The 46,706-nt window shown below is 61.6% G+C and carries 64 protein-coding genes; 35 read left to right on the plus strand and 29 right to left on the minus strand.

Going from position 1 to position 46,706, the window contains the following annotated elements:
- The first annotated feature begins 181 nt into the window (after positions 1–181).
- The 6 genes from BN1233_RS37805 (at position 182) to BN1233_RS37830 (ending at position 2,796) form a co-directional block, all read left to right on the plus strand.
- On the plus strand, positions 182–919 hold the full coding sequence (locus BN1233_RS37805; protein WP_046868827.1) for a hypothetical protein: 738 nt from the start codon (positions 182–184) through the stop codon (positions 917–919).
- 60 nt (positions 920–979) lie between these two features.
- Positions 980–1,213 (plus strand): hypothetical protein, encoded by a 234-nt coding sequence (locus BN1233_RS37810; RefSeq protein WP_046868828.1) that lies wholly within the window; start codon positions 980–982, stop codon positions 1,211–1,213.
- Between the two features lie 94 nt (positions 1,214–1,307).
- On the plus strand, positions 1,308–1,769 hold the full coding sequence (locus BN1233_RS37815; RefSeq protein WP_046868829.1) for a hypothetical protein: 462 nt from the start codon (positions 1,308–1,310) through the stop codon (positions 1,767–1,769).
- Entirely contained in the window at positions 1,735–1,962 is a 228-nt protein-coding gene (locus BN1233_RS37820) for a hypothetical protein (RefSeq protein WP_046868830.1), read from the plus strand. Before BN1233_RS37815 ends, BN1233_RS37820 begins: the two co-directional genes overlap by 35 nt.
- A gap of 133 nt (positions 1,963–2,095) precedes the next feature.
- On the plus strand, positions 2,096–2,410 hold the full coding sequence (locus BN1233_RS37825) for a hypothetical protein (RefSeq protein WP_046868831.1): 315 nt from the start codon (positions 2,096–2,098) through the stop codon (positions 2,408–2,410).
- Positions 2,411–2,484: 74 nt separating this feature from the next.
- Positions 2,485–2,796: a hypothetical protein gene (locus tag BN1233_RS37830; protein ID WP_046868832.1), complete on the plus strand. Its 312-nt coding sequence runs from the start codon at positions 2,485–2,487 to the stop codon at positions 2,794–2,796.
- Between the two features lie 408 nt (positions 2,797–3,204).
- Here the strand turns inward: BN1233_RS37830 and BN1233_RS37835 are convergent, their stop codons facing one another.
- Positions 3,205–4,299, minus strand: coding sequence for a LuxR C-terminal-related transcriptional regulator (locus tag BN1233_RS37835; RefSeq protein WP_147707767.1), 1,095 nt, complete (start codon positions 4,297–4,299; stop codon positions 3,205–3,207).
- Between the two features lie 27 nt (positions 4,300–4,326).
- Between BN1233_RS37835 and BN1233_RS37840 the strand changes: the two genes are divergently transcribed.
- Both BN1233_RS37840 and BN1233_RS43835 read left to right on the plus strand, forming a co-directional pair.
- Positions 4,327–4,785 (plus strand): hypothetical protein, encoded by a 459-nt coding sequence (locus BN1233_RS37840; RefSeq protein WP_046868833.1) that lies wholly within the window; start codon positions 4,327–4,329, stop codon positions 4,783–4,785.
- A gap of 198 nt (positions 4,786–4,983) precedes the next feature.
- A complete protein-coding gene (locus BN1233_RS43835; protein ID WP_048710439.1) occupies positions 4,984–5,850 on the plus strand; it encodes an XF1762 family protein in 867 nt (288 codons plus the stop codon).
- 133 nt (positions 5,851–5,983) lie between these two features.
- Here the strand turns inward: BN1233_RS43835 and BN1233_RS50270 are convergent, their stop codons facing one another.
- Positions 5,984–6,709: a hypothetical protein gene (locus BN1233_RS50270; protein WP_048710433.1), complete on the minus strand. Its 726-nt coding sequence runs from the start codon at positions 6,707–6,709 to the stop codon at positions 5,984–5,986.
- A gap of 19 nt (positions 6,710–6,728) precedes the next feature.
- On the opposite strand from BN1233_RS50270, the gene BN1233_RS43845 reads away from it, so the two are divergent.
- The 6 genes from BN1233_RS43845 to BN1233_RS37870 all read left to right on the plus strand — a co-directional run bounded on the left by BN1233_RS43845 (position 6,729) and on the right by BN1233_RS37870 (position 10,108).
- Positions 6,729–7,877 (plus strand): AAA family ATPase, encoded by a 1,149-nt coding sequence (locus BN1233_RS43845; RefSeq protein WP_048710430.1) that lies wholly within the window; start codon positions 6,729–6,731, stop codon positions 7,875–7,877.
- 203 nt (positions 7,878–8,080) lie between these two features.
- Entirely contained in the window at positions 8,081–8,803 is a 723-nt protein-coding gene (locus BN1233_RS37855) for a hypothetical protein (RefSeq protein WP_046868834.1), read from the plus strand.
- 53 nt (positions 8,804–8,856) lie between these two features.
- On the plus strand, positions 8,857–9,129 hold the full coding sequence (locus tag BN1233_RS37860; RefSeq protein ID WP_046868835.1) for a hypothetical protein: 273 nt from the start codon (positions 8,857–8,859) through the stop codon (positions 9,127–9,129).
- Positions 9,130–9,207: 78 nt separating this feature from the next.
- Positions 9,208–9,567 (plus strand): hypothetical protein, encoded by a 360-nt coding sequence (locus BN1233_RS37865; RefSeq protein WP_048710427.1) that lies wholly within the window; start codon positions 9,208–9,210, stop codon positions 9,565–9,567.
- Entirely contained in the window at positions 9,560–9,736 is a 177-nt protein-coding gene (locus BN1233_RS47840) for a hypothetical protein (RefSeq protein ID WP_154678340.1), read from the plus strand. The genes BN1233_RS37865 and BN1233_RS47840 overlap by 8 nt, the downstream gene beginning before the upstream one ends.
- Positions 9,737–9,865: 129 nt before the next feature.
- Positions 9,866–10,108: a hypothetical protein gene (locus BN1233_RS37870; RefSeq protein WP_147707769.1), complete on the plus strand. Its 243-nt coding sequence runs from the start codon at positions 9,866–9,868 to the stop codon at positions 10,106–10,108.
- Positions 10,109–10,135: 27 nt separating this feature from the next.
- Here BN1233_RS37870 and BN1233_RS48845 read toward each other — a convergent pair whose 3' ends face one another.
- Positions 10,136–10,651, minus strand: a complete 516-nt coding sequence (locus BN1233_RS48845; RefSeq protein ID WP_046868838.1) for a hypothetical protein — start codon at positions 10,649–10,651, stop codon at positions 10,136–10,138.
- A 746-nt stretch (positions 10,652–11,397) separates the two neighbouring features.
- Between BN1233_RS48845 and BN1233_RS37880 the strand changes: the two genes are divergently transcribed.
- From BN1233_RS37880 to BN1233_RS37890, 3 genes are all read left to right on the plus strand, one after another.
- Positions 11,398–12,075 carry a hypothetical protein gene (locus BN1233_RS37880; protein ID WP_046868839.1) on the plus strand — a complete coding sequence of 226 codons (678 nt, stop codon included), beginning with the start codon at positions 11,398–11,400 and terminating at the stop codon, positions 12,073–12,075.
- A 119-nt stretch (positions 12,076–12,194) separates the two neighbouring features.
- Positions 12,195–12,440 (plus strand): hypothetical protein, encoded by a 246-nt coding sequence (locus BN1233_RS37885; protein ID WP_046868840.1) that lies wholly within the window; start codon positions 12,195–12,197, stop codon positions 12,438–12,440.
- A gap of 61 nt (positions 12,441–12,501) precedes the next feature.
- Positions 12,502–12,831 (plus strand): hypothetical protein, encoded by a 330-nt coding sequence (locus BN1233_RS37890; RefSeq protein ID WP_046868841.1) that lies wholly within the window; start codon positions 12,502–12,504, stop codon positions 12,829–12,831.
- Positions 12,832–12,872: 41 nt separating this feature from the next.
- On the opposite strand, the gene BN1233_RS37895 is transcribed toward BN1233_RS37890, so the two are convergent.
- Positions 12,873–13,430, minus strand: coding sequence for a hypothetical protein (locus tag BN1233_RS37895; RefSeq protein ID WP_046868842.1), 558 nt, complete (start codon positions 13,428–13,430; stop codon positions 12,873–12,875).
- An 801-nt stretch (positions 13,431–14,231) separates the two neighbouring features.
- Between BN1233_RS37895 and BN1233_RS37900 the strand changes: the two genes are divergently transcribed.
- The 3 genes from BN1233_RS37900 (at position 14,232) to BN1233_RS37910 (ending at position 16,430) form a co-directional block, all read left to right on the plus strand.
- Positions 14,232–15,101 carry an SDR family oxidoreductase gene (locus BN1233_RS37900; RefSeq protein WP_046868843.1) on the plus strand — a complete coding sequence of 290 codons (870 nt, stop codon included), beginning with the start codon at positions 14,232–14,234 and terminating at the stop codon, positions 15,099–15,101.
- 165 nt (positions 15,102–15,266) lie between these two features.
- Positions 15,267–15,791: a hypothetical protein gene (locus BN1233_RS37905; protein ID WP_048710422.1), complete on the plus strand. Its 525-nt coding sequence runs from the start codon at positions 15,267–15,269 to the stop codon at positions 15,789–15,791.
- Positions 15,792–16,088: 297 nt separating this feature from the next.
- The gene (locus BN1233_RS37910) at positions 16,089–16,430 is read left to right on the plus strand and encodes a hypothetical protein (protein WP_147707770.1); all 342 of its coding nucleotides are present in this window, start codon (positions 16,089–16,091) and stop codon (positions 16,428–16,430) included.
- A gap of 31 nt (positions 16,431–16,461) precedes the next feature.
- Here the strand turns inward: BN1233_RS37910 and BN1233_RS37915 are convergent, their stop codons facing one another.
- Entirely contained in the window at positions 16,462–16,785 is a 324-nt protein-coding gene (locus tag BN1233_RS37915; protein WP_342341695.1) for a DUF4031 domain-containing protein, read from the minus strand.
- A 529-nt stretch (positions 16,786–17,314) separates the two neighbouring features.
- Here BN1233_RS37915 and BN1233_RS37920 point away from each other — a divergent pair.
- The 4 genes from BN1233_RS37920 (at position 17,315) to BN1233_RS37935 (ending at position 19,545) form a co-directional block, all read left to right on the plus strand.
- Entirely contained in the window at positions 17,315–17,626 is a 312-nt protein-coding gene (locus BN1233_RS37920; RefSeq protein WP_046868846.1) for a hypothetical protein, read from the plus strand.
- A gap of 124 nt (positions 17,627–17,750) precedes the next feature.
- The gene (locus BN1233_RS37925; protein WP_046868847.1) at positions 17,751–18,431 is read left to right on the plus strand and encodes an invasion associated locus B family protein; all 681 of its coding nucleotides are present in this window, start codon (positions 17,751–17,753) and stop codon (positions 18,429–18,431) included.
- A gap of 85 nt (positions 18,432–18,516) precedes the next feature.
- Entirely contained in the window at positions 18,517–19,008 is a 492-nt protein-coding gene (locus BN1233_RS37930; RefSeq protein ID WP_147707771.1) for a hypothetical protein, read from the plus strand.
- Between the two features lie 111 nt (positions 19,009–19,119).
- A complete protein-coding gene (locus BN1233_RS37935; protein WP_048710418.1) occupies positions 19,120–19,545 on the plus strand; it encodes a MarR family winged helix-turn-helix transcriptional regulator in 426 nt (141 codons plus the stop codon).
- Positions 19,546–19,634: 89 nt separating this feature from the next.
- On the opposite strand, the gene BN1233_RS37940 is transcribed toward BN1233_RS37935, so the two are convergent.
- Both BN1233_RS37940 and BN1233_RS37945 read right to left on the minus strand, forming a co-directional pair.
- Complete coding sequence (locus BN1233_RS37940) at positions 19,635–20,375, minus strand: hypothetical protein (protein WP_147707772.1); 741 nt, start codon at positions 20,373–20,375, stop codon at positions 19,635–19,637.
- 2 nt (positions 20,376–20,377) lie between these two features.
- Positions 20,378–20,674, minus strand: a complete 297-nt coding sequence (locus BN1233_RS37945) for a hypothetical protein (protein WP_046868850.1) — start codon at positions 20,672–20,674, stop codon at positions 20,378–20,380.
- 302 nt (positions 20,675–20,976) lie between these two features.
- Here BN1233_RS37945 and BN1233_RS37950 point away from each other — a divergent pair, with 302 nt between their 5' ends.
- The 4 genes from BN1233_RS37950 (at position 20,977) to BN1233_RS37965 (ending at position 22,878) form a co-directional block, all read left to right on the plus strand.
- Positions 20,977–21,387, plus strand: a complete 411-nt coding sequence (locus tag BN1233_RS37950) for a hypothetical protein (RefSeq protein ID WP_046868851.1) — start codon at positions 20,977–20,979, stop codon at positions 21,385–21,387.
- A gap of 36 nt (positions 21,388–21,423) precedes the next feature.
- Positions 21,424–21,858 carry a hypothetical protein gene (locus tag BN1233_RS37955; RefSeq protein ID WP_046868852.1) on the plus strand — a complete coding sequence of 145 codons (435 nt, stop codon included), beginning with the start codon at positions 21,424–21,426 and terminating at the stop codon, positions 21,856–21,858.
- A 214-nt stretch (positions 21,859–22,072) separates the two neighbouring features.
- Complete coding sequence (locus BN1233_RS43850; protein WP_048710415.1) at positions 22,073–22,450, plus strand: DUF1653 domain-containing protein; 378 nt, start codon at positions 22,073–22,075, stop codon at positions 22,448–22,450.
- Between the two features lie 173 nt (positions 22,451–22,623).
- A complete protein-coding gene (locus BN1233_RS37965) occupies positions 22,624–22,878 on the plus strand; it encodes a hypothetical protein (protein ID WP_046868853.1) in 255 nt (84 codons plus the stop codon).
- 342 nt (positions 22,879–23,220) lie between these two features.
- On the opposite strand, the gene BN1233_RS37970 is transcribed toward BN1233_RS37965, so the two are convergent.
- Entirely contained in the window at positions 23,221–23,958 is a 738-nt protein-coding gene (locus tag BN1233_RS37970) for a C40 family peptidase (protein WP_046868854.1), read from the minus strand.
- 307 nt (positions 23,959–24,265) lie between these two features.
- Positions 24,266–24,985 carry a response regulator transcription factor gene (locus BN1233_RS37975; RefSeq protein ID WP_082145892.1) on the minus strand — a complete coding sequence of 240 codons (720 nt, stop codon included), beginning with the start codon at positions 24,983–24,985 and terminating at the stop codon, positions 24,266–24,268.
- A 172-nt stretch (positions 24,986–25,157) separates the two neighbouring features.
- On the opposite strand from BN1233_RS37975, the gene BN1233_RS43855 reads away from it, so the two are divergent.
- On the plus strand, positions 25,158–25,880 hold the full coding sequence (locus BN1233_RS43855; RefSeq protein WP_052764108.1) for an XF1762 family protein: 723 nt from the start codon (positions 25,158–25,160) through the stop codon (positions 25,878–25,880).
- A 7-nt stretch (positions 25,881–25,887) separates the two neighbouring features.
- On the opposite strand, the gene BN1233_RS37985 is transcribed toward BN1233_RS43855, so the two are convergent.
- Positions 25,888–26,097, minus strand: coding sequence for a hypothetical protein (locus BN1233_RS37985; RefSeq protein WP_046868855.1), 210 nt, complete (start codon positions 26,095–26,097; stop codon positions 25,888–25,890).
- 357 nt (positions 26,098–26,454) lie between these two features.
- Here BN1233_RS37985 and BN1233_RS37990 point away from each other — a divergent pair, with 357 nt between their 5' ends.
- The 4 genes from BN1233_RS37990 (at position 26,455) to BN1233_RS38005 (ending at position 29,371) form a co-directional block, all read left to right on the plus strand.
- Positions 26,455–27,261 carry a hypothetical protein gene (locus tag BN1233_RS37990; protein WP_046868856.1) on the plus strand — a complete coding sequence of 269 codons (807 nt, stop codon included), beginning with the start codon at positions 26,455–26,457 and terminating at the stop codon, positions 27,259–27,261.
- Positions 27,262–27,387: 126 nt separating this feature from the next.
- Positions 27,388–28,728 (plus strand): site-specific DNA-methyltransferase, encoded by a 1,341-nt coding sequence (locus BN1233_RS37995; RefSeq protein ID WP_046868894.1) that lies wholly within the window; start codon positions 27,388–27,390, stop codon positions 28,726–28,728.
- The gene (locus BN1233_RS38000) at positions 28,703–28,936 is read left to right on the plus strand and encodes a hypothetical protein (RefSeq protein ID WP_046868857.1); all 234 of its coding nucleotides are present in this window, start codon (positions 28,703–28,705) and stop codon (positions 28,934–28,936) included. Before BN1233_RS37995 ends, BN1233_RS38000 begins: the two co-directional genes overlap by 26 nt.
- A gap of 57 nt (positions 28,937–28,993) precedes the next feature.
- The gene (locus BN1233_RS38005) at positions 28,994–29,371 is read left to right on the plus strand and encodes a hypothetical protein (protein WP_046868858.1); all 378 of its coding nucleotides are present in this window, start codon (positions 28,994–28,996) and stop codon (positions 29,369–29,371) included.
- A 99-nt stretch (positions 29,372–29,470) separates the two neighbouring features.
- Here the strand turns inward: BN1233_RS38005 and BN1233_RS50735 are convergent, their stop codons facing one another.
- The 7 genes from BN1233_RS50735 to BN1233_RS38040 form a co-directional block, all read right to left on the minus strand.
- Complete coding sequence (locus BN1233_RS50735) at positions 29,471–31,177, minus strand: flagellin N-terminal helical domain-containing protein (RefSeq protein WP_048710412.1); 1,707 nt, start codon at positions 31,175–31,177, stop codon at positions 29,471–29,473.
- A 39-nt stretch (positions 31,178–31,216) separates the two neighbouring features.
- Positions 31,217–32,008, minus strand: coding sequence for a DUF1217 domain-containing protein (locus tag BN1233_RS38015; protein WP_046868859.1), 792 nt, complete (start codon positions 32,006–32,008; stop codon positions 31,217–31,219).
- A gap of 64 nt (positions 32,009–32,072) precedes the next feature.
- Positions 32,073–32,648, minus strand: a complete 576-nt coding sequence (locus tag BN1233_RS38020; RefSeq protein WP_046868860.1) for a hypothetical protein — start codon at positions 32,646–32,648, stop codon at positions 32,073–32,075.
- Positions 32,649–32,719: 71 nt separating this feature from the next.
- Positions 32,720–33,628 carry a flagellin N-terminal helical domain-containing protein gene (locus BN1233_RS38025; protein WP_046868861.1) on the minus strand — a complete coding sequence of 303 codons (909 nt, stop codon included), beginning with the start codon at positions 33,626–33,628 and terminating at the stop codon, positions 32,720–32,722.
- Positions 33,629–34,318: 690 nt separating this feature from the next.
- Positions 34,319–34,543: a toxin-antitoxin system YwqK family antitoxin gene (locus BN1233_RS38030; RefSeq protein ID WP_046868862.1), complete on the minus strand. Its 225-nt coding sequence runs from the start codon at positions 34,541–34,543 to the stop codon at positions 34,319–34,321.
- A 329-nt stretch (positions 34,544–34,872) separates the two neighbouring features.
- Complete coding sequence (locus tag BN1233_RS38035; RefSeq protein WP_046868896.1) at positions 34,873–35,532, minus strand: pyridoxamine 5'-phosphate oxidase family protein; 660 nt, start codon at positions 35,530–35,532, stop codon at positions 34,873–34,875.
- Between the two features lie 57 nt (positions 35,533–35,589).
- The gene (locus BN1233_RS38040) at positions 35,590–36,561 is read right to left on the minus strand and encodes an MBL fold metallo-hydrolase (protein WP_046868863.1); all 972 of its coding nucleotides are present in this window, start codon (positions 36,559–36,561) and stop codon (positions 35,590–35,592) included.
- A 147-nt stretch (positions 36,562–36,708) separates the two neighbouring features.
- Between BN1233_RS38040 and BN1233_RS38045 the strand changes: the two genes are divergently transcribed.
- Positions 36,709–37,641, plus strand: coding sequence for a LysR family transcriptional regulator (locus BN1233_RS38045; RefSeq protein ID WP_046868864.1), 933 nt, complete (start codon positions 36,709–36,711; stop codon positions 37,639–37,641).
- Positions 37,642–37,705: 64 nt separating this feature from the next.
- Here BN1233_RS38045 and BN1233_RS38050 read toward each other — a convergent pair whose 3' ends face one another.
- The 11 genes from BN1233_RS38050 to flhA form a co-directional block, all read right to left on the minus strand.
- The gene (locus tag BN1233_RS38050; RefSeq protein WP_046868865.1) at positions 37,706–38,239 is read right to left on the minus strand and encodes an SRPBCC family protein; all 534 of its coding nucleotides are present in this window, start codon (positions 38,237–38,239) and stop codon (positions 37,706–37,708) included.
- Positions 38,236–38,601: an ArsR/SmtB family transcription factor gene (locus BN1233_RS38055; RefSeq protein WP_046868866.1), complete on the minus strand. Its 366-nt coding sequence runs from the start codon at positions 38,599–38,601 to the stop codon at positions 38,236–38,238. The genes BN1233_RS38050 and BN1233_RS38055 overlap by 4 nt, the downstream gene beginning before the upstream one ends.
- A gap of 138 nt (positions 38,602–38,739) precedes the next feature.
- Entirely contained in the window at positions 38,740–39,609 is an 870-nt protein-coding gene (locus BN1233_RS38060) for a CheR family methyltransferase (protein WP_046868867.1), read from the minus strand.
- Positions 39,606–40,736, minus strand: a complete 1,131-nt coding sequence (locus tag BN1233_RS38065; RefSeq protein ID WP_046868868.1) for a protein-glutamate methylesterase/protein-glutamine glutaminase — start codon at positions 40,734–40,736, stop codon at positions 39,606–39,608. The genes BN1233_RS38060 and BN1233_RS38065 overlap by 4 nt, the downstream gene beginning before the upstream one ends.
- Positions 40,736–41,125, minus strand: coding sequence for a response regulator (locus BN1233_RS38070; RefSeq protein WP_046868897.1), 390 nt, complete (start codon positions 41,123–41,125; stop codon positions 40,736–40,738). Before BN1233_RS38070 ends, BN1233_RS38065 begins: the two co-directional genes overlap by 1 nt.
- 63 nt (positions 41,126–41,188) lie before the next feature.
- Entirely contained in the window at positions 41,189–41,641 is a 453-nt protein-coding gene (locus tag BN1233_RS38075) for a hypothetical protein (RefSeq protein ID WP_342341696.1), read from the minus strand.
- Positions 41,638–41,997: a hypothetical protein gene (locus tag BN1233_RS38080; RefSeq protein ID WP_046868869.1), complete on the minus strand. Its 360-nt coding sequence runs from the start codon at positions 41,995–41,997 to the stop codon at positions 41,638–41,640. Before BN1233_RS38080 ends, BN1233_RS38075 begins: the two co-directional genes overlap by 4 nt.
- Before the next feature lie 90 nt (positions 41,998–42,087).
- Positions 42,088–42,540 (minus strand): rod-binding protein, encoded by a 453-nt coding sequence (locus BN1233_RS38085; protein ID WP_046868870.1) that lies wholly within the window; start codon positions 42,538–42,540, stop codon positions 42,088–42,090.
- A gap of 40 nt (positions 42,541–42,580) precedes the next feature.
- Positions 42,581–42,988, minus strand: a complete 408-nt coding sequence (locus BN1233_RS38090; RefSeq protein ID WP_147707773.1) for a hypothetical protein — start codon at positions 42,986–42,988, stop codon at positions 42,581–42,583.
- Positions 42,989–42,993: 5 nt separating this feature from the next.
- Complete coding sequence (fliR, locus tag BN1233_RS38095; RefSeq protein WP_046868872.1) at positions 42,994–43,749, minus strand: flagellar biosynthesis protein FliR; 756 nt, start codon at positions 43,747–43,749, stop codon at positions 42,994–42,996.
- Positions 43,746–45,821 carry a flagellar biosynthesis protein FlhA gene (gene flhA, locus BN1233_RS38100; protein WP_046868899.1) on the minus strand — a complete coding sequence of 692 codons (2,076 nt, stop codon included), beginning with the start codon at positions 45,819–45,821 and terminating at the stop codon, positions 43,746–43,748. The genes fliR and flhA overlap by 4 nt, the downstream gene beginning before the upstream one ends.
- Before the next feature lie 166 nt (positions 45,822–45,987).
- On the opposite strand from flhA, the gene BN1233_RS47850 reads away from it, so the two are divergent.
- The gene (locus BN1233_RS47850; protein ID WP_154678341.1) at positions 45,988–46,158 is read left to right on the plus strand and encodes a hypothetical protein; all 171 of its coding nucleotides are present in this window, start codon (positions 45,988–45,990) and stop codon (positions 46,156–46,158) included.
- Positions 46,159–46,357: 199 nt separating this feature from the next.
- Here the strand turns inward: BN1233_RS47850 and BN1233_RS38105 are convergent.
- On the minus strand, positions 46,358–46,706 hold a 349-nt coding region (locus BN1233_RS38105), incomplete at its 5' end, for a penicillin acylase family protein (RefSeq protein ID WP_048710408.1).

The following is a 46,706-nucleotide window of genomic DNA, read 5'->3' on the forward strand; positions in this document are numbered from 1 at the left end:
GTCGGGGCTCACAAGAACTGCGCATTCGAATCGGCAAATGGCCGGATTGGAATTCAAGGAAACTCATAAATCCCGAGAGGCTAATTGAAGGGCCGGCAAAGGCCGGTGCCGGTGAGATAAGGCGCTGCAAGCCTCGGACCAGCATCGCGATGTAGACGATAATTCGTGATCGGAGCAGACCATGGCCCAGACCGCTGCGCCAGGCTTGGCCTGGGATTATTATACGGCCCCAGACTTTCTGCACCAGAAAGCGTCGACGTGGGATGGGACTTGGTTCCTTGATCATCCGGACGAGGACGGCTTGGTCAGGATCGGCTTCCAGCCGTGCCTGCCCGAGGGCGTAACCCGCGACCAACTCTACAGCGCCCTGCGGCGTTGTCCGAAATCGAGCCGGGCCTACTGGCGGGCGGCGTCTCTGCTTGGCCATCACACGGCCTGCATGGGCTATTTCTCATCCTGCGGGGATGCCCAGCGCCTCTTGGCGCGTATTCTCACAATTGAGCCGGACGTCAGAGTGAGGGCAACTCTCCGGTGCGCCGGCTTTGCCCCTGGCGAGGCGCCTTCTGCTGGCGACCGGACCTCCGAATACCGGAAGTGGGTCGAGGGAGGGTGCTTCGTACTCCGACTCAGCCCGACGTCCGCTCTCCTCAGCTTTCACCCCGAAGGCTCAAAGGGCTGGATGAACCTGATGCGGCTGTTCCTGGAGCGCACGCTCCCCGGCAGCGCTGCCAGAGCTCGCTACTTTTGGCCTCCGGCGATGATGCAGAACTTCCAGGGTTTCGCCGCTGTCCTCGCCGCGGAGCTGACCGCGGATTTCATCGCCGCCGGCCGGATTACGCAGAAAGGCCGAGAGAGGACCAAGCTCCGCGAGAAGGAGCACACCAAAGCGGTTCTCATTTCGCAAGCGCAACCAGCCTAAAGGTCGATGGTCGCCTTCCGTCGCGCCCTATCCTTTTCTGTACCCCCGGAGAGATCGGCCATGTCCAAGTCCTACCGCGACCGGCGCGGCAAGCGCATCAACAAGGAGATCCGCGGCCGCGACTGTTTTGCGATCGCCGGAGAGCGGCTGATCACTCGTTGTGGCGGCGAGGCGGTCGGGAACCCTCGCGGCAAGCGCTACGCCAAGCGCCAGATCAGCCGCTTGCGCCGGCGCGTCGATGCCATTCTCACGAACGCCCTTCGCGCGGACGTGGGATCAACGCCCCAGACTTAGACGAGGGCCCCAGCAGCCGGCCCTCAATCGAATTCTCCAGAAAAATCAGAGGCACTCGCAAGACCCGAAAAACCCCAACCGAGGACATAGGACCATGGACCTTCTGACCGGCTCGCTCCCGAATGGCTCGCTGCGTTTCGAACCTTCTCAGAAGGCCACGGCCCGACGCTTCCGCGGCCGGGCCTCGGTGAGCCTTCCTGGCTCCTGCGGCTACCTCGCCGAGCGCCTGGCCGAAGCCGTTCGGTTTCGCGATCGCCTGCGTTCTCAAGGCCCGACCAAGGCCCAACTCGCCCAGGAGCACCTGGCCTTCATCCGCTCGAGCGCGCTGGCCTGCACGTCGAAGAAGGACCTGCTCGCGCAGATGAGGCGCTACGCCAGCGACGAAGTCAGCATGACACTCTCGGCGAACTCGCTCTCGTGCTCGAGAGTGACATCCAGTTCGCCTCCCGCCTTCGTGACGCCAGGGCGATCCGCGCATTCCTGCGCCGGCGCCTCGGCTAACTCCGATCCGGAACCCTACCATGCAGATCAAACGCACCTTCGGCCTGAGCTTTAGTGTCACCAACCCCGAGGCGCTGCTCACAGCAGCCGCGGAGCGTCTCGTAGAGCAGAATACCTACGACAGTGTCGATGACGCCCGCTCCGAGTTGAACGGCGATCTCGACGAAGCCGCACGCGTCCTCCTCGATCCGGGACAGCTTCCGGGGATCGAGATTTTTGATTCCAGCTGCTCGGTCGACCCGACCTAGAGTCTCCAATCCTAGCGGATTGCCCCAGCTGCGAGCCGAATGTCATTCGGCGTCCGCCCTCCAGGGCCGTTCAAGGCAAGCTCTGTTTCACTCGCCGGCAAACCTGCCGTGCCCTCCCACCAGTGCCAATTCCATGCAGACCACAACCGAGATCCCGCAACCTTGTGATCGCGCCGCCGTTGATGCCAATGGCAAAGCAATCAAGATTCAATATCGCGATGAGAACTACGGCTCGATCTTCCTTGCGGTGGCGTTTCGCTTCGGCTCGCGGGCCCATCTCACGGACGAGGAGATCGAAATGCTCAATGCCGCTGCCGAGAGCGCAGGTTTCAGCTTCAACTATCAGCGGTGCTCGTGGATTCACGAGTTCGCCCAAGACGCAGCACAGGCCACCGCAGCACTAGAATCCGCCATCAAGGAGGCCGGCTTCGACCTCGCCAATGCCTGACCCTAGAGGCCGAGGCGGGGACGCTTCCTCGGCCCTCATCTTCGTTCAACCGTTTCCGGACCAAGGTAGGAGCCATGGCGAGGCGAATTGATCCGATCAGAATCGACTTCCACGAGGAAACCGGTGCGGGCCTCTATCGCCCCGTGGCTTTTCGCTTCGGAGCGACGGCTCATCTCTCGGAATCAAAACTCTCGGATCTGCGTTTCGCCGCCCGCCGCGTGGGCTTCCAGTACGACGAGTTTCGCATGTGCTGGATCAGGAACCATGTCACGGACGAGGAAGCCCTCGTCCAGGACCTGTTCCAGACGCTCACGGCCGAGGGGTTCGAGATCCAGTCCGAATATCCCGCGATGGCCTCACACCAGCACTTCGAGAAGGCGTCGTAGCCCAAGATTACCGGCGAAGCGTGGTCCTGCGAAGCAGCGTCAATCCCACATGCCACCCATCCGTGGTCTCCGACTGTCGTAAATCGACCACGACCGGCATAACGTGTCCCTCAGAGGCCAGGTACTCGAGCCCACGGGCGCATTTATTCGGGACGCTCCCATCCTTCCGTATGGAACTCCCATAAGCGTCTGCGTGAATAGCCACATCGAATCACCTTCTGCGCGCCATTGACGTTGCGGAAGGTTCAAGGATTCCCGCTTCTTTTCCAAGAGAGCCGTGCAGGCATTTTTGGTTCTTGGAATCCTTCTATATCGGGCTTCTCTGTGAACCGGTGCCAGAACGGATCCTCTCCGGCCGATCGTGTGCCACTTGTCCGCGAGGCTCTGGCCCGCTCCAGCGCCCGCAGCTCACTCACTCAGCGAGGTTTTCCAGCCGGCCCGCCTCTCGATGCGCGGCAGATGGGCCGTCGCCCAAAGGGCGGCCTGGGTCCGGTTCTTGGCCTTGATCTTGCGGAGGATCGCCTTGACGTGGACCTTCACCGTCGCCTCGGCGATATCGCATTTCCGGGCGATCACCTTGTTGGAGTCCCCGTCCATCAGGCAGCGCAGAATAATGATCTCCCGCATCGACAGACCCTTGGGATCGCGGCGATCGACGCCGTCCCAGGGCTCCTTGGCGGGTTCCGCCTCGCTCGCCTGATCGGGTCGGCTCGCCGCGGCCTGAACTGAACTCCGCATCAGTCCGAGCACGTCCGACGGAAAGAACCGTTCCCCCAGCATCACAAGCTCGAGGGATTTCAGCAAGCTATCGCGCGGAATGCTTTTCCAAAGATACCCGTCGACACCTGCCTCGTAAGCGGCGAACACGCGGTCCAGCGCATAATCCTCGACGAAAACAACGATCCGGCCCCCCGGGTGCGTCTTCTTAAAGGCCTGGGCGTCCCGCAGCGTGGCCTCGTGATCGGCGGCCCCGTCGATCAGGAGCAATGCCGGCCGGTCTTTCAGGACGGCCATATGGGAAATCTCGTCAAAGGTCCCGGCAAGGGCCATGACCTCAAAGGGGCTCCCAAAGAGAAGATCCCGGAGGCCGGCTCTGGCAAGGGGGTTCGAATCGACCAGAAATGCTGAAACCACGCCCGTCACCGGCAACTGACCCCACGGGCCGTCGCGATGCGCCGCCGGGCTTTCACCGACCCACGATAGCTCCTTCGCCGGACGACCACCGTATCCGTGCGGATCGGGATGCCTCGCGACCTTCAGCATTGTGAACCCTTGTCCCTGACCAGTATCGACCGCTTTGAGCAACATCGCTTCGTGCAATTTGCCAGCTTGAATGTGCGGACAAAATGGCAATTCCGCAAGGCTTTTGTGTAATTTTATAGCCCAAACGCTGCAATCCGGAGGGGTGTTTGAATGCCCGGTCAAACGGATCGTCGCGCACCGGAGGACGTCGAGGCGTTCAAGCCCAGGGTCCAGAAATATAACAATCAGGTAGCAGAACAACCGTTACCCACTGAAAAATCCCAGAAAATGGACGCTTCCGACCAGATCCCGACGCCATCCTGGAGGGCTTCGGCTCAGAACGTGCCCTGGATCAGGAACGCCCTCGAGAAATTGCCATCCATCGATTCCTGGGGCGAGCTCCATCGGTCCGAGGCCTGGTTTTCGCCGTTCCACTTCAATGGGAACGCGGCCTTCGAACTCCCATTCTGCCCCCGTGATTACGTTTATTCGCCCGTCGTCGATGTCCCGACACGCCCGGAGGCCTTTGGCTACTACAAGCGCGGAGTCAAAAAGTACCGGACCATGATCCGGAAAGGCACTCCTCTCCCCCCGATCACCATCCTCTGGGCGCCCAGCCTGAGAGCGGGCCTCGGGGCCTGGGCGATCCAGGACGGCGGCCATCGCTCCATGGCCGCGGCCCAGGAAAATCTGCTCTCACAGCCCGCGGTCTTCGGCTTTCCGAGAAATCTGCTCCCAGCGGGCTGAAGCCGCCACTACGACCTGCGCGCTACGAACCGCCACCAGCCCGCCGCCGGTCGCAATCGCGGCGCCCCGAGTTTGCGGAGGCCTCCTGCCGCCTGACGCAGGGAGCGATCGATCCGGGCCGCCGATGGAACCGACTGCCAATTTCCGACGACCGATCGCCACCCGGAACTCGGAAGATATTCCCACGAGATAATTCTCATGCTGTTGACCTGTTTCGATCCACGTTGGCTGCGCCGGGAAGACGGCACCTGCAGCGAGTGCGGAGACGCCTGGCATATCGAGCTGTTCGAGGTCTACCGAGACCACACCTTCACCCTCGACGCGTGTTGTGAAGCCGTCTGCCGAGCCGCCAACGAATTGGTGATTGCCTCAAGCGACTGGCCCGAGGATGCCGTTGAACTTCTTTCCGATCTCGGGGCCGATGAGATTTTCGGCAAGAACAGCCTCCGGCGGGTTGCCGATGATCATGAGGCCATGGGCATCTTCCTGGATTATGATCCCACCATCGGCCCGATCGAACGCTCCGTGGCGATGGACTTTATTCGAAAACACCACGAGCATTGCGGCGGTCTGCCCGGCTGGCGCTTTGGCGCCGGAATTTGGAACGGCCCCACGCTCCTCGGGGTCGTGGTCGTCGGCAATGTCTCGGGTCGCGGCTTCAACGGCCGGGGATGGCTCGAAGTCCGCCGCGTCTGCCTGAACCGAAGCATTCCGCCATCCTTGCGCTGGAAGGCCTGCAGCATGCTCTATCGGTGGGCCGCCGCCGAGGCGGAACGCAGGGGATGGCTCAAGATCATCACCTATACGCTCAGCGAAGAGTCAGGGATGACCCTGCGCTATGCCCGTTGGAAACAGGTTGCGGTGCGTCGCGCCCGAGCCGGATGGAACTGCGCTGCCCGCCCCCGGACCAATCCAACGCCGCTATCCGCGAAGGTCCTCTGGGAAAAGCAGCTCAATCCCCGGCCCGAGGCCGTTGCGGCCCGGGAGGCCTCCGAAGCCGAAAAGGCCCGCCGACGCGCCGATGCCAGCTTCCGGGAGAATGCGCAATCCAGACTGGCAGCCTGATCGACCCGGGCTGGCGGACAAACGTGTCGTCACGGGAAAATCCGCGGTTGCCCCGCGGGTGTAAAAAGCCCTAGAACCGATTCAAAGAAATCCCAACCAGCTGCTCGTGGAAAATCCACCCCGGGCCAGAAATTCATTCGGGCATTTTATGAAAAAAGAAAAATTCACACGAACCACGTGGGAGTCGGGTGTTCGCCGGTGGCTGTCGCGAAATGCCCGCCGAATTGCGCTCGGGGGTTTTCTCGTCATCATGGCGGGAATTTCGGCCTTTTATAATTTCCCGCAGCTGCGCGCCGCGGCCGTATCTCCGGTTCAGGTCAGTGGCGAGGCTCTGTCCTACGACGTCCTCAAGAACGACCTCGCCGCCGGCAAGGTCGCGCGCGCCTCGCTGATCAAAAATTCCGAGGACCGCTGGATCTCGGCGGTCGTGACCTACAAGGACGGCCGGATCGAATGGGTTTCGATCCCCGGCACGCCGGAATTCGCCAACGTTCCCGAAGGCTTCATCACGAACGCTTTCCAGTCCCATGACGTCCCGGTCACGACGGTTGCATCGAAGGGCGAGAAAGGGCTTGCCGGCCAGTTCTTCAGCTTCCTCCTGGGGTTCGGTGTCCTGATTGGTGTCGGCCTGATCCTGTGCGTGGTGTTCATGCAGATGAAGGAAGTCGGTCGCGCGACCATGGGCATGAACGGCTCCAGAAAGAAGAGCACCGTCCGCTTTGCCGACGTGGCCGGCATCGACGAGGCCAAGAACGACCTCGTCGAGATCGTCGAGTTCATCAAAAACCCCGACCGGTTCGAGGTCACCGGAGCGCGTCCGCCGCGGTGTTCTCCTCGCCGGCCCTCCGGGAACCGGCAAGACCCTGCTCGCCAAAGCCGTGGCGGGCGAGTCGAATGCCTCGTTCCTCGCGTTCTCGCCGAACGATTTCTCGAGCCCCTACATCGGGCTCGGGCGCATGAAGGTCAAAAGCGCCTTTGCGGCGGCCCGGGAACAGGCACCGTCGATCCTCTTCATCGACGAGATCGACACCCTGACGCGCAAACGCGGCACGGATCATCGCGAATACGACGCGATTCTCAACGAGGTCCTCGTCCAGATGGACGGCTTCGACGGCCGGGAGGGCGTGATCGTGATTGGGGCGACCAACCGGGTCGACACCATGGATCCGGCCATTCTCCGCCCGGGGCGCTTCGACCGCATCGTCAATGTCAGCCTGCCCGATGTCGAGGGACGCGCCCGGATCCTGCAGGTCCATACGCAGGACTTGCCGCTGTCCGACGAGGTGGATCTCGAGGCGATCTCCCGGCGCACGATCGGCTATTCCGGCGCCCAGCTCGAAAACCTCGCCAATGAGGCCGCGCTCGCGGCGGCTCGCGGCCACCGCGAGTTGATCAACAACGAGGACTTCGAAGCCGCCCTCGACAAGCTCATGCTCGGCGCCCGTCGGGAGTCTCTCATCCTGACCGAGGACGAGAAGCAGACGGTCATCGTGCATGAGGCCGGGCACGCCTTCTGCGCGGCCCTGCTGCCGGAGTCCGATCCGATCGAGCGCGTTACGATCCTGCCCCATGGTCAGGCGCTGGGCGCCGTCGTCCGGGCTCCCGAGAAGGATCGGGTCTTCGCGTCGCTGGCCCGGCTCAAGGCCGATATCATCGTCGCGATGGCGGGCCGGGCCGCCGAGCACATCGTGTTCGGACCCGACCGGGTGACCAATGGCGCTGCGGCCGACATTCAACACGCGTCGACGATCGCGATGCACATGATCTGCAACTGGGGCATGTCCGAAAACTTCGGCATCGTTGCGGTTCCTCCCGACCCGAAGGATCGTGAGGTCCAGCGCGAGATCGCCAGGATCAACAGGGAGGCCTTCGATCAGGCCGTGACGATGATCCAGACCCGGCGCTCTGCATTCGACCGCCTGGTCCGCACCCTGGAAGAGCGCGAGACGCTTGGGCGCGGCGACGTCGAGCGGATCATCAAGGTCAGCGACATTCAGTACGACGTTCCCCTGATGGCCGCCGAGTAGCCGCATCAGCAATACAAGCATCTTCGGATCGGCGACCCCGCCAGTCCGAGGTGATTACCCCCCGAAAGACGGCGCTTCGCGAGAGGCGCCGTTTTTCGTTGTGTCCGTGCGTTGCGCTCCGATTCCCAGGCTCAGGCAACGCCGGCGATCCGGACTGCCTCTCATCACAGTCCTCCCCTTCATCCTACACACGGATCTCATCCATGCGCACTCAACTCGAAGAAGCCTTCGGCTTCACCCCAGGTCAGCTCGTTCGGATGCTCGTCGAAACGACGGGATCAGACGAGCACGGTGAGGAAAAGACATTCCCGCCCGGCGCCATCGGAATCATCGACTCGATTCAGGACTTCGGGGGCGAGCAAGGCATCGCCTTCACGATCGGGATCGAGGGCCAGATCACCAACGTCTTCGACCAGGGCGACGGGATGCCCAAGACAGTGTTCTTCGAGCCCCTCGGGCTGGAGGCCCACAAGATCTTCGATGTCGAGACCTACATCGAGGCTGCGGCCCAACACGGCAATGACAGCGACCCCGATCATGAGGTCGGCGATCTGCAGGGCCTTCTTCGGGCTGCCTTCGCGAAGCTGAGTCACGAGCAGGTCCTTGAGCTCTTCTTCCGAGGCCCAGAACGTCCTGATCTCCGGCAACATGATCGAGAGCTTCGATCCCTCCAGGAGCCGGGACGACACGTGAACTGGGACGACCCGACGGCTCGCGCCGAACTCATCGAGCGGGTCGGGCCCGACCGATACAACGACGCGCTCCGGGCTCATCTCGAGAGCGTCACGGTCGTGACCGTCGCCGGTCACGCCATCCGCCCGGCCAACACCCGGTTCGGACGGCTTTTTGTCGTAGGGACGACCGGCAGGGCCTTCTCGAAGCAATCAGACGCCGAGGACTTCGCCCGGCAACACCCTGCCGCATAACGCGGCTCCGGTCCCAGGCAACCTGCCGGACCGGATTCTTGAGGCAATCAGCTATGGCAACTCTCACACTCTCATCCAACAAGGCCGAGCGCGATTCCGGCGGCCAGACGATCGGGATCCATTACGACGGTGGCAGAACCTCACCTCTCCCGCCCGAGAGGCAGGAGATCCGCACCGCCGCTGACGCCCAAGCGGCCTTTTCGGCCTATGCCGAGAAGGTCAAAGCGACCGGCAAGCCAGCCTGTGTGAGTGCAATCCTCGCACGCGGCCATCGCGCTCCGTCGGGGTTCCGCAAGCTCAAACTCACCGAATTCGTGAACGTCTGAGCCGTCGTTCACCGCTCCCCCTGAGGGCATTGCTTCATGTTTGAACTGCAAATCCGTCGAACCAAATCCGAAGGCTTTATGGCCCTTCTCTACGGAGACACCGATGTCGGCCACGTCGTGTCGAGCGACACCCGTGGCAGGTCCTCGCGGTGGGCCGCTGTCGTCAACGGGCTCCCCGAATGCAAGGCCTACGGGCCCAGCGCTTCGCAGGCCGTCAGAAATCTCACGGCCCATGCCCATACGACCGGGGTCGAGCGCCATGTGCGCCAGCTGCGCCTGGCAGCCACCGCGGCCATCATGCTCGAAGCGCTCAAAGCGGCCGAAGCCACTCTTGCGGAAACGCTCGGAGATACTCGGGGCCGGGATGTCTCCGATCACCCTGCCCTTCGGAAAATCCGCGCCGCGATCCACCAGGCCGAGGAGCAAACTCATGGCTAACATGGCTCGCAAGGAAGCGCCCGGCGACTACTGGATCGGCATGTACAACGTCGTGCGGGTCGGGCGCATCTGGATCGCCTACAACCGGGGCTGCGCCGTTGCGAAATACCCGACCCTCAGACAGGCCCATCTTTCCCTGACGGGCGAGCCGATGAGCGACGAAATATAGCCCAGACCGGCTTTCCTGCGGACAGGTCCCAAGCTCTCCTGAGGCCGGCTCGACCTTCTAATGCTTCATCGGTTCGGCTATCGTGCGCGGGACAGATTGCATCTCCCCAAAGACAAGGAAAGCCGATCCGTGGCTTTATCCGAGACGACCGTTATTTCCTCGGGCGACGCCGACGACGGCGGAGCCGTTTTCACGGTTGTCGGCCCCAACGCCAACAATCCTCTCCTCCTCTCCGTCTCGGTCGAGGAGGGAGAAATCACGACGTATCTTTCGCCGGACACGATCCGCGAGCTCGTCGACGCACTCGAGCCGTTTGCGACGCCTCGAAGCGCGGACTATGTCGAGAAGCCCCGTCGAGGACGCTTTCACTAGTGCATCCTCGACCAGGACAATGGCCTGTCAGCGGTTGGACGCGGCGGCCGCGGCGCGGGCCTCCAGAGCGCGACGGGAAAACTCCTTGGCGCTGAGTTGCGTGCTGGACGTTCCCTTTGCCGCTCGCTTGCTCGGGGGCCGACCACGGCCTCGTTTTGGAACCTCTTTCGTCCCTGACTTCGGCTGCTTCGCTGCAGGCTTTTTTGCCGGCTCCTTCGCTGCAGCCTTCTTTGCGGCAGGCTTAACCGCCGATTGAGCGGCAGCAGGCATCTCAGTTGCGGGTTCAGCAGTCGGCGTTGCCGCTGCCTTCTCGGCGGCCTCTCGTTCGGCCTGCCAATTGGCCGCGATGTCTGAGGCGGTCAGAAAGGACTCGCGCGCCGCCTCTTCGACGGCTTCCAGGATCCGGATCGACTGGAAGGGCCCCGGCGTGCTCTTCACGGCAATTACCCGCTGAAGGCGACTATCCACCTTCATGAACAACCCAGTCGCGGGATCGTGGACCTGATAAATCCCAGGCTGGCCACCGCCCTTGCCCGCTGCCATCACAGGCCTCCTGTAAAGAGAATTCACACCAGATTTTTACGTTAGCCCATCCGGACCGCAACGGAAAAGCGCTCGAGAACAGCGGGTTCCGTCAATAATCCGTTTTTCCCACGACCACCGGTTAATGTTCCTGATGCGTTCCGTTCTGGCTCACTGAGCGCAGGCGATCTCCGGCCCATCAACTCGGAATGACGGGCTCAGCGATGGCGAATCACGCGAACTAATCCGGAGATCGGCGCGACGTTTCTGAGAAGGCATCTCCTGACTTCTCAGGGATTTTGGAAATTTTCCAGGCTAATCCGCTACTAACTTGGGCCTGGTTCCACCGGAACTGCTCGTGGGCGAGGCTAATCCCAAAGTTGCACGGGCCCAGAAATAGCGCCCATTCTCTCAGTAATTCCTTCAAAACCGCTCAGAACCCTTTCTTGCGTGTGAGCGCCGTCTTGCAAAGCCTTTTCTTGGATCAAAATCCTGCCGTTGAGGCGGATCCGGGCGGCAAGTCGGATCGGTTGCCGGATTCCTGCCGGCAACGCTTTTGGCTCCCACGGTGGCTCCGGTTGAAGACAACAGGTCGATTGCGAACGAAAGCCGCTCCCGTCTCTCCAACGTGCATGAATTCTGGAGGGCGACTGCTTGTCCACTGGTGGTTCACCAAAAACATGCGGTCGAATCGGCACTACGTTAACAGCGCTCGTTGCTCGCACAGTCAGACGTGATAGGCTGAATATCCTAGCGGATATATTCCTATGCACGTCAATTACACGATCTTGATCCTCGATTCCTCGGCGCCCTACAGCGCGATCTTCCAGAGGGCCGTTGCCGCCCGTGCTGTTTTGAGCGGACGTGCAAGCACTGCTCAAATCGCCTCTCTTTTGGAGCACGGCTATTTCTTTATCGCGGACGCCGAGTCGCTTGAGATCGACGACGTTCCGCCAGAGGGCATCCTTGATCCAGCGACCGAGATCGAGGCGCTCGCGGATATTCAAGACCTCCGCCATCCAGCGATCTATGTCAATCGAAGCACCGGCGCGATGTATCTGACCAATGCCTCGTGTCAGTGGGCGAGAGCGATTGCCGTTGGGAATATCATCTCGGCCCTCGCGAGTGGCTCGCTTCATCCTCCGGCCGCCAACGACCAAACCCTCGGCCCGCCCGTCGATGAGGGCACGCGCAACATCGCCTCCTACATCATCGGACACGCTGTCCCGAGCCTCGAGAACCAGGCGCAGGAATGCGTACTTCTCGGACAGCCCGTCGAGGTGAGCCGAAGCGAGATGGTCACCATGCTCCTGATGTCTGTTGCCCTGGCTTTCCACCAGCGGACCGAGATCGAAAACGGAACGATCCGGTCCGACCAGGCCATCATGCCGAGCGACGTGCTGCGCTGTATCCGGATCGCCAAGCCCCTGTCGGTCGCGTCCTAGTCAGCCAGCTGGTTTAGCCCTCGGCCTGAGCCCCGGTCCCCACGCCGGGGCTTTTTGCTGTCTGGAATCCATTGTGCCCCTGCCGGCCACCTGTACCCGAATCCCATTTGGAGAACAAAATGCTCGATTCCCTCACACCGAGCGATATCCGGGACGCCGGATACGAGATCGTCAAAGACGATGAGACTGATGCCTACCGCTTCCGCGCCCGCCTCTTCGTCGAAGACAGCGGCCTCTGCGATACGCCGGAACAGGCTGCGAAAGCCTGCCGGATCGCGCTCGGCCTCGAGCACAGGGTCCGACTATCGCCCGCGGTCACGGCCGGGACCATCCGCGGTGTCCGGTTCTTCCCTCAGTTCCATTGATGCGTTCCCGCCGGCGACGCGCTGATCGTCTCCCAGACTTCCCTATTTTCGAGGAAACACCATGACCACCAATTGTGAGCGGGCCGAACAGGCCCTCGAACCGCTCAGGCTCTTTCACGGCCTCACCCGCACCAAGCCCCTCGACCTCTCCCGCAAGGAGGAGGTCGCGGACCTGATTGCCGACCTCATTTGCGACCTGGGACATTTTGCGGACCAGCACGACCTCGATGTCGTTGCGATCCTGGAGGACGCGGCTGGCATGTGGCACGCCGAAAAACATGATCCCGATGAAGAGCCCGATGCCAATGATGTCGCGTCGCTCACCATCGTACGCGACCCTCGGAACGCGAAGGAAATCGAGCGCACCAAGGAGAGACCCGCTGCCGGGTAACGACCTGCCGTGGGCAGGCTCCAGCAACGTCCGGATAGGACCTAGCGGCCGGTGATCCTGAGCTCGAGGCCTGCCATGAGGTTCGGGCTTGTCTCCAGCGCGAAACGGGAGCCGATCTTCACACTGAGAACGGACCGAAAGCGCGACGAGGCTGTATTCAGAATCTTTCGGGTTTTGATTTCGGGAACGATCGCCGCATCCCAGGTCATTGCGACAGCGTCGAAGCTCATCTGCGGCGCCAGAGCGGCCTTTGCGCTGAAGGAGCCGGAACGCATCAGGGGCATGTCGATCGAACTGGCCACGGTCTGCGAGAGGCCTCGTTGGCTAACACCAGCCGCCCCGTCGGCAGAGAGCCCGAATCCGATCGAGCCAGGTTCATCGCGGTGGTGTTTCCATTCGTAGCGCCAGTTCACGTCCGACCCGAGCGCACTCTCGAGACCGGGTGCCCGATTCACCTGCATACCGACTTTCAAGCCGGCGTCGCGCCACGGTCGCACCCTGACCCCAAGCGCCTTCTCCTCGGAAGCCTTTTCGGCCACGGTAAGAGCGGATGCCCCCGATCGCGGAGCTGCAAGGCCGTGCCCCCAGACATCGGTCACGAGTTCGTTCCTCGCTGCCGGTTGCCGAGGGTTACGCCGAAACAAGCGTGCGTGCTCGTCGACATCGAACCCGTGTTCGTTCTGAAGTGGATCTGCAACAGCCTGGTCCGCACCCAGACCGAAAGGGATCCCTGCTATCGCGAGCGACGCAAAAAGCACGAGACGGCGCAAGAACCTCCGCTGCGGCCGGATGACGTCTCCGGATGAGAGACGCGCTCCACGCCTCGGGGATCGGGAACAAGAAAAAAATATAGGCACAAAATCGGCTCCGCTCGAAGGCAATGAGCAGTTCGGTGTCGGCCGCTAAGTAAATCCCACGAATCTGGGACTACGAGCGGCCGACGAGGATCAGGAAGCGAGTTCGGATGCTGATGTCGCCAAATGCAGCGAAGGAACCTCCGCCTCAGCAACCGCCTCCTCACTCCCGCTCGACCAGAGTGGCGCGAGGACAATTGCCCAGATCATCGAAAATGCAATGCAAGCTGCCAAAAAATGAGCACGGCGGAAAATCAAATTGGTTGGCGGCTGCCGTAGCCAGTTACGCGGCATTACTCCTCCTATGCCTCGGCCTCAATGCCGTGACGGTGAGGCGCAGATTAACACGACATGAACGACGGGGAATTGGGCTCTGCGTCGCATGTCCACATTTCCTGCCCGAGCCACACTGACAGTACGCGAAGGTTGAACAAGCTCAGTTCGCGTCCCCACCCCTCTCCCATGACTCAATGCGAGAGAATTTGGGAGCCAATCCAGAATGGGACGACCCTTTACGTTAGGCGACGATAGTCACACATTCACACCATGGGACCGGCGCCTTCCAGCAGCCTCAAGACGGCCGTCGTCACCGGCGCAAGCTCCGGTATTGGCCTGGTCGTCGCGCGTGAGCTCGCCCGGCGTGGTTTCCGTGTCATCGGTCTCGGCCGCAGTCCTGGGCGCTCGAAGGCCGCGCTCGCGGAGATCCGCCGCGCTGCACCTACGGCCCAGGTGGACTTTGTTCGGGCCGATCTTGCCGTCATGTCCGAGGTCAGGCGGGCTGCTACCGAGATCACGGCACTGACCGACCGGGTCGATGTCCTCATCAACAACGCAGGTGCTGTCATCAAAGAGCGTCGCGTCACACCTGACGGTTACGAGGCAACCTTCGCCGGCAACCACCTAGGCCCCTTTCTTCTCACTCAGTGTCTGATGCCGCTCCTCCGGGCCGCTGTAGCCGCGACCGGTGAAGCCAGGGTCGTGAATACCGCCTCGGGAGCCCACCAGATGGTCCGCGACATGGCCTGGGACGACCTTCAGCTTGAGAAAAACTACGGCTCGTGGACGGCTTATGCCCAGTCGAAGCTCGCCAACATCCTCTTCACCCGTGAACTCGCCAGACGCGAGCGTGAGAACGGGATCAGGGTGAATGCCGTGCACCCAGGGGTTGTGGATACCAACTTCCCGTCCGGCGGCGGATTGCTCACGACGATCGGCTGGCTTGTTGCCAGGCCGTTTGCAAAAACACCGGAGCAAGGCGCCGATTCGATTCTATGGCTCGCGACCGAAGCCCCTGCGGATCTTACCGGTGGTTATCTTGAGCAGCGCCAACCCGCTCGGATAACAAAAGCCGCCCAAAGCGCTGAAGGCGCACGGCGGCTTTGGGAACTCAGTGAGCGGATGACGAGCGTACGCTAGCCCCGATTTCGGCTTGCCAATATTCCGAGGTTTCGTCACAAGCAAATTTGTGCTGTCGTTTGAAATCCGACCTAATACTTCGATTTGGCGATAGACCGTTCGTTGACGGGCACCCCGGAGACCTTCTAGCCGACCCCGATCCAACACCCGCCGGATGTGCTGATTATGGCTCGACGCTATCAATACGAGCGGATCACCGCTCGCCAACTCTCCAGCGCTTTTAACTCCCTCGGGATCGAGTCGGTTGACCAGTTCTGCCGACTCTCCGGGGTTGGCGAGCGCACCGTACGACGCTGGCTCGAGGGTGCGGAGGATATCCCTCACTACGTCGTGGTCCTCGTAACGCTGCTCGACATGCCGGGAGCGATGCAGAAGGCTTGTGCCGTTACGGAAGCCAGGATTCAGGATCCCGGTGTAACCGCATGCAAATACCAGCACGAGCGGTTAACGCGCCGTCAGTTCTCCCAGGCTTTGAGGGACCTCAATCTCACCATGCGCAAGTTCAGCCGGCTCTCCGGAGCTGGCGAGCGCTCGGTCGACCGCTGGCTCAGGGGCGAGTGTGATATCCCGCATTACGTCACCTTGTTCTGTACGCTCCTAAGAATGCCGGGGGCTATGGAGAAGGCCCGTGCCGTCACGGAACTGCTGGTCATCCGGGAGTCCGACGAGGAGCCCAAGAAGGCTGCTTAACGACTACTGTTCTGGAACCCTGCTCGGCGGCGTCGCGCAGGGCCTGGGTGCTCGCCACAGGGGCGCATGCTCGCTTTGCATCACCCACTTTGAGCTATCGACTGAGCCAGACGGCGATCTATCGTCCAGCTTGAAGCTTGCTGCGTAGGCCCAAACCCGACCGGAGTTCGTATGAGTTGCCGTGTGTTGTTGTCTGCTGAGTTCCACGGGTCAATCGATGCCTGGACCGAACATCTATGCCTTGAGACCCTGCCTGACGGGCGCATCGAGATCTCGAGTCGGTCCGCGGAGCTTCTCATGAGCCCCGACTGGGCCGACGGGGAGGTCGTCTGGCCGGAGGGATATGATCCGGAGAGCGACGACAGTTCCGATGTGCTGCCATTGACCGTCGGCGGCAAGGCCGTAGCCGGACGCGACGGCGATTACATCGTCGGCGAGGACCTGCGTCCACATAGCGACGACTCGATCGCCCGCTTCAGCCTGGGACAGATCACTGATGCTTTCTCTTGGCTGCAGGGTTACGGCTGGACGACCAAGCCCGGCTTTGCCGACGCATGGGCACTGATCCAAGGGGCCTTCTCAATATCGCGAGTAAGGCCCAGAACGGCGCGAGCACAGAGAGCGCCCGGGTCCTATTAGCAGATCTCCAGGAGTTCCACGCCGTTACCGGCTACTCGCGTGAGCTGCTGGCCGCCCGAGAGGGCCGGCACAAGTGCGGCACCGTTGCACGCAGGTGGCGCATGATCTCGACCGTGCGCCGGCGGTCAATCTCGATTGCTCCGGCCGCGATCGCCATCTCGCGCCGGAATTGGGGGAGGTCGTAATGGGGAACAGGATCGGTCTGAAACCACTCCCGCTTCATGCCGATCCGTCGTGCCATCTCATGGAGCTCGTCGAGCGATGGACTAAGCATGTGGCACATGCGCATCCTCCCAAGAGGATTTTTCTGATTGTCGACGTAAACCGGCATCATGCCCCCGTTCTGCGGTCTCATGCCCGCGAAGGGGCTGCCGTGCTATTATATCGTCTGGTCCCCGGCCTCGAAAAGATCGAAGTGAATATCTCGTTCAGCTCCGCGCCCGCATGCTGATCCTCGGGTGCGCCACCCGAGACGCGGGACAGCGATATACCGAGCAAAGCACATCTCCTTGCCAGGGCATCTGGGGTCGGAAATTCCCCATAGTCTCCCCCGAGCCGGAGCCCGACCTCTCCATTGCTACGGAATGCCTGTAGAAAATACGTTGCGAGGCCGGGATCCCACCCAACGATGGCACTCTGATCGATAAATCCCTCATAAACGGCTGTGACAGCAAATCTGGACATCAGAAAAGCCCTCAAAGACGGCCCATTGAAGTAGAAAATTCAGCGGGAGGCAAGATCCTGTATCGCAGCCCCAATCCGGGCAAATGAAATGCGAATCCCCCCGCCGGGATCACGGCGCCGCGGCCGAGCTTTCGCCGGCTGCCCTGATGGTCCGGATCTCACTGGGCAATCACCGCAAAAAATGAGAGACCGGGTGCGCCATGTTCGATTTTTACATCATCATATTGATCTTCGGCACGTTCAGCGCCGTGGTCCTCGGCGTCGGGATCGTCATGAAGGACCCAGTCGTCCTCGGTTTTGCCTGCCTCATGGGGGTGGGAACTCTGGTGGCCGCGACGAGCGTCAGCGTCTCCGAGCCGATCAGACTTCCGTCCGAGGCCGAATGCACCGCCTTGGCCGCGCGAGCACGCGCCGGCGACATGGCCGCGATCGAGGGTTATCGAAAAATTACGGTTCCCTGTTCAAAATTTCTTAAATCCACCAGGCCACGGGTTCCGGCCACCGTTCAATAGGCCGGCAACCCGAGATATTCCTTGCACGGCCATGTGGGCCGCTATGCCTCATCCCCTCCTCTCCGAGCCAACCCTGAGCGTTAAGTCCAGCGGGTTCGGCCTTCCGACGAACAGGATTAGCACCATGTCATTCTCGCGCGGGCTTACTCCAGGGGTCCGGTCCGGCACCTTGATCGCCGCACTGATGGTTGCTGCGGGCTCTCTTTCGGCCGCGGCGCAAAATCCTTCGGGGCAGGAGAACCAGTCCGCTCGGGCATCGGCCGAAGCTCCGGTGAACCCGGGTCCGACCGTCATTGCTGTTCAGCCCCACCCGTCTCAGCCGGACTGGACGAAGATCTGTAATGGCGAACCGGAACCCGATGGACCGGTCTGCTACACGACCCGGGATTTCGTCTCGACCGAGGGGCAGCCCCTGCTCGCTGTCGGCCTTTACGACATCAAAGGCCAGAAGGACTACAAGCTCGTCCGGATCCTTCTCCCGCTGGGCCTCCTCATGCCGCAGGGCATCCGGATCGCCATCGATCAGGACGATCCAATCCCGGGAAAATTCTCGATCTGTCTCCCGAATGGGTGCTTTGCCGAAGTCCTCGTCGATCCGAAAGCCATCAGCTCGCTCAAGGACGGAAGGGTCCTCACGGTCGGGGTCCAGAACCAGATCGGGCGCGAGGTCGCCTTCGTAATGCCGGTCACGGGTCTCGGAAAGGCTCTCGAAGGCGACCCGATCGATCCACAGGCTCTCGCCGAGCAGCAGCGGAAATTGCACGAAGAGTTGCAAAAGCGCGCCGAAGACGCTCGCGCCCAATAATCGGGAATACGATTCCAAAAGCCGGGGGCTCACTCCCCTACTTCTTCGCCAGACGTGAGCCGTTTCTACATAGGCTAGGAAACCCATGATGGACGACAAATCCCAAGCGCAAATGCCGACCGACCCAGAGCAGGCTCGCCTGGTTGCCTGGGACGGCCTGACCGGGACAGCGCCGGCTGGCGAGATCTATGCGATCACCACCGAGCCGCATGAAACGCATCCTGGCCTGCTCCGTCACACGATCGAGTGTGTCAGCGCGCGATCGGCATCGGTCACGCTGGGCAGCACCCCCGACACAGCCGGTATGGTCATGGAGGATCTCAAGGACGAGGCAGAGCCTTGGGCAGCCGCCAACATGATCCTGGCCGGCCGCGAGATCGAGATGACGGCAGACCAGCTCGAGTCCGGACTCGCATGCCTTCGTGAAGACACAGCCGAAGGTGTCGAGATCCTTGAGGCTCGTGTCCCGCTCCGCGCCAGGCGGACTCGGGAGGAATTCGAGTTCAGAATGGCCGAGATTGCGAACGAAGTGGCCGCCGGCCGCGCCGCCCTGGCCCGTCACGGCTGCCACGTGTAGTGCCACGCCAAGTCCACGTGTAGTGCCACGCCAAGTCTATGTGAGCCAACGACCAGGTCCACCTCGTCTGACCTCTTGGCTCATCAAACAACAAGAGAAATAAACCACACGATGTCGACCTTCTCGAAAGACCTCAGCGTCCTCGTTCAACTCGTCGAAATTCTCCGCGACGTAGACGGAGAGATGCCAATGCAAATGGCCCACTGCCTGCTGTGTGTGGCTCTGCGTCCTGGTCTGACGATGCAGGACCTTTGCGAGATGACGGGGCTGTCGCAGTCTTCGTCATCCCGGAACATCCAGACGCTCGGTGAGTGGCACCGGTTCGGCAAGCCGGGATACAACCTCGTCCAGGCCGTCGATGACCCGGTCGACACGCGCCGCAAGATCATGTTCCTGACTCCGAAGGGGAAGCAGGTCCTGAAACGGCTGCTCTCAACTCTCCGAGGTGAGGCCGTGACGGAGATCGACCTCCCGAATCCCAAAGATGTGATTGGCCAGCGCAGAGCTGCTCGCCGCGCCTCTGCAACGGGCGCCTGACGAGAGGCTGGGATTTCGCACGCCTCCGATGCAAACCGGCCCGCACTCTCTGATGAGAATACGGGCCGGCAGATCTTCCAAGACCGATCTCAAACGATCAACAGGGCGCCGTAGTAGGACCCGGAATACTGACCGCTGTCGGCTGTCGCGATCATCACGCCGAGCGAGCCGCTGAGCTCATCCGGATAGAAGACCTCGAGCGAGTCCAGTGCGCTGCGGATCTGCTCCTCGGTTCCGGAAATCCGGACACCGGAAATCACCTCGAGGTCCGGCACATCGAAGAAGGTCCAGGTCGCACCGGAATCCTCGTACCTGATGAACTCCATCGAGTTCGCGCTCAGCGTGAGATCGACGCTCGTGACCTGCTCGGACCCGTCCGCATCGGTGGACGACCAGGTCAGATGCTTGCCAACCGAGATCCATTCATTCGTCGTGAGGTCGATCGGGCCGTCGCTGATGATCCAAGGATCCGGAGTCGGCTGCATGTCGACGACAAGATTCCCAGAAAGGATCTTCGTGCCATCCTCGGCATAGCGGTCGACGACCAGCGTGAAATCGTCCCCGAAGTCAGGCGCGGGCGTGACGGAGAGCGTCTTCAGGAAGTCCTTGACGTCCTGATGATTGCCGGTAATCGAAATTCCGGAAGGAACCTCCTCGATCGTGAGGGCCTCGTCGGGCTCGAACCCAAACTTCGCGCCAGGCGGCAGGCCAGTAATGACGACGCGATCGACCAGGGACTCGTTTCCGTATTCGAGGGTAATCTTGCCGCCAAGATCGACGGACTGGTCCTCGAGCCCATAGGCGCTTCCGACCACGAGGATTTCCGGCACCTTCACCGGCTCCCACGGCGGGAGTTCAGGAACGGTCGGGACTTCCGCTCCGGGGTCTCGAACACGAGCTCGACCGGCTCCTTGAACGGCACGCCGTTCCCGCCGCCCGATTTTCCAGGAAATCCGTCCAGGAACTTGCCGACAACCTTTTCCTGGGTGACGTGAAGCTTTGTCTCCCCCGAGCCGGTGGTTTGTTCCCACCCGGTCCAGCGCCCGGGATCCGAGAACAAGCGCCCGCTCGGGTCAATTGCCGAATAATCGGCTTGAACGCCGTCCGGCACCTTTACCTTTTTTGCCATGATGCCCCCTAGTGCATCGAAAAGTGGCCTCCCCCGCTCCCTGTGCGGTCCCGGTTAAATGAGAACTGCAACTGCGGATGGGACGAGGCCCGTGCTGCGAATGGGGCACTCTTTCAAGAATCCTGGAGAAAAGCAAATTCAATTAACCATTGGCATCCGGGCCCGGAAATTCAACAAGCTTGGCATTTTCCGGCAACGGAAAATTTAAGTCACGCCAAGCCTGACGAGCGACACGATTTAAATAAATTCCCCCGCTTGACCCGCCGGCCATTAATTTATGTCCAGGAATCCCGAGAAATCACATGGCTTTGACAGACCGAGATATCGCTGCGTTCGCCGAGGCGGCTGTCGCCTTCGACTCCCTCGGATGCGACGACGAGAAGCGCCGTGAGCGCCTCCTAGAGGAATGCCAGAAAGCCGTCCTCGCCTATTATTCGCGGGCCCAGCAGGATGTGCGGGATTCCGGATTCCGCGTGACCCGGCGTGTTCGGGATGGTCTCTGGAGAGAGCTCCAGAAAATCCAGAATACAGCTCTTGCCCCGTTGACGATTCCGGCCAGCGAAGTCTCGAACAGCGCCATGGCGGCGGGCAACAAGGCGAAGCACCCGATCATTGTCCAGGATGGTCAGGTCAAGGAATGGGCCGCCACCGGATGGGTCACGGTCAGGCCTGCAACTCTCGACGACATGCGGACTTATCCCTTCGTTGTCTGATCAACCATCGTTCGTCACCCGTCAGGCGATTTCTCAATGCCCCACATCCACCTCATGCCTTGGCCCACATCCAAGCCTTACTCGCTCCTGTTCTTCCTCCGCCGGCCCGAGCCCAAACCGCTCCGGGAACCGGTTGCGGTCGAAGCGCCGGCGGTCATTTGCATGCTCTACAACGTGCCCCAAGGCACCTGGCATCCGGCCTGGTTTACGCCGTCCTCCGTGGCAATCGGCGGCGCCGAGGGCTACACCCTCTACGACATGGCCGGTCACCTTCCTCGGGGATTTCCCTCGCGAGATGCCGCCGCCGCCGCGGTTCAGGCACTCACTGGGACCGGTCAAGTCGTGTCGGCGGCATCCACGATCTTTGCCTGGGACGGAATGAGCGATCCCGGTCGATCGATCTTGGTCTGGCTCTCCGGCGCCAGTGCAGAGGATCCCTGGATCATCAACCCGCCACGGCCTCAGCACTGACGCCTGCCATTGCACCCTTCATCTGCTCCTCCGGGGAAGAGTGCTACCGGCGCGACAACGTTGTCGGTGTTGATCTGGAGGGGTAACGCGGTAATACCGCATGCGCCCAGCAATATCAGTGGACGCGCCGGCGCCCGTAATTCCATTTCCCAACATCGGGCCGCGGCCTCGGCCGTCTGACACTCTTTGAAATCATCACGAAAGAATTTCCTCCATGAGCATCGAGATTTCGACCCCAGTCGATCAGGCCCCCGTTGACAGCGACGCCGGGAGTCCATCGAAGCCGTATCCGGAAGAGCCCGCCTCTGGCTCCCCGATCGCCTCACCCGAACGCCCGACCCCGAAGCGGGCCCAGCTCTACCGTCATTTCAAGGGGAACACATACGAGATCGTCACGGTCTCGCAGCACACCGAGACCCATGAGGCCCTCGTCACCTATCGCTCATGGCCCCCGGTCGCCGGAGAGATCCCACACACGCGACCCCTCGAGATGTTCATGAGCACGGTCGATGGCGGGCAATACCGCTACGAGCCCTACAAGCCGCAGCCCTCGAAGCCGCGCGCGCCACATCCCACGTCCACTCGAACCTGACCCCGCGAATGATCAATGGCAACGAGAGAGCCCGCACACCTGCTCGCACCGTTGCCCATTGTTCCATGTCCTCGCCTGACCGTGATTGCCGGATCCCGACCGGCCGGGTTATCGCGGCCGTAACCATCTCCGTTGTAGTCTTGTCCGGCCCGGCCTCTAATGGGTGATCGAATATGTCCTCACCGAAGAAAACCCTGCTCGACAAATACAACCGGCTCCTCGAGACCGAGGCCGAAAAGGATCGGCTTCGTCCGCCTCGCCTCGTGACCCTGGTCGCGGATCGCGAATGGATCAAGGCCGTGGCGGCCCGCAGCGCAGCGCTCGATGAATTCGTCGCCGCGGCACGGCAGACCTGTGAGGCATGGCAGAAGCCGAAGGCAAAATCGGCAGCCGGCACGGCAAGCCGGGACCTCTCCGCGGAGACATAAAAGCAACGCCCCGACAAGGTCTGCGATCATCGAAAAACGCGGCTGCCTTATGCGTCCGTGAATCTTCTTGAGCTCCTGAGATCCGAGTAGGTCCGAGACAACCTATTTATCTTCGCGGAACTCCATGGCGCGCTTGATGCACGCATTGCACTGCTCCTCGCCAACCGCTGACGTACACGTGCAGCACCCGAGACCAATTCTGATCGCCCCTATGTTACTCTACTTTCGTGAAGATCATTAAGTCATTGATTTTCAGTCATCCGAATGACCGACCGGTACCGCTTTGTGCCCGGGTTTTGGGTCCCGGCACAAGTCCTGGTGAGTCCGCCAGCGCTATCACCATTACATGTCCGTGGCATCGCGCCACTTCATGGCTGCCACATCAAGCGGATCGTCGGGCGGAACTGAACCACCATCGGGGACCAAGTACCCGAGAAGCCAACCGAAGGTCGGATCTTTACAAAGACGCCCCGGAGAGAAACAGTCGGGCTGGTATGCCGCCTGTGCGGTTTCACCAATAACGCCGACAACCGAATAGCAGGCGACCACAAACGCAGAGCAGAAGAAACTGTGTTTGGCAAATTCATCGTCTGTCGTGACTTTGCCGTAGTTCATCCGGATGAATTCAAGCTGGTTGCCAAAGTAGTTTTTGCTGCGGCTCGGCAGGGCGATCGCCCCGATAGCGTCGTAGAATTTCTCATTCTTGAGAACAGCGTCGACAAATTCATTCAGCTTAGCGGGCCGATTTCCCCCGAATCCCAGCTGACTTCTCAACACGCCTACGCATTGGCTGCCACCCAGTGATTGGTCAAGGAGGTTGGTTGTAACGCCCGTTTTGACCAAGGATTCCGCAACACGATTATCACCCAGACAGATTGCGGCGTGGGTATATGGGCTGTCCGTGAACTTAGATATCAACCTCTGAAAGGTATTTGGCGCGCGCGGCCTGTAAAGCAACACGTCGCCGGGCAAGAGGTCTGAAGGCTGGATCACCGGTGGCGGACCAAAGAGCGTGCCATCGTAGTGATTTTGCGTCCCGTTTCCACCGGCGTTGGTCGGTGCGCTTCCGATTTTTCCCATTGCTCCCCCCGTGGTCAATTCTGTTCTCCCCACAGGCCATCAGCTTCCGCAGCTGTGACCATGTGCTCTGAATTCATCCATTGTCCGCTGCTGGTGTCGTATGGATCCTCGATGGAACCCCAGATCTGATCGCCCCTGTGTTACTCTACTTTCGTGAGGATCATTAGAACTCACAAATCCCAATGAGTGTCGCGATGACCTTCGCCCTCGTGCTGAAAGCGGTGAACCGCGTCATGACCTGGCATGAAGCCCGCCAGGTGGAGCGCCTGGGCCGCTGAGTCCAGCGGCCCAGACTCGCCCACTTCGCTCAAGCGGAGAGCGCCATATTCTCGTCGATGTTGCTGGGGTCGGCCAGCGAATAGCCGCGTCCCCAGGTGGTCGCGACATAGTTCTTGCCGCCCGAGGCTGTCGCGAGCTTCTTCCTGAGCTTGCAAACGAACACATCGATAATTTTGAGACTCGGCTCGTCCATGCCGCCATAGAGCTGGTTCAGGATCATCTCCTTGGTCAGGGTGGTTCCTTTCCGGACCGCCAGCATCTCGAGGAGTTCGTACTCCTTGCCGGTCAGGTGAACGCGATTGCCCGCCACCTCCGCGGTCTTCGCATCGAGATTGACGCTCAGATCGTCCACTGTGATCACCGTCGGCTCCTTCCCCTGAGTGCGGCGGATCACGGCCCGAACGCGCGCGATCAATTCATCCCGGTTGAAGGGCTTGGTCACATAGTCGTCGGCCCCGAACGACAGCCCTTTCACCCGATCTTCGACCCCCGCGATACCGGAGAGGATCAGGATCGGCGTATCGACCTGAGCCCGCCGCAGCTGGCGCAGGATGTCGTAGCCCGACATGTCGGGCAGGTTGAGGTCGAGGAGAACGAGGTCGAACTTCTCGCCGCTGACGAGGTCGATCCCGTCCTGACCAAGACCAACCGTCACGACATCGAAGCCCTCGGATTTCAGCACCAGCGCGAGAGTGTCCGCAGTGGCGGCGTCGTCTTCGACCAAGAGAATGCGCGTCGTCACCTTCACAGGATCTCCTTTTCTGCCGGCCGTTGGCGAGCGGCTCGCGCCCCCTGCCTCCTGTCTCGCGAGGCGCTCTGAAACGGTTCCGTAACCTTAGCTTCCCAATGGTTAAGAAAGCGGAACCCCGGATGCGCCAGCCCCTCCCGTTCTGGGACTCCCAAACTTTCCAGGCACCGCCGTGTCCAAACGATTTCTGATCGAGCCCACCGACCTAAAAACCGCCAACGAGATCGTGGCCCGCCTGCACCGACACTCAGAGCCGGTCGGCGTCTCAATCCGCCAGGTGATCGCGCGGGACCGCGCCTCCGGGCAGGTCGTCGGCACCGGAATTCTCGGGCGGCCCGTTTCACTCATTCTCGATGATGGCTTCACCCTTGAGGTCAGCCGGACTGCGACGGACGGCACCGAACATGCCTGCTCCGCCATTCTGGGCGCCCTCGCCCGTGAGGCCCGCAAGATCCTTTTGCGCGGCAATCCGGTCTACCGCCTCACTACCTACACACGCCAATCCGAGAGCGGTGCGTCCCTGCGGGCCGCCGGGTGGCGGTTCGATGCCAAGCACCACACCCAATTTGTGCCGAAGGGACTCGGGGTCGAACGCACGATCGTTCCGATTCAGCCGAAATCCTGGTCGAATCCCTCACGACCGCGGCCGGTCCGCGAACCCGGCGAACCGCGGCTGCGCTGGCTCAAGCTCCTGCCCGACGCTCTCGACGACGAGGCCGCCTTCAAAATGGGTCAGGCCGCTGCGGCCGCGGGCGCTCTGATCGGCAGCAACCCGTTCTCGTATCTTGAAGCCCGCGCGGATGGGAGCACGCAGCTCGTGTTTGTCGGGGACTATCTCTGGGAAATATGGCGCGAGGGATTCAGCGTCGGAAACACCCGAGCGGCCATCGCCTGAGAATTCGCTACGCAGCTCTTTTGAAGTGCCGCTTCGATGCCTCGCGCGGAATCGAATAATCCGATCCCCGGCGCCCGGCCAGATAGAGCCCGGCCAGAAGGGCGCACAGGCTTCCGCCGAACGGCATGCTGAGGATCGCAATCACAATTCCGAACGGCATCATGAATGCAGCGGTCAGACCAGCGCCGATCACGGCTGCGGCGACCAAAAAGATCACGGGCAATCTCCAAAAATAATGTCTTGCCGGGCTCAAGAGGGCACCCGGGGGAAACATCAATCCCATAAGATAATACCCTAAAATAATCGGGAAGTTCCATTACGGAAAATCCCCTATGACATCACGGATCCCGCGTTTGGCCATTTACGGTCTCATCCGGTAAGCGTCGCCGGCACCCGACCTGGAATACCAAGAATCAGGCATTGAAATACCTGAGAACGAAGGCAGCCGGCGGCATACGCTCAATTACGGCTCGCGTTCTCCGCTAACCCTGAATCCCTATAGCGAGAGTGATCCCCGGTGGGTTATTGGGGCCTGGGAGCTCGCAGCAAGCTCGCGAGAAACTGAGGGTGGCGCGTGGCCAGTGATCGGACCGAGGAAACGCTCCTGTGCGTGATCAATCTCTCCTACAGGAGACGCTTTTCCTGGATCCGCTGGCTAGGACTTATCGGGATACGGACCCGGAAGCCGTCCCGCTCCTCCAGCAATTCGGCCGTTGATTACGAGGTCACGGTCCGGTTCCGGGACGAGGCCGAGCCCTTCGTATCGTTCACCTATCCGGTTGACGTGAGCCCGGACTTCGCGATCGCCCGAGCCCGCACGATAGCCGCGGAACGCGAGCTCTGGCGAACCGACCGGCGCGCGTGGATGGCCAGGGCCCTTGCGCTATCCGATTCGTTCGATGAGGAAAGCGCCCGCCACCGGCACTGGTCGCTCGCGGCACGGCTCGAGGCCAAATGCTGGGTGCTGATCCAGAAAGACCTTCTGCGGGATGTCGCTCCAAATCTCGATCGCGGCCCCGGAAAGAAACTCCTCGACCTCGCCCGGAGCTATGCGGCCGAAACGCCCGACCGCGTGGCCCAGCAATTCGCCAACACCGGTCATTCCGACGCCTCATCCCAGGACCACGCCATCGCCTGCGAAGGCGATCGGATCGCCTACATCCACAATATTACGCGCTCGATCGAGATCTGCATCGATACCGCCAAGAATCGTACCCGGGGCAAGGAACTCACCAAAGCTCTGGACCAATTCGGAGTTGCCCTCGTCGATGCCTTCAGCCTGGCATGGCCCCTGCGAATGCCCGCGAGACCACAACTGTCGGCGCCCGCACGAGAGCCAGAGCTCCGGGGCAACGTTCACTACATCGATTTCAAGCGGTAGCCGATCCGCTCCGGATCCGCGCCTGTCGTCCTGACCCTGCCGTGGCGTCAGCCTGAAATGGTCGACCCGCTGCGGTCGATTCGTCCCACTCTCACGACCAGCGCCCGCTCGATGCGGGAAGATGCGATGACCCTACACAACGCTCCCTCTTCCGCCGCCGTGAAGGCGCGCCGGCGCCGGATCGACCGCGGCGTCACCACCGAAACCACCGCCCGCAAGATGACCCCGAAAACGTCACTTCAAGGACTCATGCAGCTGCCTCTACTCGAAGCTCTCGAGGAGTGTGGCGGCCAGGCCCGCCCGGGACAGATCTATGAGCGGCTCGCCGACCGGCTCGGCCTGTCCGAAGAGGTTCTCGCCGAGACCCGTACCTGTGCGGACGGTCAGAACTACCGCGTCTTCCAACAGCAGGTCCGGTGGGCCCGGCAGACCGCCGTGATGCAGGGCCTGATCGCCAAAGGCGAACGTGGCATCTGGGAACTCGCCGACCCGGCCTATGCACAGCTCCAGAAAGCCCGCCGCGGCGTCACGATCCTGATCTACTCCCTCGACAATGGCCTTGCTCTGTGGGGGCACGCCGAGGACGTGGCTTCGACGATCGAGAAGGGCTCGATCCAGCTCATCTTGACCAGCCCCCCGTACCCGGTCATCCAGCGCCAGTATGGCCGCTTCACCGTGCCGGAGTGGCTGGCCTGGATGCGCGATCTCACCGGGATGTGGAAAGACCTGCTTGCCGAGGATGGCACGCTGGCCGTGAACCTCATGGACGTCTTCGTGTCCGGGACCCCGGCCCTCTCCCCTTACATTGAGCGCTTCACGCTCTCGGCCATCGACACGCACGGGCTCCATCTCGCGGGTCGCCATTTCTGGCACAGCCCGACGAAACTCGGGAACATCCACTGGGCCGTCAAGGAGCGCGTCCGGCCGAAAAATACCATGGAGCACATCCTCCTGTTTTCGAAGTCCCCTCACCCCAACTGGGACACGCGGCGCCTGCCGAAACTCTCGTATCGCGAGAGCACGCTCGCGAGGCGCGACGAGGATGCCAAGCGGGCTCGCTCCAAGCGTCCATCAGGGTACGACATAAACCCTGACGCGTTTGCCTTCACGGAGCATGGCCCCATCCCGGGCAATCTCATCATCGCCGGCGGCGCCTCCGGGGGCGATCGCTATTCCAAGCGGTGTCGCGCGGCCGGAATCCAGGCGCACCCGGCCCGTTATCCTGAGGCCCTGCCGCGCCAGATCATTGCACTGACAACCGAGCCCGGGCAGATCTGCTATGATCCTATGGCCGGATCGAATACGACAGGAAAAGTCGCGCTCGAGATGGGCCGTCGATTCATCGCCTCCGAGGTTATGCTCTCCTACATCGAGAGCTCGGCGTTCCGGTTCGATGATCGCCCCGATTTCATCCGGCACCCATTGCTGCCTCAGACCACAAATGACAACACGCCACCTGAATTTTGAATTCTTGATTCTCGTCGGCCTTGCTGTGGTCGCTGGAGTTGTCCTTCGGACCATCGGCAGCCAGCCCTGGCCCGGTATTCTGGCCAGCATCTGCGTTCTTGGGCTTGCGACGCTCGGTGTGAAGGCTACGAACGGAATGCGATCGGTGTTGTTCATCATCGCGGTCGTGGTCGCCACGACGAACCTCACGACACTCATCCCCGTCTGATCACCCCTCGCCCGATTTTCGCGCTGCGCTAAAATCCATTCGTCACAGGAGTGCTTCTTGAAGAAATTTGCTCTGGCCACGGCTCTGGCGCTTCTCGCCGGCGGTTGCGTCCCGACCATCAACGAGACCCTCGCGGTGTCGTGCTCCGACTATATCGGCAAGCCGATCTCGACCCGCATCGCGGCCCTCGGCCCGCCCAAGACCGTCTATCGCATGAGCCCTACCCAGGTCGGATATGTCTTCGAGAGCCGCGAGACGACCTTCGTGGGCGGCGAGCCCTACTACACGGTCAATTATCTCGTCGGAGCCGACAAGCATCGCAGGCCGATCCGCCCCCTCACCACGACCTGCACGGGCGTGTTCGTGGCGCATGCCCCTTCAGATGCGACTCCGATCTCTCAACGGGTGATCGTCGACGTTATTCCCGCGCTCTAGCCTCGAGCAGAGGCCACAAATCGCCGGCCGGCCAGTCGGATATCCTCACCTGTCACGGCCGCCACTTCGGGTGATCGGCAGGACGGCCCCGATCACCGTTCAGCCACGAAACAGCGTCAGGATTATCTCACTGTCCTGGTTGGCGATGCTTAGAGCCTGAATCCCAAGTTGGTGGCGGACTTGCAGGGCATTCAGCCGGATCGACTCCTCTTCTATATCGGCATCCACGAGCGTACTGATCGAGCTCGCGTTAAGCCGGATCAACGTCTCGGTGAATTCGGCCTGATTGGTGATGCGCTGCTTCAGCGACCCCATGTTCGCAGCCGCCGCCGTCACCTTATCCAGCGTTTCGCCGACCTGCTTCAGGATCCATTCCAGGTCACCCCTGTCCTGGATCTTCGTAAGGTCGATTCCTGTTCCCTTGCGCGCAATCGAAAACCCTGTGTCAGGCGCGACGCTGTCGAGATAACCCTTGCGGAGACGCAGCGTGTCGCCCTGATAGCCCAGGTCGAAACCGACCCGCGACGGTGCCGTTCCGAAACCGACGTCCACAAGCGAGTTGCCGCCCGTCGGGGACAGGACCTCGACCGACAAGGACGATTGAAGACCAAAGGCATTCGCCTGAAACACGAGATTGTCGAGCGGCGTAATCTCATCCCGGTAGCGCACGTAAGAACTATGGGCCCCGACCCCGATCTGTGCCCAGTCGTATTGCCCGGCGTAGTTGTCCCTAAAGGACTGCCGGAGCTGTGCATTCATTACGCTCAGGAGCTCTCGGCGGGTCACGTTGGACAGGTCGTTCACCGCGCCCTGCAGTGTATCTTTGTTCAGAACGACCTCGTATCGAACGTCCGGATACTTCTCCTCGTGCGGCCTCAACGCGAAACGAAGTTCATTGGAATCGCTAAAGTCCAGCGTGTCGGACTGCCCGCTCACCGTGAAGGCCTTTTCCGCCTCACCCTCGATCGTGAACTTCACCACGTCGCCGTTCGTGACGCTCCGGGCATCGAGGTCGACAAAGCCACCGGTGTCACCAGCCGGCGGATGTGACACGCCAGGCTGGTCGGTCGTCCCGTCCGTGGCGTAACTGCCGACGATTCGCTTTGTAGGATCGACCGATGTGAGCCGCAGAGTTCCATCGACCACCGAGGCCTCCACGATCCCTGTGAGCTCCGGATCATCATTGATGCTCCTCGCGGCCCAATAAACCGAGTCGAAGTGCAGACCCGCGCTGATGGCCGGGTAGATGTTGTCCGGAAAGGTGTAGGCGTCGAACAAGCCGAACGCCGTCACCTCCATATCGATCGTCGTGACGGTGCTCGCACCGGAATGGCTCGCCGACACTCCCGCCACCAGCTGTCGCTGGAGCGGAAGCTCATCCGGCCCCGGAGTCGAATCCACCGATAGCCAGTTCTGGCCATTGAACTGTGCCGCGTTGGCCGTCTGGCGCATCTTCTCCTGCAGTCCGGAGATCTCCCCCTGGATGGCGGCCAGATCGGCCCCCGGCTGCTGCGCCGCCGTCACCTTCGCGAGCATATTCTGAAGATTATTGACCGTCGTCGCGATCCCTCGATACATGGTATCGACCATGGCCTCGCTCGACCTCAGCGCATCCCGGGCGGCGCCGAGCGCTCCATTGTGCGATCGTATCTTGGTGGCGATGGACCAATAGGAAGCCCCGTCCGCCGCCGAAGCGATTCGCAACCCGGTGGATACCCGGTTGCTCGTTGTCGCCAGTTCCTTCTGGGTGGACTGGAGCATTCGAACGGCCGTCAAGCTGGCCAGATTTGTCCGGATTGAGCTCATGGTCAGGCTGGCCCTATGTTGCCTTGCGTTCCGTCCTGATTACATGCCGCCCAATCTGAGCTTCGAGATGCTCATCATCAGATCGACGCCGATTCCCGGAGCACCGTCGTTCGTCTGGCCGAAGAGGCTCAGGATGGGAGACATGGTCTCCGGAGTGGAATTATTCATGTCCCACATGGCGGTGAACCGCTGGATCAGCTTGTCGACCTTCTTGGGATCCTGCAGGTCCTTCACGTCGAGGTGCTTCTCCAGGTTCCGGACCTGCACATCGAGGTCCGCCTTCGAGGCGCCCTCGGGAATGCCGAACGTCGTCTGAACGAATTTCAGGACTGCCTTGTCGGCCAGAAGCCCCATGGTCGTCTTGATCGTGGGCGCCTTGCGCTTGAAGTAGAGCGCGAGCTGAATGCCCTGGTTCTTCTCTCCCTCGTTCGTCTCGAGCGTGATCTGAACGTAGCGCTGAACCGCCTCGGTCGTGGCGCTGGCCTCGGCTGTCGCCTCCGGGCCCTTCCCAGCAAAATCGAAAGCCGTGGCGAACTCCTTGTAGAGCGGGTTGCTCATCTTGTTCGCCATGCTCTTCTTGTCGGTGATCCCCTCGGTGAGCAGCTTCTTGATGAGTGCCTTGCCGTAGGCCATATCCTCGAGGCCATAGGCCTTCATGGCATACTTGAAGAGGCGATCATTCTTGATGAACTCATCGATCGTTTTGACGTTCTTGATGTTCGCGAGATAGTAGTCCGTCTCGCGCTTCACGACGGCGTCTTTCTCGATCAGCGCCTTCGTTCTCGCCAGATTGGTATTGATGATCTGGTACTGTGCTGAGGTGGTGATCATAATCCGGCCTGCAAAAATCGTTTAGGTGAGAAATAGAACCACTAGGCTTTAAAGGATAGTCAGGCTACGTCCCGGGCAGGGCACCGCAGTCCTTCCGGAATCGATCGGCGACAGACCGTGTGTCCTCGCGATTGAGCTTGAACTTCGATGGCCGTCGATCCAGCCGATAATCGGACAGTTCGACCACCAGGGTCTCCGCGTCCGTCAGCTTTTCGAGAAATCCCTTGACCGGTTCACCGCCCGACATCTGCCCGTAATGGTCCCGATAGGTCCAGTTCGATACCTCCGGACTTCCGTCATCGAACCAGTAGACTGTGCTCCGCCCACGCGGACTGCTCTTCCCGAGGAACTGTCTCTGGGCGACTGTTGCCGTTACGGAGATAGCTGCCGGATGCTCTTCGTCGAACACTTTCGTGCAGGCCAGCCAAAGGTAGGCTCCATCATCGGAGCGTGTCCGGGCGTAGACAGCCTCAGATCGCTTCTCGGCGTCCCGGTTGACCGCATATTCCCAGGATCCGAAGGAGGTTGCGGCGGCTTGGGCTCCGGCAGAAACACCGTATCCCACGAGGCAGGCAAGCGCGCCAGCGATAGCACACCTGATCGAACTCGATCTGTGCGAGAATTGCTCAATCATCATCATTCGATCCCCACCAAAAGAAAAGGCCCCACCTTTCGCAAGGCGGGGCCTCTCTCGCCGTCAGGCTGAGGCTCTTATTGGAAGAGCTTCAGGATCATCTGGCTGTTCTGGTTGGCGATCGAGAGCGCCTGCACGCCGAGCTGCTGCTGGGTCTGCAGAGCCTGGAGGCGGGTCGAAGCCTCGTTCATGTCGGCGTCGACGAAGGTGCTCACACCAGCCTCGAGCGAGTCCGACAGGACGCCAATGAACTCTTCCTGGGTCTCAAGAAGGGCCTTGTTGGCACCGAGCATCGCAGAACCCTCCGTTACGGCCTTGATCGCGGCATCGACCGTCAAGAGATGAGCGTCGATTTGGGCGGTCGTGGTCGTTCCGGCAACGAGCTTGATACCCGCAATACCAGTACCAGGATCGAGCGTACCGGCAGTAGTAGTATCAGTCCCACCGAGCAGACCACCAATTCCGGCTGCCGAGTCCTCAAACAGACGGGTCTTCGTGGTGTCGATCTTAAGCGTCTGGACCTTGTTGGTGGAGCCGTCATACGACACAACCAGCTCAGGCTCAGCAGTCGGAGCAGCGCCACCGACCCAGTTCTGCTCATTGAACACCGCCGAAGCGGCCGCGCTCTTCATACCTTCGATGTGCGCGGCGAACTCACCCTGGATCTTGTCCAGATCAGCACCTGGCTGACGCGCCGTGACCAGGCCTTCCTTCATCTTGTTCAGATAGGTGAGAGCCTTGTCCATGGCGGACGTAAAGGTGTTGATCATGGCCTTGCTCTGCCCGATGGCATCCTTGACCGCGCCAAGAGCGCCGTTGTCGGACTTCATCTGCGTTGCAATCGACCAGTAGGACGCGTTGTGCGAAGCTTCGCCTACGCGCAGACCGGTCGAGATCTGGCCTTGAGTTTTCGAAAGAGCGCTCTGCGTGGTCTTGAGGGACTGCAGGGCGGTCATCGCGGACAGGTTGGTATTGATCGAAGACATGCTTGTACTTCCTTACGTTCTGAGATTGTCGAGAAAATGGATTCAGGACATGTCGGAGTTCCACCGACACAACGGACTAGGGCATCATGCCTCGAACCGAAGTTCTTATCCGCCGCTCATTACATCCGGGCTTTCACCGGTAAAATGGAAGGGCATCATGCCTAGCCTTCACGAGAAGGCATACCATAGTGCTTATCGATTCTTGGTTTGATTTTGAGGTCGCCCCGCCGTCGATGGACATTCAATACGGGCAGCGATTTTCGCCGTCAACATCAAAATTCGGGGCGGGATCATTTTCTGGAAATTGTCCCAATCGACGTTTTGGAAAAAATGCAACGGGAATAAATCGTGCGCGGCGCTGGTGGGCGCGGCTCGTCCGCTCAGAAGTTTTATTGCCGGTGTGAGCTTGCCCGAAAATAAGAAGCGCCGCACAAAAGCCCACAACGGCTTGACCCTCGGGCTTCGAATTTATATAAAAATTCCACGTCGCACGGATCGGGGGTTTTGCTCCTTGGACCTTCGAGAAAGCCGTGCGACGTGCCCCTTTTTGTGGTTCTCAGCACTCCGCAAAAATGAAAACCCCGGTCGCGAGCCGGGGTTTTTTCTTGGCCGAATTCTTAATTCGGGAATCGGGGTTCCTCGATCTGGGAAAAGCCGTCCGGATTTGGCGAATCGGGTCGCAGCCGTTCGCTATTTCTGTTTCATCAGAGTGACCTTGTAGATCTTCCCTTTCGAGTCGTAGGTGGTCCATTCTCCGACCTGCATTCCGTTTTGGAAATAACCGGAGCGCAGCTTTGTGCCATCCGTACGGAACCACTCCCAGTATCCGGTGGGAATGTCGTCGATGGTCTGCCCTTTCGCCCACAGACTGCCGTCCCTGTGACGCTTCTCGAAAGGCAAGATCTCTGATGCCATCAATGGGCCTCCTCCTCCAAAACGCAGCGGCACCATAGCGGTCCTGTTCATCTCACGGCAAAGGCAGCATCTTGCCCAAGGCTGCCTTAGGCAAGGGCCGCACGTGCGAGGCGTGCCGGGCGCACCATCAGTTCCCTAGCCAAAGATCGCTGATTAGGGCTGCCGCAAAAGAGATACACTTCATCCCGGTGCCTCCTTGTCCTTGCGTTCAGCCGCCTGAGGCGCCTCTGTTCGTCCTACGAACAGCTGCCGCCCAGTGCGCGATGATCAGGGCAAAGGTGACAAGATTTCTGGGGAGATCGATGGCCGGCTGCCGCTCGGGTAGCACGTCACGCATCCGCAAGTTGGCGCGAGAGGAGCTCACGCTCGAGCCTCAGACGGTCGTTCTCGGCGCGCAAGCTCGCAAGCTCGTTGCGCACGGTCGCAAGCACGTCTCCGATCTCGGCCTCAGTGAACCGAGGGGTGATGTGCTGCGGGCAATTCCAGTCGAACGCTTCGACTTCGATCAGAACGGCTCGCTCAACCCGGCCAGGATAACCCGGGACAGAAAGCGTCTCTGCCAAAGCTGAGTCGTCTCTTGCGTCCACGACCTGCATGCGGCCGAAGATCTTCAATCGACGCTGGTGGGCATAGTCCATGAGAAAGAGGGACATGCGGTCGTTCACTGTGCTGTTACCGATGGACACATACTGTCGATTGCCCCGGAAATCCGCATAACCCAGCGTGTGCCCGTCCAAAACCCGCAAGAAGCCTGTTGGTCCGCCGCGGAACTGGACATACGGCCAGCCTGTCTCGGATACGGTTGCAAGATAGAATCCGTCGCGACCTGAGATAAACTCGGCTTCCGCTGGCCCGAGCCGGTCGTTGCGCACGGGGCCGTCAGAGCCGAGCGTGCCATCGAGCTTGGCGTATTGGGCGGCGCTGCCATAGCGCTCGCGCGCTGCCTTCACGGCCGGCGTCGAGGCAAGCTCAAGATACTTGTGAAGCATTGATGCCTCCTGCGTGGTCTTGGGGTTGATGCTCCAGGCGCTGATCGTTTGGGCCATTCAATCCTGGTAAGCCCATGCGGCAGCGAGCCAGCGCAGATGACCGTTGTCGGAGATTATCCGGCCGAGACCCGGAAATGGCATGTGCGTAGCCGCAATGAGTGCGCCCTCCTCGGCAGCGCGCGGGAAAAAGCGGGCTCGCATGGCCTGGGCAGCCGCACGATCCTGTTCGAAGAGGAAGTTGATGTCGGTCGCCGCCGGATGAACGACGGGGAACAGCATATCGGAGACCATCAGCAGGCTCTGCCCGGCATCCGCGATGCGGACTCCGATGTGCCCTGGCGTGTGACCCGTGAGGTCGACGATGGAGACGCCGCGCACAATCTCGCGCTCTCCGTCGATGGCCTGCAGCTTGGGATAGAGGCGGACCACGTCGGCGGAGAGCCGGAACCCGTTGTGAAGGTAATCGGGGGCAGCGGCGCGCTTGGCCGGATCCGTCCAGTGGGTGACGTCGCGCCGATCGATGTAGAGCTCCGCACGGGCGAAGTTTGCTTGCCCACCAGCAACGAGGCCGCCGATATGGTCCTGGTGCATATGGGTGACGATCACCGCGTCGATCTGATCGCGACTGAGCCCCAAGGCAGCGAGCGCCTGCGGGAGCTGTCCCGACTGTCCGAGCGAACCGGCAGGCCCGGTATCGATCAGGATGCGGTGGTCGCCGTCCTCGATCAGATACTGATTGAACAGAAAGCGAATGCCGGAGGGCCGAGCCGCGAACTGCACCTTCGCGGCGGCTTCGATCTCCTGGGCTGTTCGGCCGGGAAAGTAACTGAACGGCATATCCGTGTAGCCGTCGGTGAGAGCCGTCACCGTAAAGCGGCCGATCCTCACCTGCGCGAGAGGTGTCGCCACGTTCGCGGTCGCGGCGGGTGAACGCGCATTCGCAGCACCGGCAACCGTAGAGAGTGTGCCCGCGGTGAAAGCGGCTGTGGAAGGACCGAGAGCGAAAGCCCGGCGGGAGAGATCAATCATGGCTGGCTCCTCTGGAGCAGGGTTCGAGGTTCACGGCACTGGCTAATCAGCACTGCGGTGCTGGAACGGCCGGAAAACTAGCTCTCCCATTTTCAGGGTGGTAGCCTGGGATTCCGGGACGCTCCCACCCATTATCCGGAAGGCTCGATGGACCGTTTTGACGCCATGTCGGTGCTTCTCGCCGTTGTCGAGGAGGGCAGCCTGTCGGCCGCCTCCCGACGCCTGCGCTCACCGCTCACGACCGTCAGCCGAAAGGTGGCGGATCTGGAACGACACCTGCGGGCCCAGCTCATCGTGCGTACAAGCCGGCGTGTTGAACTCACAGAGGCAGGTCGCGCCTACGTCGCGGCGGCCAAGCGCATCCTCGAACAGGTGCAGGATGCAGAGAGCGCCGCAGCCGGCGAGTACAGCGTGCCACGCGGCGAATTGCACGTCACAACCCCTGAAATATTCGGGCGACGGTACGTGCTCCCGGTCGCGCTGGGGTTTCTTGCCGAAAATCCCGAGATCACCTTGCGGCTCTTCCTCGCCGACCGGCAGGTCAACATGGTCGAGGAGCACGTCGATGTCGCGGTGCGGATCGGACACCTGGAGGATAGCGGCCTGATTGCGACACGCGTTGGCGCGGTTCGTCGGGTGATCTGCGCGAGCCCCGCCTACCTCGCCCGGCGCGGCACGCCGCGGACGCCGGCGGATCTGAAGGACCATGATGGGATCACGTTCCGCGGCTTTCCCATCGCCCCCGAATGGCGCTACCGGAAGGATGGCGCAGCCTTCGTGGTCGAGCCGAAAACGCGGCTGGCGGTCAACGCGACAGACGCGGCAATCGACGCAGCTTTGGCCGACCTCGGCATCATCCGTGTGCTCTCGTATCAGGTCGCAGACGAGCTGAAGTCAGGCGCCCTGCAGGCGGTTTTGGAGGAGTTCGCACCGGAGCCGTTGCCGGTGAGCCTCGTCTACCCGGATGGGAGCCACTTGCCGCCGAAAGTCCGAACTTTCCTGGACTGGACCATTCCAAAGCTCCGGGCGCGCCTTGCCGATCCGGGGTCAATGCAAGCAAGGAGAGCGGCGCGCGATTGACCCGGCCTGGCTTATGGAGACGCTCCGCTTAGTCCGACCAAGCGGAGCCTCGCCAGGAATTCCGTCAGGCCGGCAACCGCTGATCGTATTCGCTCTTGAGTCGGCTCCAGCCATTCCAGAACGGCTGCGGCTCCTCGCCCTTCGCGCGAGCGACCAAGATGTCGAGGTGCATGTGCCAGCCGGCGCTGACATTCAGCATGGTGGCGCGGTCCGGCAGACGGCGGTGGATCACGGTGAGCAGCACCTCCTTGCCCTGGGGCTCCAGCTCAAACGAGACGCCGCCGGTGCTCCCCCAGCTGATGGCGAGCTTGCGGGGTGGATCGAGCTCGGTAATCCGGCTCTGCATCCGGTGCTCGTCGGGAAAGCCGGGCGGCCGCTGGCCGGGCGAGTCGGTCAGCTCGTCATTGCGCCAGACCAATTCAAAGGGCGAGCCGACCTTCATTTCCATCTCGCCCGCGGCCAGCCACTGGCGGCGTAGGTCACTTTCCGTGAGATACGCCCAGACGCGCTCGACGGGACCGGGCAGAAGCCGCTGGATTATCAATGTGGCCGGCTCGGTCAGCTCGCCATAGGCATCCAGGGTCACGAGTTCACTCATCGGTCATCTCCTTTGGGGGTTGGGGTCTTACGGGTGTCCTCCTCACGAAGGAGCCGTTCCAGCACATCCAGACGGTCGGTCCAGAAGCGTTCGTAGAAGCCCAGCCACTGGTGGGCGCTCGCGAGCGGTCCAGGGTCGAGGCGACAGAAATGAGTGCGGCCGCGTATCTCGCGCCGGATCAGCCCCGCGTTCTCCAGCACCTTGATGTGCTTCGAGGCGGCCGCAAGCGAGATCGCAAAGGGCTCCGCGAGCTGGCCCACCGTTCGTTCGCCGTCCGCGAGTTCGCGAAGCATCCGCCGACGAGTGGCGTCGCCCAGGGCGTGAAAGACGGTGTCGAGCCGGAGTGTCTCATATTCAACCATGTGGTTGAATATGAGGGCGCGCTTTCAGAAAGTCAACCGACTGGTTGAATATACCGAGGAGATCTTAGAGCTGTCGCGGCGCGGACACGATCGACAATCGCGCGTCCTCGATACTGACTCAGCGGAGTGCCCTGCCGATCATCGGACTCCGGCCAAAGCAGGCCGCGCTAGTGGCACCTGCGCACCCGCCGCCTTCGGATCGGCTTTGACATAGAGACCCCTGTAGGCTGGATCCAGGGTGAACGCGTCGGTGATTCCGAGAACCGTCTCGGACGCTCCGAGCACCAGCGATCCATCGGGTGCAAGCGCCTTTGCGAGGCGCCGGAAAACATCCGTCTTCGTGGGCAGATCAAAATAGATCAGCACGTTGCGGCAGTAGATGATGTCGAACTGGCCGAGCCGGCTGAAATCCTGAATCAGATTAAGCTGACGGAAATCCACCATCGAGCGGATCTCGCGTGAGATCCGCCACTGATCGCCTGTGTTGGTGAAATGCTTCATCATCAGGCGAATCGGCAATCCACGCTGGACCTCGAACTGGTTGTAGATGCCGGCCTTCGCCTTCTCGAGCACCTCGGTCGAAATGTCGGTCGCGATGAGCTCGACAGACCACCCCGCCAGTTTCGCTGCAGCGTCGTTGAGCAGCATCGCCAACGAATACGGCTCCTGGCCGGTCGAGGCCGCCGCGCACCAGATGCGCAAGCGCTTGGTCGAGGCTCTCTCCTTCAGGTAGCGGGGCAGGAGCACGTCCTGAAAAATGTCGAACGGCACCTTGTCCCGAAAGAAAAAGGTCTCGTTCGTGGTCATCGCCTCGACGACCGTTTTTTCGAGCTCGATCGCGCGGCCATTCTTGAGTTCGGCGATCAGACGCGACAGAGTGCCGAGCTTGAATCGGGTGCAAACAGGTCCGAGGCGGCTCTCAACCAGGTATCGCTTGTCCGGCGTCAGGGCCAATCCCGAACGAGCCTTCAGGAAGTTCCTCAGGACTTCGAATTCGATGTCATTCATTTCGCAGGCCCCGTGATCATGTTCCGCAGGGACGGGCCAATCGCTTCGAGCGGCAGGATCTCGCGGGCCAGGCCGGCCTTGGCGATGCTGCCCGGCATTCCCCAGACGATACTGCTGGTTTCGTCCTGTACGATCACGGGCGCACCGGCCTTCACCAAGGCGCGTGCACCCTCGGTTCCGTCTGATCCCATCCCGGTCAGGACGACAGCCAGCGCCGCTGGGCCGAATGCCGCTGCGGCGTCCCTGAACAGGACATCGACAGCCGGACGGCAGAAATTCTCGGCCGGGCCATCGCTCAGCCGGATCGACGGCTTACCCCCGGACATGGACAGGCCCATGTGCCGTCCTCCGGGCGCGACGAGGATGGTGCCGGGAAGGAGCGGGTCGCCATCGCGAGCCTCGCGAGAAGGCACCGAGACAAGGGACTGGAGGTGTTCAGCAAAGACGGCCGTGAACATCGGCGGCATATGCTGCACGATGAGAACAGGAAGTTGTTTCAGAGCTGGGCCAAGATCGACAAGAACTCTCTCGACGGCGCGAGGACCGCCTGTCGATGAACCAATCACCAGACATTCGGGACGTGCCGGCACCAGCGCCGGCGAGATGCGTAATGACGTCGTCGCAGAATTCGACGTCGGTGCTGCGGCGATCCTGGGTCGCGGCTTCGCGCCCCCCAGCGCGCGGAGCTTGTCGATCAGGTCGCGCCGAAAATCGGCTGAGGATCCGGCAATTCTCGTGCTTTCCGGTTTGGCCAGGTAATCCACGGCGCCGAGTGAAAGACACTTCAGCGACACCTCGGCGTTCCGCTGAGTCAGGGTCGAGATCACGATGACCTTGATGCCGCTCTGCGCTTTCAGGAGGAGCGGCAGAGCTGTCATCCCGTCCATCTCGGGCATCTCGATGTCCATCAGGACGATGTCCGGCTTGACCCGCCGGACTGCCTCGACGGCGAGCCGCCCGTTGGCGGCTGTCCCAACGATCTCGAAGCCTCCGGCCTCCGTGAGCCAGCGGGCGATCAGACCGCGGATGATCGCGCTGTCGTCCACGATCATGATCCGGATCGCCGGACCTGCCGACCTTGGTGGGTCCACGGGTCTCGTCGGCAGTGAGGCGGTTCCAAGCGACATCACAGAGCGCCTCCGGATGACACCCGCAGGACACCGATCTCCTGAAGCTTCGCGACTAGGATGTCCTTGTCGAATGGCTTCATGATGTATTCGTCCGCCCCGGCTTCCAGAGCTCGCGCAATGAAGCTCATGTCGTTCTCGGTCGTGCAGAACACGACTTTCGGCGCCGATCCCGAGGGGGACGCACGAAGCTGCTTCAGAAAGCTGTGGCCATCCATGACCGGCATGTTCCAGTCGAGCAGAATGACGTCGGGCATCTCCGATCGACAGGCCAACAGCGCCGCCTCTCCGTTCTCGGCCTCGCTCACGCGAAATCCAAGGCCCTCCAGCATCTGTCGGGAAACTTTCCGGATCGAGCGAGAATCATCGACGATCAGACAATGGTTCATGGGCTGCCCCATTACGCGCGGTTCGAACCAAGGCGCTTGTTGTTGTTGGACCGACGGCGCCCGCTACGAGCGGATGTCCGCCTTCTCGACGAAATTAATATTCTCGACCAGAATTTCTTTGACGAGCTCGGTCCCGAGGCGCTTGTTGACGTTCGCCTTTACGTTGCCGAGCATCGTGTTAACGTTGTAGCGGGACAGCTTTCGGAAATCCAAGGTCGGGTCGGCGTAGATGTAGCGAAACGCCTCGTCCTGAACGAACGTCTCAGCCGGAACCGAGATCTCGTGCAGGGTCTTCGCGTCGGCCGTGAACACCATATTGGCGACGACGTAGCCCTGGACGGCCCCTTCCGCGATGACCGGAATGTTCATGGCCGGGAGCTTCTTGTATTGAAGCCCCTCCAAGTATTCCTTTTTCGGCGCCGCCGCCGGTGTGCCGGTCGCCCACGTCACCGCGCCGTAGCACGAGGCCAGCGTAATCCCGCAGATCCAGAAGCCCGTGACGATGTTCCTGATCACAGGCCGGCACTCGGGCTCGCAACGGTCGCAAGCCTCCGCCCGGCCATGTTGGCCGAATAGGTGCCGTCGGAGTTCGCGCCCTCGATCGCGGTCGACACGATGGTCGAGATTTCCTGAACCGCCCGCATGTAGCGATCGAGAATGTTCTGGTTGACTTCCAGCTTCGCCCGCAGACCCTCGAAGCGCGCCACCTGAACGGCCTCGATCGTCACCGTCCGGATCATCCGGGTGATCTCGAGAAGGCTCTGGCTCTTGCGGCGATTGAACTCGTCCATCGCGCTCAGATCGCGCGCCAGGAGAGCCGCCGTCTCGGCATCGATGGTCTCTTCGAGACGATCAAGAGTCTTGGTAAGCATGACAATTTCCCCAGCCTAAGAATGTGATGTGAAGCATGAGTTCGATGCCTGCGGGCCACTTGCCCGCAAGCTGCAAGCTGTGTGGAGCGTTCAGGCGCTCGACGTTTCGGATTTTCTGCTCAGGATCTGGTCGGCGATGCCGATTCCGCCACCCTTCGCGACCTGCCCGGCAATCTGCTCGGCCAGCATGGACTTCCAGATCGCCCCGGTGTTGCCCTTGCCGTATGTGTTCTCGGCATTCTTGGGCAGCATCGATTCGACGAAGGTCTGGAGAACGAACGCCTCGAATTGCTGGAGAGCGAGCTTCGAGCGATCCGTCTCGGCCGATTGAACGGCATTCTTGATCGTGTTGCGGGCCGAGTAGCTGTCGAACCCGCCCGCAATCAGCGGCTCCGCGCTGGCGACCTGCATCGCCTGATCGAATCCGGCCGGATCGGCCGGCTTGGCGCCCTCGCTGAGTTTGGCCGATGCCATCTGGAACCGGGCCGGATCGGCCGCCCGGGCCACGTCCAGGACAATGTCGGAGGGCGGTTTGATCGCCATGTCTTGACTCCTGTTGGTCGTTATCTAAGCGCCCTATAACTCACGTAGCTTTCGCCGGGCTTGCATCGCCGCGCGCCGCGATCGAATCGAGGATGCCGAGAAGGTCGCTTTTCTCGGTCTCGCGGCGGTGAACCTCCTTCAGGCTCGTCACCATTTTCTCGGTTCGCTTGACCTGCATGGCCCGGTCGAGGGTCACGCCCGCCTGGACGAGCCGGTCGGCCTCGACCTGGTTTGCTTGCGCGGCCAGAGACTGGAGCCGCTTCGCCGCCGCATCGACGAATAACCCATAGAGCTTCTCGTCATCGTTCAGCGTCTCGATCAGCGCGACTTGTGCCGCCTCCAATTCAGCTCCCTTGCGCTGCAGCCGGACGAGTTCCCACTCGGCCATCGTGTGCAGCTGTTTCTGGACCTTGCGCACCCGGTCCAACTTCTTGAGCCTCGGGTTCATCGCCGTCACCCGTTCCGGAGCCAGGTCGAGAACGAGTCCATGAACAGGAGCATGAAGTCGCTGACCAGGAAGTACATCAGCAGCAGACCGCCCAGCATGATGAATGGCGTGGCCAGAAAGAACACCGGGATCTGCGGCGTCATCTTGTTCGTCAGACCGACCGCGAGGTTCACGACGACCGAATAGATGATGAAGGGCGCACTGACCCGCAGCGCCACCACGAAGGCCGCTGTCGACTGGTCCGCAATCTGCATCAGGGAGAATTGTGCCCCGAACCCCTCCCCGAGCGGGATCCGGCCGTAGGAGGCGACAAGGCCACGGAACAGCTCCCAATGCATGTCGGAGAGAAACAGCACCGCCGTCGCGACCATCATGATCAGGGAACTGATCGCCGGCAGCGGCTCCGATTCATCCACCGGCGTGCCCGCCATGCCGCCGACGCCGATCGACATCGCCACCGCCGTCGCGAGCGTCTGCAGCGCGAAAAAGTAGATCCGGCCGAGGAGCCCGATCGTCAGCCCCGTCAGGGTCTCCGACGCGATGTAGAGCAGCATCGTCGCGGGCGCCTGATTGGCGAGTCCGGCCTGCGCCTTGTCGAGGACCAGCGGTGCAACCGCCAGTGACGACGACAGGGCGATGAACAGGCGGACCTGCATCGGAATCCGGTTGCTGGAAAACCCAGGCACCATCATCAGGCACCCGCCGATCCGGCAGAAGATCAGGAAAACCCCGAGCAGGGTCTCGGAGGTCAGGCCGGTCACGCGATCGTTCCCAGCGCCTTCACGTCGACGCCGCGCGCGATCTCGAGATGGGACAGAACCGGCAGCGTCGAGAACATGCGCTCGACGATCATCCGGACATAGGGCCGGGCATCGGGGGCGGTCACGATCGCAAAGCTCGGGACCTGGGCCATCCGCTGCTTGATGGCCTCCGAGGCTTCCGTGCCGAACTGCTCGACGAGGCGCGGATCGAGATCGAACTCCACCACGTCGCCCTTTGGGTCGCGTTTGAGGCTCTGGTGGAAGGTGAGGTCCCACTTGTTGCCGAGCCGCAGGATGTTCAGGGTTCCGCCGTCGGCGAGGTCGCCACAGATCTGCTGGGAGATCCGCACCCGGACGTGCTCGACGAGCTGCTCGGCCCGGCGGGCATGCGGCGCCACCTCGGCGATCGCCTCGAGGATCAGGCTCAGGTTGCGGATCGACACCCGCTCGGCAAGCAGGAGCTTGAGCACCGCCTGCAGGCCGGAATACGTGATCTGCGACGGGCAGATCTCGTCGAGCAGGCGCTTGTATTCCGGCTCGAGCCGGTCGAGCAGCTGGCGCATGTCCTTGTAGGACAACAGATGCGGGAGGTTGTTGCGGATCACCTCGCTCACATGGGTCAGGAGCACCGAGCTGCCTTCCACGGGCGGGAAGCCCTGCCGCTTGAGCTCGTTGGCATAGACATCGGAGACCCACAGGGCCTTCATCCCGAACGCCGGCTCGCGGATCTCGTCGCCCGGAACGTCCGGCATCGGGGCATCCCCCACGACGACGAGCAGCTCGCCCGGCCGGATCTCGCCGCCGGCCACGACCGTGCCGTGGATTTTCACCTGATAGCTCTTGGGCGGGATCATCAGGCTGTCGGACAGTTTGATGTCCGGAACCACGAAGCCGTATTCCTGCGCGAACTTCTTGCGCATCTTGCTGACGCGGTGTGGGAGGTCGCTCTGCGCGCCCGAGAACTGCGAGGCCAGGTGCTTGCCGAGCACGAGCTCGATCTCCGGGGTCTTGAGCGACTCCTTGACCGACTCCTTGGCTTCCAGAAGAGCCTGCTGCTCGATCTCGGCCTGCTTCGCCGCGGCCTGGGCCTTCTCTTCGGCCTGGCGCTTCGGGATCGTGTAGGCGACGAACCCCATCAGCGCGCCGAGCGACATGAAGGGCAGCATCGGGAGGCCCGGGAACATCGCGAAGACGAACATCAGCCCGGCGGCCACCCACAGGGCCCGCGGATAGGCGCTCAGCTGCCCCAGGACGGCCTGCTGGGCCTGGCCGCGGGTTCCGCCCTTGGACACCAGCAGACCCGCCGCAAGGGACACCACGAGGGCCGGAATCTGCGATACAAGGCCGTCGCCGACCGACAGCTGCGTGAACACGTCGGCCGCCTTCGACAGCGGCATGCCGTGCCGGGTCACACCGATGATGATGCCGCCGAAGATGTTCACCGCGATCGTGATCAGGCTTGCGATTGCCTCGCCGCGGACGAACTTCGAGGCGCCGTCCATCGAGCCGAAGAACGAGCTTTCTTCTTCCAGCTCCCGCCTTCTGGTCTGGGCCTCCTTCTCGTCGATGAGGCCCGCGGAGAGATCGGCGTCGATCGCCATCTGCTTGCCCGGGATCGCGTCGAGGGTGAAGCGGGCCCCGACCTCGGCGATGCGCGTGGCGCCCTTGGTGATCACCAGGAAGTTCACGGTGACCAGGATGACGAACACCACAATCCCGATCACGAAATCGCCGCTCATCACGAAGCGGGAGAAGCCGCTGATCACGTGACCCGCGGCGTCGATGCCCTGATGTCCATGGGACAGGATCAGACGCGTCGAGGCGATGCTCAGCGCCAAGCGCAACAGCGTAGCGATCAGGAGGACGGTTGGGAACGCCGAGAACTCGAGCGGCTTCTGGATCCAGAGCGCCACCATGAGGATTAGCACCGACAGCGCGATCGAGAGGGCGAGGCCCATATCGATCAGGAGGGGCGGAATCGGCAGGAACAGAATGGCCAGGATGCAGACGATACCGGCCGCAAAGGCCATATCCCTGCCGCGGTCCCGCTTTGCAAGCTCGCCAGCAATCATCGGTGTTGTCTCAATCACGAACAGAAATTCGAGACAGATATGCACCACGAAGCTTGCGCGAGGGTGGCCTCGCCGCGATCAGCCGGCCGAGCGATATTCACGCGGAATCCCTAAGGGCGTGACAGAGGGCCGGAAAGACCATGGGATTGCGACAGGAGACAGCCCCATGAGCAACGCCGCCGAAAAGCTCACAGTCGCCCAGCACGCGACCGACGCCATCCTCGAGGCCCTTGGACAGGCCCGCGAGTTCCTGGAGCGGGCGGCTTACATCAACGGGGCTGGAATCCTGGCCGACCCATCGGCAATAGGCGGCCACGGCCTTGTGGACTCTCCCTAACGCCTATTGGAGGTGAACAAGAACGGGGCCTTCAAGTCTTTCGCGGCGTGAAAGGCCAGACCATGAGAGTGAGGATCGCCCGTGTGATCTGATCGGAGAACCTCAGATCATCGGCTGCGAGCTGCGCGCAGCCTGTCCCAGCCTTGCCGGTATATCCTCGGCCACTGCACATCGAGATGGAGTGACCGAGAGGTCAAGATTATTGAGCTGGCGTCAGCCTGATCGCCTCGCGAGCCGCTCGCTCCACGGCCTCGCGGGAATAGACCAGCGGCACGTATTCGCCGCTGACCCACAGGGGGGCGAGGTCCCGGTAATGCGGGCTAAACGGATCTCCCGACTGTCCGGGCGTGTTGACGGTTACGCTCTGATCCCAGTTCCCCACATCCAGAACCATCCGGAACGAGGCGCCCGCCGTGACCCGGAAATCCATGGCCCGATAGGTCGCTGCAAAGGGGCTGAAGGCCGAGCCGCCCATCGCCAACCGGCCAACCGTCATCTGCGCGCGGGTCGGATCGTCGGCGAGCGGCGAGAGCGCATGCTCGAACTGT

This window comes from Microvirga massiliensis, assembly GCF_001006805.1.
Classification (GTDB): domain Bacteria; phylum Pseudomonadota; class Alphaproteobacteria; order Rhizobiales; family Beijerinckiaceae; genus Microvirga; species Microvirga massiliensis.

Coding starts and splice junctions, on each gene's coding strand:
- BN1233_RS38070 (WP_046868897.1), bottom strand. CDS start 41,125: ATGAACCATTGTCTGATCGTCGATGATTCTCGCTCGATCCGGAAAGTT.
- flhA (WP_046868899.1), bottom strand. CDS start 45,821: ATGATTGCTGGCGAGCTTGCAAAGCGGGACCGCGGCAGGGATATGGCC.
- BN1233_RS38020 (WP_046868860.1), bottom strand. CDS start 32,648: ATGATGATGATTGAGCAATTCTCGCACAGATCGAGTTCGATCAGGTGT.
- BN1233_RS37885 (WP_046868840.1), top strand. CDS start 12,195: ATGCTCGATTCCCTCACACCGAGCGATATCCGGGACGCCGGATACGAG.
- BN1233_RS37910 (WP_147707770.1), top strand. CDS start 16,089: ATGAGCCCCGACTGGGCCGACGGGGAGGTCGTCTGGCCGGAGGGATAT.
- BN1233_RS37965 (WP_046868853.1), top strand. CDS start 22,624: ATGTCCTCACCGAAGAAAACCCTGCTCGACAAATACAACCGGCTCCTC.
- BN1233_RS38000 (WP_046868857.1), top strand. CDS start 28,703: ATGACAACACGCCACCTGAATTTTGAATTCTTGATTCTCGTCGGCCTT.
- BN1233_RS37840 (WP_046868833.1), top strand. CDS start 4,327: ATGGACGCTTCCGACCAGATCCCGACGCCATCCTGGAGGGCTTCGGCT.
- BN1233_RS37890 (WP_046868841.1), top strand. CDS start 12,502: ATGACCACCAATTGTGAGCGGGCCGAACAGGCCCTCGAACCGCTCAGG.
- BN1233_RS37925 (WP_046868847.1), top strand. CDS start 17,751: ATGTCATTCTCGCGCGGGCTTACTCCAGGGGTCCGGTCCGGCACCTTG.
- BN1233_RS37825 (WP_046868831.1), top strand. CDS start 2,096: ATGCAGACCACAACCGAGATCCCGCAACCTTGTGATCGCGCCGCCGTT.
- BN1233_RS37945 (WP_046868850.1), bottom strand. CDS start 20,674: ATGGCAAAAAAGGTAAAGGTGCCGGACGGCGTTCAAGCCGATTATTCG.
- BN1233_RS38060 (WP_046868867.1), bottom strand. CDS start 39,609: ATGAATGACATCGAATTCGAAGTCCTGAGGAACTTCCTGAAGGCTCGT.
- BN1233_RS50735 (WP_048710412.1), bottom strand. CDS start 31,177: ATGAGCTCAATCCGGACAAATCTGGCCAGCTTGACGGCCGTTCGAATG.
- BN1233_RS38015 (WP_046868859.1), bottom strand. CDS start 32,008: ATGATCACCACCTCAGCACAGTACCAGATCATCAATACCAATCTGGCG.
- BN1233_RS37880 (WP_046868839.1), top strand. CDS start 11,398: ATGCACGTCAATTACACGATCTTGATCCTCGATTCCTCGGCGCCCTAC.
- BN1233_RS37935 (WP_048710418.1), top strand. CDS start 19,120: ATGTCGACCTTCTCGAAAGACCTCAGCGTCCTCGTTCAACTCGTCGAA.
- BN1233_RS37900 (WP_046868843.1), top strand. CDS start 14,232: ATGGGACCGGCGCCTTCCAGCAGCCTCAAGACGGCCGTCGTCACCGGC.
- BN1233_RS37830 (WP_046868832.1), top strand. CDS start 2,485: ATGGCGAGGCGAATTGATCCGATCAGAATCGACTTCCACGAGGAAACC.
- BN1233_RS43850 (WP_048710415.1), top strand. CDS start 22,073: ATGAGCATCGAGATTTCGACCCCAGTCGATCAGGCCCCCGTTGACAGC.
- BN1233_RS37930 (WP_147707771.1), top strand. CDS start 18,517: ATGATGGACGACAAATCCCAAGCGCAAATGCCGACCGACCCAGAGCAG.
- BN1233_RS47840 (WP_154678340.1), top strand. CDS start 9,560: ATGGCTAACATGGCTCGCAAGGAAGCGCCCGGCGACTACTGGATCGGC.
- BN1233_RS37860 (WP_046868835.1), top strand. CDS start 8,857: ATGGCAACTCTCACACTCTCATCCAACAAGGCCGAGCGCGATTCCGGC.
- BN1233_RS48845 (WP_046868838.1), bottom strand. CDS start 10,651: ATGGCAGCGGGCAAGGGCGGTGGCCAGCCTGGGATTTATCAGGTCCAC.
- BN1233_RS38045 (WP_046868864.1), top strand. CDS start 36,709: ATGGACCGTTTTGACGCCATGTCGGTGCTTCTCGCCGTTGTCGAGGAG.
- BN1233_RS37995 (WP_046868894.1), top strand. CDS start 27,388: ATGACCCTACACAACGCTCCCTCTTCCGCCGCCGTGAAGGCGCGCCGG.
- BN1233_RS38085 (WP_046868870.1), bottom strand. CDS start 42,540: ATGGCGATCAAACCGCCCTCCGACATTGTCCTGGACGTGGCCCGGGCG.
- BN1233_RS38040 (WP_046868863.1), bottom strand. CDS start 36,561: ATGATTGATCTCTCCCGCCGGGCTTTCGCTCTCGGTCCTTCCACAGCC.
- BN1233_RS37820 (WP_046868830.1), top strand. CDS start 1,735: ATGCAGATCAAACGCACCTTCGGCCTGAGCTTTAGTGTCACCAACCCC.
- BN1233_RS47850 (WP_154678341.1), top strand. CDS start 45,988: ATGAGCAACGCCGCCGAAAAGCTCACAGTCGCCCAGCACGCGACCGAC.
- BN1233_RS38050 (WP_046868865.1), bottom strand. CDS start 38,239: ATGAGTGAACTCGTGACCCTGGATGCCTATGGCGAGCTGACCGAGCCG.
- BN1233_RS37915 (WP_342341695.1), bottom strand. CDS start 16,785: ATGAGACCGCAGAACGGGGGCATGATGCCGGTTTACGTCGACAATCAG.
- BN1233_RS37865 (WP_048710427.1), top strand. CDS start 9,208: ATGGCCCTTCTCTACGGAGACACCGATGTCGGCCACGTCGTGTCGAGC.
- BN1233_RS37855 (WP_046868834.1), top strand. CDS start 8,081: ATGCGCACTCAACTCGAAGAAGCCTTCGGCTTCACCCCAGGTCAGCTC.
- BN1233_RS38065 (WP_046868868.1), bottom strand. CDS start 40,736: ATGTCGCTTGGAACCGCCTCACTGCCGACGAGACCCGTGGACCCACCA.
- BN1233_RS37815 (WP_046868829.1), top strand. CDS start 1,308: ATGGACCTTCTGACCGGCTCGCTCCCGAATGGCTCGCTGCGTTTCGAA.
- BN1233_RS43835 (WP_048710439.1), top strand. CDS start 4,984: ATGCTGTTGACCTGTTTCGATCCACGTTGGCTGCGCCGGGAAGACGGC.
- BN1233_RS37950 (WP_046868851.1), top strand. CDS start 20,977: ATGGCTTTGACAGACCGAGATATCGCTGCGTTCGCCGAGGCGGCTGTC.
- BN1233_RS37955 (WP_046868852.1), top strand. CDS start 21,424: ATGCCCCACATCCACCTCATGCCTTGGCCCACATCCAAGCCTTACTCG.
- BN1233_RS38030 (WP_046868862.1), bottom strand. CDS start 34,543: ATGGCATCAGAGATCTTGCCTTTCGAGAAGCGTCACAGGGACGGCAGT.
- BN1233_RS37905 (WP_048710422.1), top strand. CDS start 15,267: ATGGCTCGACGCTATCAATACGAGCGGATCACCGCTCGCCAACTCTCC.
- BN1233_RS38080 (WP_046868869.1), bottom strand. CDS start 41,997: ATGCTTACCAAGACTCTTGATCGTCTCGAAGAGACCATCGATGCCGAG.
- BN1233_RS37810 (WP_046868828.1), top strand. CDS start 980: ATGTCCAAGTCCTACCGCGACCGGCGCGGCAAGCGCATCAACAAGGAG.
- BN1233_RS37920 (WP_046868846.1), top strand. CDS start 17,315: ATGTTCGATTTTTACATCATCATATTGATCTTCGGCACGTTCAGCGCC.
- BN1233_RS37805 (WP_046868827.1), top strand. CDS start 182: ATGGCCCAGACCGCTGCGCCAGGCTTGGCCTGGGATTATTATACGGCC.
- BN1233_RS38035 (WP_046868896.1), bottom strand. CDS start 35,532: ATGCTTCACAAGTATCTTGAGCTTGCCTCGACGCCGGCCGTGAAGGCA.
- BN1233_RS38055 (WP_046868866.1), bottom strand. CDS start 38,601: ATGGTTGAATATGAGACACTCCGGCTCGACACCGTCTTTCACGCCCTG.
- BN1233_RS38090 (WP_147707773.1), bottom strand. CDS start 42,988: ATGAACCCGAGGCTCAAGAAGTTGGACCGGGTGCGCAAGGTCCAGAAA.
- BN1233_RS37970 (WP_046868854.1), bottom strand. CDS start 23,958: ATGGGAAAAATCGGAAGCGCACCGACCAACGCCGGTGGAAACGGGACG.
- BN1233_RS38025 (WP_046868861.1), bottom strand. CDS start 33,628: ATGTCTTCGATCAATACCAACCTGTCCGCGATGACCGCCCTGCAGTCC.